The sequence below is a fragment of the Streptomyces curacoi genome (genome assembly GCF_001513975.1).
Classification (GTDB): domain Bacteria; phylum Actinomycetota; class Actinomycetes; order Streptomycetales; family Streptomycetaceae; genus Streptomyces; species Streptomyces curacoi.
The window spans coordinates 278097-332936 of the sequence record NZ_KQ947990.1; the positions used below are offsets into that span (position 1 = coordinate 278097).

The 54840-nt window shown below is 71.4% G+C and carries 56 protein-coding genes and 1 pseudogene (2 of these 57 running past the window's edge); 32 read left to right on the forward strand and 25 right to left on the reverse strand.

Annotated elements, in window-relative coordinates:
* The 3 genes from AQI70_RS24405 to AQI70_RS24415 all read right to left on the reverse strand — a co-directional run.
* Nucleotides 1-826: the 5' portion of a flavin-containing monooxygenase gene (locus AQI70_RS24405; protein ID WP_062153590.1), read on the reverse strand. 386 nt of this gene lie to the left of the window's left edge; only the first 826 of its 1212 coding nucleotides appear in the window; it begins with the start codon at nt 824-826; its stop codon lies off the left edge, out of view.
* 192 nt (nt 827-1018) lie between these two features.
* Nucleotides 1019-1477 (reverse strand): nuclear transport factor 2 family protein, encoded by a 459-nt coding sequence (locus AQI70_RS24410; RefSeq protein WP_062153592.1) that lies wholly within the window; start codon nt 1475-1477, stop codon nt 1019-1021.
* A 188-nt stretch (nt 1478-1665) separates the two neighbouring features.
* Nucleotides 1666-2214, reverse strand: coding sequence for a hypothetical protein (locus tag AQI70_RS24415; RefSeq protein WP_425264634.1), 549 nt, complete (start codon nt 2212-2214; stop codon nt 1666-1668).
* A gap of 137 nt (nt 2215-2351) precedes the next feature.
* Between AQI70_RS24415 and AQI70_RS24420 the strand changes: the two genes are divergently transcribed.
* From AQI70_RS24420 to AQI70_RS24450, 7 genes are all read left to right on the forward strand, one after another.
* Nucleotides 2352-2798: a hypothetical protein gene (locus AQI70_RS24420; protein WP_062153597.1), complete on the forward strand. Its 447-nt coding sequence runs from the start codon at nt 2352-2354 to the stop codon at nt 2796-2798.
* Nucleotides 2799-3232: 434 nt separating this feature from the next.
* Entirely contained in the window at nt 3233-3643 is a 411-nt protein-coding gene (locus tag AQI70_RS24425) for a Zn-ribbon domain-containing OB-fold protein (RefSeq protein WP_062154123.1), read from the forward strand.
* 126 nt (nt 3644-3769) lie between these two features.
* A complete protein-coding gene (locus AQI70_RS24430) occupies nt 3770-4390 on the forward strand; it encodes a GNAT family N-acetyltransferase (RefSeq protein WP_062153598.1) in 621 nt (206 codons plus the stop codon).
* A 121-nt stretch (nt 4391-4511) separates the two neighbouring features.
* Complete coding sequence (locus tag AQI70_RS24435) at nt 4512-5384, forward strand: GNAT family N-acetyltransferase (protein ID WP_062153600.1); 873 nt, start codon at nt 4512-4514, stop codon at nt 5382-5384.
* Between the two features lie 207 nt (nt 5385-5591).
* Nucleotides 5592-7172, forward strand: a complete 1581-nt coding sequence (locus tag AQI70_RS24440) for an alpha/beta hydrolase (protein WP_062153602.1) — start codon at nt 5592-5594, stop codon at nt 7170-7172.
* Between the two features lie 94 nt (nt 7173-7266).
* Complete coding sequence (locus AQI70_RS24445; protein ID WP_062153604.1) at nt 7267-7473, forward strand: hypothetical protein; 207 nt, start codon at nt 7267-7269, stop codon at nt 7471-7473.
* Nucleotides 7474-7637: 164 nt separating this feature from the next.
* Nucleotides 7638-8027, forward strand: a complete 390-nt coding sequence (locus AQI70_RS24450; protein ID WP_062153606.1) for a VOC family protein — start codon at nt 7638-7640, stop codon at nt 8025-8027.
* A gap of 188 nt (nt 8028-8215) precedes the next feature.
* Here AQI70_RS24450 and AQI70_RS24455 read toward each other — a convergent pair whose 3' ends face one another.
* The 3 genes from AQI70_RS24455 to AQI70_RS24465 are packed head-to-tail and all read right to left on the reverse strand — an operon-like array spanning nt 8216 to nt 10525.
* A complete protein-coding gene (locus tag AQI70_RS24455; RefSeq protein ID WP_062153608.1) occupies nt 8216-8878 on the reverse strand; it encodes a pyridoxine/pyridoxamine 5'-phosphate oxidase in 663 nt (220 codons plus the stop codon).
* Complete coding sequence (locus AQI70_RS24460; RefSeq protein ID WP_062153609.1) at nt 8862-9320, reverse strand: pyridoxamine 5'-phosphate oxidase family protein; 459 nt, start codon at nt 9318-9320, stop codon at nt 8862-8864. The genes AQI70_RS24455 and AQI70_RS24460 overlap by 17 nt, the downstream gene beginning before the upstream one ends.
* A 32-nt stretch (nt 9321-9352) precedes the next feature.
* The gene (locus tag AQI70_RS24465; protein WP_062153611.1) at nt 9353-10525 is read right to left on the reverse strand and encodes a thiolase C-terminal domain-containing protein; all 1173 of its coding nucleotides are present in this window, start codon (nt 10523-10525) and stop codon (nt 9353-9355) included.
* Between the two features lie 76 nt (nt 10526-10601).
* On the opposite strand from AQI70_RS24465, the gene AQI70_RS24470 reads away from it, so the two are divergent.
* Together AQI70_RS24470 and AQI70_RS24475 are read left to right on the forward strand one after the other, a co-directional pair.
* Nucleotides 10602-11795: an acyl-CoA dehydrogenase family protein gene (locus AQI70_RS24470; protein WP_062153613.1), complete on the forward strand. Its 1194-nt coding sequence runs from the start codon at nt 10602-10604 to the stop codon at nt 11793-11795.
* Nucleotides 11792-12265, forward strand: a complete 474-nt coding sequence (locus AQI70_RS24475) for a nitroreductase family deazaflavin-dependent oxidoreductase (RefSeq protein ID WP_062153615.1) — start codon at nt 11792-11794, stop codon at nt 12263-12265. Before AQI70_RS24470 ends, AQI70_RS24475 begins: the two co-directional genes overlap by 4 nt.
* Here the strand turns inward: AQI70_RS24475 and AQI70_RS24480 are convergent.
* Nucleotides 12260-12883 (reverse strand): LysE family translocator, encoded by a 624-nt coding sequence (locus AQI70_RS24480; RefSeq protein ID WP_062153617.1) that lies wholly within the window; start codon nt 12881-12883, stop codon nt 12260-12262. The genes AQI70_RS24475 and AQI70_RS24480 overlap by 6 nt on opposite strands.
* An 82-nt stretch (nt 12884-12965) precedes the next feature.
* Between AQI70_RS24480 and AQI70_RS24485 the strand changes: the two genes are divergently transcribed.
* Entirely contained in the window at nt 12966-13418 is a 453-nt protein-coding gene (locus tag AQI70_RS24485) for an Lrp/AsnC family transcriptional regulator (protein ID WP_004000396.1), read from the forward strand.
* A 102-nt stretch (nt 13419-13520) separates the two neighbouring features.
* On the opposite strand, the gene AQI70_RS24490 is transcribed toward AQI70_RS24485, so the two are convergent.
* Entirely contained in the window at nt 13521-14156 is a 636-nt protein-coding gene (locus tag AQI70_RS24490; RefSeq protein ID WP_004000397.1) for a TetR family transcriptional regulator, read from the reverse strand.
* Between the two features lie 134 nt (nt 14157-14290).
* On the opposite strand from AQI70_RS24490, the gene kbpA reads away from it, so the two are divergent.
* From kbpA to AQI70_RS24505, 3 genes are all read left to right on the forward strand, one after another.
* The gene (gene kbpA / locus AQI70_RS24495) at nt 14291-15028 is read left to right on the forward strand and encodes an AfsK-binding protein KbpA (RefSeq protein WP_079051456.1); all 738 of its coding nucleotides are present in this window, start codon (nt 14291-14293) and stop codon (nt 15026-15028) included.
* Nucleotides 15029-15273: 245 nt separating this feature from the next.
* Entirely contained in the window at nt 15274-17634 is a 2361-nt protein-coding gene (gene afsK, locus AQI70_RS24500; protein WP_062153621.1) for a protein serine/threonine kinase AfsK, read from the forward strand.
* A gap of 281 nt (nt 17635-17915) precedes the next feature.
* Entirely contained in the window at nt 17916-18446 is a 531-nt protein-coding gene (locus AQI70_RS24505) for a hypothetical protein (RefSeq protein ID WP_244181826.1), read from the forward strand.
* A gap of 7 nt (nt 18447-18453) precedes the next feature.
* Here the strand turns inward: AQI70_RS24505 and AQI70_RS24510 are convergent, their stop codons facing one another.
* From AQI70_RS24510 to AQI70_RS24520, 3 genes are read right to left on the reverse strand one after another with little or no spacing between them, the layout of a single operon-like run.
* Nucleotides 18454-19227: an enoyl-CoA hydratase/isomerase family protein gene (locus AQI70_RS24510; protein ID WP_062153625.1), complete on the reverse strand. Its 774-nt coding sequence runs from the start codon at nt 19225-19227 to the stop codon at nt 18454-18456.
* Nucleotides 19224-19640, reverse strand: coding sequence for a Zn-ribbon domain-containing OB-fold protein (locus AQI70_RS24515; RefSeq protein WP_062153627.1), 417 nt, complete (start codon nt 19638-19640; stop codon nt 19224-19226). Before AQI70_RS24515 ends, AQI70_RS24510 begins: the two co-directional genes overlap by 4 nt.
* Nucleotides 19641-19646: 6 nt before the next feature.
* A complete protein-coding gene (locus AQI70_RS24520) occupies nt 19647-20795 on the reverse strand; it encodes a lipid-transfer protein (protein WP_062153629.1) in 1149 nt (382 codons plus the stop codon).
* Nucleotides 20796-20890: 95 nt separating this feature from the next.
* On the opposite strand from AQI70_RS24520, the gene AQI70_RS24525 reads away from it, so the two are divergent.
* On the forward strand, nt 20891-22456 hold the full coding sequence (locus tag AQI70_RS24525; protein WP_062153631.1) for a FadD3 family acyl-CoA ligase: 1566 nt from the start codon (nt 20891-20893) through the stop codon (nt 22454-22456).
* Nucleotides 22457-22519: 63 nt separating this feature from the next.
* On the opposite strand, the gene AQI70_RS24530 is transcribed toward AQI70_RS24525, so the two are convergent.
* Both AQI70_RS24530 and afsR read right to left on the reverse strand, forming a co-directional pair.
* The gene (locus tag AQI70_RS24530; protein ID WP_062153633.1) at nt 22520-22699 is read right to left on the reverse strand and encodes a hypothetical protein; all 180 of its coding nucleotides are present in this window, start codon (nt 22697-22699) and stop codon (nt 22520-22522) included.
* A 213-nt stretch (nt 22700-22912) separates the two neighbouring features.
* Nucleotides 22913-25876 (reverse strand): SARP-family global regulator AfsR, encoded by a 2964-nt coding sequence (gene afsR / locus AQI70_RS24535; RefSeq protein ID WP_062153635.1) that lies wholly within the window; start codon nt 25874-25876, stop codon nt 22913-22915.
* Nucleotides 25877-26063: 187 nt separating this feature from the next.
* Between afsR and AQI70_RS24540 the strand changes: the two genes are divergently transcribed.
* The 3 genes from AQI70_RS24540 (at nt 26064) to AQI70_RS24550 (ending at nt 28959) form a co-directional block, all read left to right on the forward strand.
* Nucleotides 26064-27296, forward strand: a complete 1233-nt coding sequence (locus AQI70_RS24540) for an amidohydrolase family protein (protein ID WP_208607431.1) — start codon at nt 26064-26066, stop codon at nt 27294-27296.
* A complete protein-coding gene (locus AQI70_RS24545; RefSeq protein WP_062153639.1) occupies nt 27293-28228 on the forward strand; it encodes a TIGR03619 family F420-dependent LLM class oxidoreductase in 936 nt (311 codons plus the stop codon). Before AQI70_RS24540 ends, AQI70_RS24545 begins: the two co-directional genes overlap by 4 nt.
* Nucleotides 28229-28326: 98 nt before the next feature.
* Nucleotides 28327-28959, forward strand: coding sequence for a LuxR C-terminal-related transcriptional regulator (locus AQI70_RS24550; RefSeq protein WP_062153641.1), 633 nt, complete (start codon nt 28327-28329; stop codon nt 28957-28959).
* A 17-nt stretch (nt 28960-28976) separates the two neighbouring features.
* Here AQI70_RS24550 and AQI70_RS24555 read toward each other — a convergent pair whose 3' ends face one another.
* Nucleotides 28977-29768: a hypothetical protein gene (locus AQI70_RS24555; protein WP_062153644.1), complete on the reverse strand. Its 792-nt coding sequence runs from the start codon at nt 29766-29768 to the stop codon at nt 28977-28979.
* 43 nt (nt 29769-29811) lie between these two features.
* A complete protein-coding gene (locus AQI70_RS24560; protein WP_208607435.1) occupies nt 29812-30555 on the reverse strand; it encodes a hypothetical protein in 744 nt (247 codons plus the stop codon).
* 167 nt (nt 30556-30722) lie between these two features.
* Here AQI70_RS24560 and AQI70_RS24565 point away from each other — a divergent pair, with 167 nt between their 5' ends.
* The 5 genes from AQI70_RS24565 (at nt 30723) to AQI70_RS24585 (ending at nt 36835) form a co-directional block, all read left to right on the forward strand.
* Complete coding sequence (locus AQI70_RS24565; RefSeq protein WP_062153646.1) at nt 30723-31493, forward strand: SDR family NAD(P)-dependent oxidoreductase; 771 nt, start codon at nt 30723-30725, stop codon at nt 31491-31493.
* A gap of 100 nt (nt 31494-31593) precedes the next feature.
* Nucleotides 31594-32712, forward strand: coding sequence for an LLM class flavin-dependent oxidoreductase (locus AQI70_RS24570; RefSeq protein ID WP_079051457.1), 1119 nt, complete (start codon nt 31594-31596; stop codon nt 32710-32712).
* Between the two features lie 102 nt (nt 32713-32814).
* A complete protein-coding gene (locus AQI70_RS24575; RefSeq protein WP_062153650.1) occupies nt 32815-34545 on the forward strand; it encodes an N-acyl-D-amino-acid deacylase family protein in 1731 nt (576 codons plus the stop codon).
* Nucleotides 34542-36005 (forward strand): aldehyde dehydrogenase family protein, encoded by a 1464-nt coding sequence (locus tag AQI70_RS24580; RefSeq protein ID WP_062153652.1) that lies wholly within the window; start codon nt 34542-34544, stop codon nt 36003-36005. Before AQI70_RS24575 ends, AQI70_RS24580 begins: the two co-directional genes overlap by 4 nt.
* Before the next feature lie 47 nt (nt 36006-36052).
* Nucleotides 36053-36835: an alpha/beta fold hydrolase gene (locus tag AQI70_RS24585; RefSeq protein ID WP_062153654.1), complete on the forward strand. Its 783-nt coding sequence runs from the start codon at nt 36053-36055 to the stop codon at nt 36833-36835.
* A 6-nt stretch (nt 36836-36841) separates the two neighbouring features.
* On the opposite strand, the gene AQI70_RS24590 is transcribed toward AQI70_RS24585, so the two are convergent.
* Nucleotides 36842-37237 carry a nitroreductase/quinone reductase family protein gene (locus AQI70_RS24590; RefSeq protein ID WP_062153656.1) on the reverse strand — a complete coding sequence of 132 codons (396 nt, stop codon included), beginning with the start codon at nt 37235-37237 and terminating at the stop codon, nt 36842-36844.
* A 101-nt stretch (nt 37238-37338) separates the two neighbouring features.
* Between AQI70_RS24590 and AQI70_RS24595 the strand changes: the two genes are divergently transcribed.
* Nucleotides 37339-38166, forward strand: a complete 828-nt coding sequence (locus AQI70_RS24595) for an endonuclease/exonuclease/phosphatase family protein (protein WP_062153658.1) — start codon at nt 37339-37341, stop codon at nt 38164-38166.
* A gap of 16 nt (nt 38167-38182) precedes the next feature.
* Here AQI70_RS24595 and AQI70_RS24600 read toward each other — a convergent pair whose 3' ends face one another.
* Genes AQI70_RS24600 through AQI70_RS24610 form a run of 3 tightly spaced genes read right to left on the reverse strand, consistent with a single transcriptional unit; the run spans nt 38183 to nt 40117 of the window.
* Nucleotides 38183-39073, reverse strand: coding sequence for a hypothetical protein (locus AQI70_RS24600; protein ID WP_062153660.1), 891 nt, complete (start codon nt 39071-39073; stop codon nt 38183-38185).
* Nucleotides 39070-39252, reverse strand: a complete 183-nt coding sequence (locus AQI70_RS24605; protein WP_062153662.1) for a DUF397 domain-containing protein — start codon at nt 39250-39252, stop codon at nt 39070-39072. The genes AQI70_RS24600 and AQI70_RS24605 overlap by 4 nt, the downstream gene beginning before the upstream one ends.
* A gap of 10 nt (nt 39253-39262) precedes the next feature.
* A complete protein-coding gene (locus AQI70_RS24610; protein ID WP_062153664.1) occupies nt 39263-40117 on the reverse strand; it encodes a helix-turn-helix domain-containing protein in 855 nt (284 codons plus the stop codon).
* A gap of 200 nt (nt 40118-40317) precedes the next feature.
* Between AQI70_RS24610 and AQI70_RS24615 the strand changes: the two genes are divergently transcribed.
* Nucleotides 40318-40752 (forward strand): ATP-binding protein, encoded by a 435-nt coding sequence (locus tag AQI70_RS24615; protein WP_079051458.1) that lies wholly within the window; start codon nt 40318-40320, stop codon nt 40750-40752.
* 57 nt (nt 40753-40809) lie between these two features.
* On the opposite strand, the gene AQI70_RS24620 is transcribed toward AQI70_RS24615, so the two are convergent.
* Complete coding sequence (locus AQI70_RS24620) at nt 40810-42324, reverse strand: CehA/McbA family metallohydrolase (protein ID WP_062153666.1); 1515 nt, start codon at nt 42322-42324, stop codon at nt 40810-40812.
* A gap of 213 nt (nt 42325-42537) precedes the next feature.
* On the opposite strand from AQI70_RS24620, the gene AQI70_RS24625 reads away from it, so the two are divergent.
* The 4 genes from AQI70_RS24625 to AQI70_RS24640 all read left to right on the forward strand — a co-directional run bounded on the left by AQI70_RS24625 (nt 42538) and on the right by AQI70_RS24640 (nt 48031).
* Nucleotides 42538-43419 carry an LLM class F420-dependent oxidoreductase gene (locus tag AQI70_RS24625; protein ID WP_062153668.1) on the forward strand — a complete coding sequence of 294 codons (882 nt, stop codon included), beginning with the start codon at nt 42538-42540 and terminating at the stop codon, nt 43417-43419.
* Between the two features lie 69 nt (nt 43420-43488).
* Entirely contained in the window at nt 43489-46101 is a 2613-nt protein-coding gene (locus AQI70_RS24630; RefSeq protein WP_062153670.1) for a bifunctional FO biosynthesis protein CofGH, read from the forward strand.
* A 76-nt stretch (nt 46102-46177) separates the two neighbouring features.
* A complete protein-coding gene (locus AQI70_RS24635; RefSeq protein WP_062153672.1) occupies nt 46178-46738 on the forward strand; it encodes a L,D-transpeptidase in 561 nt (186 codons plus the stop codon).
* A gap of 105 nt (nt 46739-46843) precedes the next feature.
* The gene (locus AQI70_RS24640) at nt 46844-48031 is read left to right on the forward strand and encodes a DUF418 domain-containing protein (RefSeq protein WP_062153674.1); all 1188 of its coding nucleotides are present in this window, start codon (nt 46844-46846) and stop codon (nt 48029-48031) included.
* Between the two features lie 6 nt (nt 48032-48037).
* On the opposite strand, the gene AQI70_RS24645 is transcribed toward AQI70_RS24640, so the two are convergent.
* From AQI70_RS24645 to AQI70_RS24660, 4 genes are all read right to left on the reverse strand, one after another.
* Nucleotides 48038-48550 carry a DUF2165 domain-containing protein gene (locus tag AQI70_RS24645; RefSeq protein WP_062154129.1) on the reverse strand — a complete coding sequence of 171 codons (513 nt, stop codon included), beginning with the start codon at nt 48548-48550 and terminating at the stop codon, nt 48038-48040.
* A 94-nt stretch (nt 48551-48644) separates the two neighbouring features.
* Nucleotides 48645-49280 carry a class I SAM-dependent methyltransferase gene (locus AQI70_RS24650; RefSeq protein WP_062153676.1) on the reverse strand — a complete coding sequence of 212 codons (636 nt, stop codon included), beginning with the start codon at nt 49278-49280 and terminating at the stop codon, nt 48645-48647.
* Nucleotides 49277-49468 carry a DUF397 domain-containing protein gene (locus AQI70_RS24655; RefSeq protein WP_062153678.1) on the reverse strand — a complete coding sequence of 64 codons (192 nt, stop codon included), beginning with the start codon at nt 49466-49468 and terminating at the stop codon, nt 49277-49279. The genes AQI70_RS24650 and AQI70_RS24655 overlap by 4 nt, the downstream gene beginning before the upstream one ends.
* Nucleotides 49465-50277, reverse strand: a complete 813-nt coding sequence (locus AQI70_RS24660; protein ID WP_062153680.1) for a helix-turn-helix domain-containing protein — start codon at nt 50275-50277, stop codon at nt 49465-49467. The genes AQI70_RS24655 and AQI70_RS24660 overlap by 4 nt, the downstream gene beginning before the upstream one ends.
* 113 nt (nt 50278-50390) lie before the next feature.
* Here AQI70_RS24660 and AQI70_RS24665 point away from each other — a divergent pair, with 113 nt between their 5' ends.
* From AQI70_RS24665 to AQI70_RS24680, 4 genes and pseudogenes are all read left to right on the forward strand, one after another.
* Nucleotides 50391-50825: an ATP-binding protein gene (locus tag AQI70_RS24665; protein ID WP_062153682.1), complete on the forward strand. Its 435-nt coding sequence runs from the start codon at nt 50391-50393 to the stop codon at nt 50823-50825.
* Nucleotides 50826-51051: 226 nt separating this feature from the next.
* Nucleotides 51052-51843, forward strand: a complete 792-nt coding sequence (locus AQI70_RS24670; RefSeq protein WP_062153684.1) for a hypothetical protein — start codon at nt 51052-51054, stop codon at nt 51841-51843.
* A 141-nt stretch (nt 51844-51984) separates the two neighbouring features.
* A pseudogene (locus AQI70_RS24675) lies at nt 51985-52281 on the forward strand (hypothetical protein); the annotation flags it as partial.
* A 204-nt stretch (nt 52282-52485) separates the two neighbouring features.
* Nucleotides 52486-53604, forward strand: coding sequence for an ADP-ribosylglycohydrolase family protein (locus AQI70_RS24680; RefSeq protein WP_062153692.1), 1119 nt, complete (start codon nt 52486-52488; stop codon nt 53602-53604).
* A 9-nt stretch (nt 53605-53613) separates the two neighbouring features.
* Here AQI70_RS24680 and AQI70_RS24685 read toward each other — a convergent pair whose 3' ends face one another.
* A protein-coding gene (locus AQI70_RS24685) for a sodium:solute symporter family protein (protein WP_062153694.1) crosses the window boundary here: on the reverse strand, nt 53614-54840 show its 3' portion. 348 nt of this gene lie beyond the right edge of the window; 1227 of the gene's 1575 nt are visible here — the last part of the coding sequence; the start codon falls outside the window, past its right edge — the gene reads right to left on this strand; its stop codon occupies nt 53614-53616.

Consider the following 54840-nt stretch of genomic DNA (forward strand, 5'->3'; position numbering starts at 1 on the left):
CCTTGACGCGGCTGTAGAGGCCGGTGCCGGGACGGGGCAGCCCATGGGCCGACAGGTCCGGCACGCTGAGCTTCGCCACCGGCTTGGCGAGCCGGTCGACGAGCCCGACCGGCAGCCGGCGTACCAGGATGCTCGTGAACTGGGCGGGCCACCCGGCGGTGGAGCGGCGCACGATGTGCGGGGCGGTGCGGACGGCCAGCCGCACCCGCGAGGCCCCGCCCTCCACGAGGTCCACGGCGATCTCGGCACCGGTGTTGCCGACCCCGACGACGAGGACCTCGCGCCCGGCGTAGGGCGCCGGGTTGCGGTACTCGCCGGCATGCAGGAACTCGCCGCTGTAGCTGCCGCGGCCCGGCCAGTCCGGGATGCGCGGGGTGTGGTTGTGGCCGGTGGCCACGACGACCGCGGCGCCGGTCAGTTCCCGGCCGCCGGTGGCACGCAGCAGCCAGCCCGAGCCGTCGGGCGAGGGCTCGACGCGGGAGACCTCGACGCCGGTGACGATCTCCAGGTCGTGGTGCTCGGCGTACTTCTCCAGGTAGCGCACCACGTCGTCCCGGGACACCCAGCGCCCGAAGCGGCGGGGCATCGGCAGCCCGGGCAGGCCCGACAGCCGCCGGGTGGTGTGCAGATGGAGCCGGTCGTAGTGGCGCCGCCAGGAGGCGCCGACCCGGTCCGACTTCTCCAGCACGACGGCCCGCAGTCCCCGGGCGCGCAGCGCGTACGCGACGGAGAGTCCGCCGGGGCCGCCGCCGATGACGTAGACGGGGCGGTCGGTGAGGGGGTGGTCAGGGGCGGGGCGGTCCGGGTGCTGGGGGGTGTCGGCCATGGTCGGGAGCGTAATCACGCAGCCGGTTGATGGGTCTCGGTCAAGACCGGAATTGGTTGCGGATCGATCACGACTGTAGGAGGGGCGGGTGGGGCCTGTGGCGTAGGTCTCCTGGTTGTGGCGGCGGGGTGGAGGGCCGTGGCCGGGAACGACCCCCTCGGCCTTCGCTCACCAGCCCGGCCGCCCGCGTCCTCACGGGGCGCAGGCCTCGGCGATCGACAGGCTGTTCTCGTACAGGTGGTGCCGGGTGATCCGGCCGTCCTCGACGGTGAGACGCAGCGCGAACGGGCCCGCGAAGGATTTCCCGGTCGCGCGCACGGTCCCCGACACATGCCCCGCCAGGACGGCGTCCGTGCCGTCGACGAGGAAGGCGTCGAGGGAGGCCCGCGCGTCCTCGGGCACGGTGTGCTCCATCAGTTCCGCGGCCTGGGCGGCGCACTCGGCGCCGGTGGACCGCGGGCGGATCCACGGGACGGTGGGGTTCTCGGCGAGCAGCCAGTCGACCTCGTCGGCGAAGAGCGCCACCAGTCGCCCGGTGTCCCCGGCCAGCCGCGCGGCCAGGAACTCCTGTACGACGGCTCGGGTTTCCTCGGCGACGGTGCTCGCGGTGGTGGCCGAACCTGCCGTGGTGCCGGTGGACTTGACGGACATGACGCTCTCCTCGCGGCTGCGGACGGGCTCCGGCGGGGATTCCCGCCGATGTGCTCGATCCTGCCGGGGGAGCGGAGCGCGGTCGATTACGCCCGGGGTAATGACGCGACAGGTGCGGAGGGAGCACGGCACGACGCCGGGCCCCCGAGGCATTCCGGGGACTCGGCGTCGCGTGGCGGTGGCCGGAGTCATGACGGGAAACCGGCCACCGTGGTTGTCGGCACCGTGGTTGTCGGCACCGCGGTCGTCGGCACCGCGGCCGTCGGTACTGCGATCGTCGGCACCGCGTTCGTCGGCACCGCGTTCATCGGGCCCGCGCGGGCCGGGGGCGGGCTACTTCTTCCTGCTCCGGTAGCCGCTGATCCTGGCGATCCACTTGATGAAGTCGCCCGGGTCGGAGTTGGCGCCGTGGCCCTCGTCCCAGTAGTAAGGAGGTCGCTGTCGAGGCGGGCGCTGCCGCCGCTGTAGTGGCGCAGGCTGTAGAGGGTGAAGTGGCGGGCCTGCGTGGTGCCCTTGCCGAAGAGGTTGTTCTCGCCCGTCGACAGGTCGAAGGCGTCGAAGGCCGGGGTGGACTTCTGGCGGGCCCCGACGTGGGTGAGGAAGTCGGCCCAGGAGAAGGCCGCCCTGCCGCCGGACCAGGTGATGAAGGTGTTGGCGGCCAGGTACGACTCGCGGTCCGCGTCCGGCAGGGCCGCGACCATGACGACGCTCCTGCGCTTGACTGAGCTGTGCTTCACGTCCGGCTCCCTCGGTTTTCTCGGCTTGCGTTCCGAAGCTAGCCGGACTGCGGACAAGATTGCCAACAATTCTGTGGACTCATCGGGGATGCACAGGCGATTGTCAGGCCCCGCCAATCTGACGTACCGTCAGATCCATGGACGCGATCTGGCTCACAGGTGCGGAATGGCTGGCCGTGCTCCGCATAGGCCTCGGGCTGTGGTGGCTGGAGAGCTGGCGGCACAAGGACAAGAAGAGCTGGTTCGAGGGGGCCGGGATCGCCTGGGCGGCGGACGTGGCGGCCAAACACCGCTGGAATGCCGTACGGTCCGGCTTCGAGGTCGTCGTCGCGCCGCGGACCCGGACCATGGCGTACGTCGTCCTGTACGCGGAGCTGGCCCTCGGACTCGGGCTCGTCCTCGGGTTCCTGACCCCGATCGCCCTCCTCGGCGGCCTGCTGCTCAACGCCCTCTACTTCGCCCTGATGATCCACGACTGGGCCGAGCAGGGGCAGAACTCGATGATGGCCCTGATCTCGCTGGTCGCGCTGTTCGGGATGTCGTGGCAGTCGTGGTCGGTGGACAGCGCGCTGGGGCTGTTCTGATGAGCGGCGCACGTTCCGGGGGTGCCCGTTTCGATGGGCCGGGCTTCGATGGGCCGCGTTCCGGTGGTGCGCGTGTTGATGGCCCGCGCTCCGATGGCGCGCCTGTCGGCGGCCCGCCCATTGCCGGTTCACGCGTCGATGGCCCGCGCTCCTCTGGCCCGCGCTCTGGTGGCGCGCGTGTCGACGGCCCGCGCGTCGATGGCCCGCCCGTCGCCGCTTCACGCTTCGACGGCTCTCGCTCCTCTGGCCGGCGTTCCGATGGCCCGCGCTCCTCTGGGCCGCGCGTCGACGGCCCGATCGTCGATGGCCCACGTGTCGCCAGTTCACGCTCCGATGGCCTGCGTATCGATGGCCCACACGTCGACGGCCCACCCGCCGCCGGTTCACGTTCCGACGGCCCACCCGCCGCCGCTCCATCCTCCGACGGCCCGCGCATCGAAGCCGCCCGCTCGGCCGGCCCCCGCTTCGACACCCCCGAGGTCGACCCCTTCACACGCACATACTGGGACGCGGCGGCCCAGGGACGGCTGCTGGTCCGCCGCTGCCGGGACTGCGGGCGTGCCCACCACTACCCCCGTGAGTTCTGTCCGCACTGCTGGAGCGAGGACGTGGCCTGGGAGCCCGCGAGCGGGCGGGCCACCCTCTACACCTGGTCCGTCGTCCACCGCAACGACCTGCCGCCGTTCGGGGAGCGGGTGCCGTACGTCGCCGCCGTGGTCGACCTCGCCGAGGGGCCGCGCATGATGACGGAGCTCGTGGAGTGCGCGGACGCCTCGCGGCTGCGGGCCGGCATGGAGCTGGAGGCCGTCTTCCGGGACGGGGTACCGGTGTTCCGGCCCAGGTAGCTCACCGACTGACCGTCAGGCGCTCCGCCGCTCCGCCGCTCCGCCGCTCCGCCGCTCGCCGCTCCGCCACTTCCGCCGCTTCCATTGCTCAGGCGCGTCAGGCGCCGCAGACGCTTCAATGGCCGGATGACCATCGCCCGTGAACCTCACTCCGACCACCCCTACCCCGACCACCCCTACCCCGACCTGCACGGACACGGTCTGCGTCTGCTCCCCTGGCGGGCTGAGTCCGAGGCCGACGTCGAGACCTGGTTCCGGGGGCGCACCGACCCCGAGTTCCGGCGCTGGAACACCCCGTTGAGGATCACCACGGACCTGGACAGCGCCCGGGAGTCCCTGCGCGACGCGGCGCAGAACACGGCGGAGGGCGCCTCGGCGTCGTACTGCGTCACCGACGCGGCGACCGGCGCGCCCCTCGGGCACATCGGCGTCAACCTCATCAACCGGGTCATGAACTCCGCCCGCGTCGGCTACTGGGTGCTCCCCGAGGCCCGCGGCCGTCGGGTCGCCACCCACGCGCTCGCCCTCGTCGCCCGCTGGGCTCTCAGCGAGCCCGGGCTGGGCCTGTACCGACTCGAACTCGACCACGCAGACGGCCATGACTCCTCCTGCCATATCGCCGAGCGGTGCGGTTTCCGGTACGAGGGGACGCTGCGGGGCGCGATATGGCAGGCGGAGCGGCACGACGCGTACCGGGACATGCATCTGCACGCGCGGCTGGCGACGGACCTGGACGTCAACCTGTAGGCCACCGGGCCCGTGAACCCGGAGCCTCGCAACCCCCGCCTGAGAGTGGGGTCTTGTGTCGGCTTCGTGTCCGCGGCGGAAAAGGGTGCACAACCGCCCCCCGGGCGCGGGATCATGAGGTATGCGCCCGGACGACTGGTACTGCACCCAGGACCTCACCGGCTTCCTCTCCCATGCCGGAAGCTTCCTGCGGTCCCGCCCCGATCTGCACACCGTCGCCCTGACGGTGACGGAGACGCTGCGCACGAGCGGGCTGCGTGCGTACGGCGACGAGGCGCCCGTGTTCGGTGTGCTGGAGCTGGACGGGCAGGTACGGGCCGCCTACTTCCGCACCCCGCCCTTCCGGCTGAACGTCACCCCTCTCACCCCCGCCGAGGCCGAATCCCTCGCCGCCCACCTGGTCGCCCTCGGCCACTCGGTCCCCGGCGTCATCGCGGCCCGCGACACCGCGGAGGCCTTCGTCGCCGCCTGGCGCCGCCACACGGGCGCCCGGGCCGCCGTCAGCCAGCGCCAACGCCTCTACCGGCTCGGCAACCTGACCGTTCCGCACCCCCTGCCGCCGGGCCGGGCGCGAGCCGCGGGCAAGGAGGACCGGGACCGACTGATCCGCTGGTACGGCGAGTTCGTCGAGTCGGTCGGCGACCACGCCGCCCGCGACGCCGCCGGCTGGGCCGACTCACGGATCTCCTACGGTGGCGTCACCTTCTGGGAGGGCGAGGACAGCACCCCCCTGTCCATGGCCGGCGTGACCCCGCTGGTCGCCGGCCAGGTCCGGATCGCCCCCGTCTACACCCCGGCCGGACTGCGCGGACGCGGCTACGCGGGCGCGGTCACCGCACAGGTCAGCCGGGCCGTGCTCGCCTCCGGGGTGCGCGAGGTACTGCTCTTCACGGACCTGGCCAACCAGACCAGCAACAGCCTCTACCAGCGCATCGGTTACCGGGCGGTGGCCGACTTCGCAGCGTACGACTTCCGGGGCGCCCGGGACTTCTAGAGCCGCTCATGGCCGGTCCTAGATGAAGGCCACTTGAGCAAGACGGCGCGGAGCCGTTCGCCGTTGTCCGACTTCTGGACCATCTGCCGCGCCGGTCTGTCCATCCGCGGTCGGAGTAAATCCTGTCTCCGTGATGGATTCGCCCAACTCCAGTACACGAAAGGGTGGGTGCGTCCCATTCGCCACGACCCCAAGGACCTCCCCCACGTGCGAAGCAGTCGAATAGCTTCTGTCCTGGCGGCCAGTGCCGTCGCCACCCTGGTTCCCGCGCTCGCACCGGCCCCGGCGTCCGCCGCGCAGAATCCCCTGAGCCAGTACCTTCAGCAGAAGCCGGCCTGGCACCGCTGTGACAGCTCGACGCCGGCGTCCTTCCAGTGCGCCACGATCAAGGTGCCGCTCGACTACCGGCGCCCCGGCGGCAAGAAGCTCGACCTCGCGATATCGAGGCTGAAGGCGGGCAGCCAGAGTGAGCGTCGCGGCGCGCTCCTGATCAACCCGGGAGGTCCGGGCGGCTCGGGCCTCGACATGCCGCAGCTGCTGGCGAGCGAGCTGCCGAAGTCCGTGAAGAACAAGTACGACCTCGTGGGCTTCGACCCGCGGGGCGTCGGCCAGAGCTCTCCCGTCGGCTGCGGCCTGACGCCCGGCGAGGAGAACTGGGAACGGCCGTACAAGGCCGAGACGTTCGCCAAGGACGTCAAGTGGGCGCGGACCGTCGCCGAGAAGTGCTACGCCAAGCAGGGCGACAAGCTGCGCCACATCACCACCCGCAACACCGCCCGGGACATGGACGTGATCCGTGCCGTGCTCGGCGAGAAGAAGATCTCCTACCTGGGGTACTCGTACGGCACCTACCTCGGCGCGGTCTACACGCAGATGTTCCCCAAGCGCTCCGACCGCTTCGTGCTGGACAGCGCGGTCGACCCGGCGCGGATCTGGCGCGGCATGATCCAGGTCTGGGCGGAGGGCGCCGAGCCCGCCTTCACCAGGTGGACGGAGTGGACCGCCGAGCGGAACTCCACGTACAAGCTGGGGGAGACCCCCGAGGCGGTCCGCAAGGCCTTCTACGACCTGGTCGCCCGGGCCGACCGCGAGCCGCTCGACCTCGACGGGACCAAGCTGACCGGTGATGACATCCGCGTCGGCAGCCGGGCCATGTTCTTCAGCGTGCGGGACGCCGCCGAGGCGGTCGTCGAGCTGAAGAAGGCCGCCGAAGGCCGTTCCCCGTCCGCTGACCGGGAGACCAGGACCCACACGCCGGCTCCGCCGTCGTTCGGCCGCGCCGCGCCGGAGGACAACGGCACCGCCGCCTTCTGGACCGTCCTGTGCGCCGACACGCGCGAGTGGCCGCGCGATCCCGAGCAGTACCGCGCCGACGCGATCCGGGACAAGGCCAAGTACCCGCTGTACGGCGACTTCGCGTCCGGCATCAAGCCGTGCGCGTTCTGGAAGACGAACGGCAGCGAGCCCGCCACCAGGATCGACAACAAGGTCGGCGCGCTGATCCTGCAGAACGAGTGGGATTCCCAGACGCCCCTGGCCAGCGGTCAGGGCCTGCGCCGGGTCATGAAGGGCGCGAAGATGGTCACGGTCCTCGGCGGTGTCGGACACGGCATCTACGGCACCAAGTCGTGCGCCGACAAGACGGCCACGGCCTATCTGACCACGGGCAAGCTGCCGGTGAAGGACGCCACCTGCCAGGCCGCTCCGGAAGCACGCGAGCGTGGCGGCGCCAACCCGCTGCCGCTGCCGACGCCTCCGGGTCTGCCGGGCCTGGGCGGCCGTTCCTGAACCCGGGGCAAGGTGAGTTTCGTGTGGGGCCCTCCTCCTGCGGTGGGCCCCACACGGCTGGTTCGGTCGAAGACCGCAAGGAAGGGAGTACGGGGTGCGCCGGTTGGCCGGCCTGGTGATCTTGATCGCGGCGGCGGCACTCGCGTTCTGGCTGGCCCTCGGGCCGTCAGCCGACTGGGAGGGTCCTGTGCGGTTTGCACGCTTCGCCCTCGTGCTGGGCTGCATGGCGACGATCGCCGGAAGCGTACGGCTGATCCACCCCGACCGGCCCGAGGAGGAGCCGGCCCAGACCGACGGATGACCCGTGGGGTTCGACGCGGCGGCAGCCCCTGGATGAATGAGTCCGATGTTCTACCGCCGACGCACTTCGTAGACGACTGCGACTAGGATCGACCGGGACATCGCGTGCCGATCACCGGCTGGGTGAGGCATGGAGGTGTCAGAAGGTGCCTTCGGAGGCATTCCTTGTCAGTTGAGTTGAACCACACGATCGTCCACGCCCGGGACAACCGGGAGTCCGCCCAGTTCTTCGCGGACCTGCTGGGCCTTGAGATCACCGCGGAGTGGGGCCCGTTCATCGCGGTCGGCCTGAGCAACGGCGTCACGCTGGACTTCGCCACGATCCCCGCGGACGACATCGCCATGCAGCACTACGCCTTCCTGGTGTCCGAGGAGGAGTTCGACGCCGCGTACGCGCGGATCAGCGAGCGCGGCATCGAGCACTACGCCGACCCGCACCGGCAACAGCCCGGCGCGATCAACCACCACGACGGTGGCCGCGGGGTGTACTTCATGGATCCGGCGGGCCATGCCATGGAGCTGATCACCGTGCCGTACGGCGGCTGGACCTCGTAAGCACATGCCCCGAGGGCCGCACCCCAGCCCAGGGTGCGGCCCTCCATCGCTGCTTGTGCCCGATGTGCTCGCGGTCGGTGCTGCGCTTACCTGAGCCGCCGCCAGGCGGGGATCCCGCCCTCCGTGGTTGACGCCGCACGCCGGCAGAGGACCCGTAAGCCATCACCGGCACCAAAGGAAACGGTGTCTCAGGGCCAGAGCAGTTCCTTGGCCCACCCCTCCTCCGTGCGGCGGTAGCGCAACCGCACATGCCGTCGCGCGGCGTCGCCCTGGAAGAACTCCACCTCGTCGGGGCGCAGGCGGTACAGGGTCCAGGACGGGACCGGGGCGTCCGGCTCACGCTGGGTCCGGTCCCAGGCCGCCTGCGACTGCTGCCGCAACTCCTCCAAGGAGGAGAGGACTTCGCTCTGACGGCCGGTCAGCGCCGCGGCCAGCGCGCCGGTGGAGCGGGCGTGCAGGTCGGCCTGGGACTCGGCGGACGGGGCGCCCGTGACCGGGCCGCGGACTCGCACCTGGCGGCCCTGCGCCGGCCAGTAGAAGCCGAGGGCCGCGTAGGGGCGGGCGGTGAGCTGGCGGCCCTTGCGGCTGCCGGCATGGGTCGCGAAGGACCAGCCGGACGCGTCGGCGCCGTGCAGCATCACGGTCCGTACGTCCGGCAGGCCCCCCTCGTCGGCCGTGGCGAGGGACATGGTGTGCGGTTCCACCTGCCCTGCCGCGACCGCCTCCGCGAACCAGGCCGTGTAGAGAGCGAGGGGGTCGGCGGGTGCGGTGGCCGGGTCGAAGTCCGGCAACTCGGTGACCGCCGGGTCCCACACCCGCAGCGGCCTCAACAACTCATGAAGATCCGGCATGCTCCGGAGCGTAGTCGGCCACGGAACCCAGGTCGGACGACACCCAGCGCTCGGGCCTCATCCGGATGACCACACTCTCGCCGTGGTTCTTCAGAGAGAACTCCACATAGGAGTCGACCGTCTCGGCCGGCAGATAGCGGGCCGACATTTCCCGGAGTTGCTCGACGGTGCCGGGGGCCGTCTCGACGACCGGTCCCTCCACCGACACGTACCGGACGGTGGGTTCGAGCCGGTCGACCATCAGGGAGAACCGGCCTGCCGCCTGGATCAGCTGGTTCTTCCGGGAGTCCGGCCCGGTCAGGATCCACACATCGCCGCCGGGCTCGTACTGGTACCAGATCGGCACGGTCAGCGGCGCGCGCCCCGTGCCGGCGTCGACCGCCAGCGCGGCGATGTGCGGCTCGGCCAGGAACTCTTCACGCTCTTCGCGGGTCAGGGCCATGCCTGTTTCCTCCAGATGTGCTCTCGACGGTCTCAATCCCTGCCCAGTACCAACGTCCCCGACGAGCAGAACCATCCCCCGGTCGCCGATGCCACCCCCAATCGCGGCAACTCCCCGTCTTGCCCGCGCACTTGGCGCTCACCGCACTCGCCCCGCAGTTGCCGTACCGCCTCCACGAGCAGGAACAGCCCCCGCATCCCGGGGTGTTGGGCGGACAGCCCGCCCCCGTCCGTGTTGACCGGCAGCTCCCCGCCCCGCACCAGCAGCCGCCCCTTCTCCACGAACGCCCCGCCCTCGCCCTTCCCGCAGAAGCCGAGGTCCTCCAGGGTCACCAGGGTCATGTAGGTGAAGGCGTCGTAGAGCTCGGCGAAGTCGATCTCCTCCGGCCGCACCCCGGCCCGTTCGAAGGCGAGCCGCCCGCTCACCGCCGCCGGGCCCGTAGTGAAGTCGGGCCACTCGGACATGGCGGCGTGCGAGACGTGCTCGCCCGTGCCGAGCACCCACACGGGTGCCGTACGGCAGTCCCGTACGAACTCCTCGGCGGCCAGCAGCACCGCCGCGCCGCCGTCGGAACGGAGGCAGCAGTGCAGTCTGGTGAAGGGGTCCGCGATCATCGGCCCGCTCAGCACGTCGTCGACCGTGATCGGGTCGCGGAACATCGCCTCGGGGTTCAGGGCCGCGTTCGCTCTCGCCTGGACGGCCACCTGCGCCAACTGCTCGACGGTCGTGCCGTGTTCGATCATGTGGCGGCGGGCGGCCATGGCGTACTTGGCGATCAGGGTGTGGCCGTAGGGGACCTCGAACTGCAGGGGGCCGCGCGAGCCGAAGGAGAGGTCGCCGGTGCGCCGTCCCGCCCTGATGTCCGCGCGGGCCGTCGAGCCGTAGACCAGCAGTACGGCGTTGGCGTGCCCCTGGGCGATGGCGTCCGCCGCGTGGGCCGCCATGACCTCCCAGGTGGAGCCGCCGACGGAGGTGGAGTCGACCCAGGTGGGGCGCAGGCCCAGGTACTCGGCCACCTCGACGGGGGCGAGGGTGCCGAGCCCGGCGGAGGCGAAGCCGTCCACCACCTCCCGGCCCAGCCCCGCGTCGGCCAGCGCGCGACGGGCCGCCTGTGCGTGCAGGGCGTACGGGGTCGCGTTCTCCACCCGCCCGCAGTCGGAGAGGGACACGCCGACGACGGCGACTTTCCGGCTCCCGGGAGTCATGCGAGGCCTCCAACCCCTGTGCATCTCGCTCGGACCCTCCTAATATGACGGGCCGTCAGATGCGGAGGGAAGAGCCATGGACGCCAGCTTCACCCCCGAACAGGACGAGATCCGCCGCACCCTCCGCGAGCTGCTCCGCCAACGCCGCGGCCGGGAACCGCGCACCGCCGTGGACACCCCCGCCGGGTACGACCCCGCCTTGTGGACCGCCCTCGCCGAACAGCTCGGCCTGCCCGGACTCGCCCTTTCGGAGGCGTACGGCGGTGTCGGCTGCTCGGTGACCGAGCTCGCCCTGGCCTGCGAGGAGGTGGGGCGGGCGCTCTGCCCCTCCCCGCTGCTCGGCACCGCCGTCCTCGCCGCTCCGCTGATCGCGGCCCTCGGCACGGAGGCCCAGCGCGCCGGACTGCTGCCCCGCCTCGCCTCCGGCGCGCTCACCGCCACCCTCGCCGTCCCCGGCACCGCACTCGCCACCGCCCTGGCCCTCACCGGCGCGAACGGCGGCGACTGGGCCGGTGGCGGGCGCGCCGGGGGCGTGCAGGCGCGGCGGGTGCAGGGCGGCTGGCGGCTGTACGGGCAGGCCGACCAGGTGCTGGACGGGCACAGCGCGGGGCTCTTGGTGGTCGCCGCGCACACCGGGGGGTTCGCGCGGTCACGGACGCTGCTCTTCCTGGTGCCGGGGGACGCGGCAGGGGTGGTACGGGTGCGGCAGACCGCGCTGGACGCCACCCGGTCGCAGGCCCGCCTCCAACTCCGCGAGGCCGAGGCGGAGTTGCTGGGTGAGGAGAACGGTCGGGACGTCCTTGCCGCCCTCGCCGCCGTCGGCGCCGGCGCCGCTGCCGTCCTCGCCTGCGAGGCCGTGGGAGCGGCCGACCGGGCGCTGGAGCAGACCGTGGAGTACGTCAGGCAGCGGGAGCAGTTCGGGCGGGCGATCGGGTCCTTCCAGGCGGTGAAGCACCGGCTGGCGGATGTGTACGTGGGTGTGCAGGCGGCCCGCTCGGCGGCGTACTACGCGGCGTGGGCCGTACCGCATGGGGAGCGCGTGGGCGGGCTGGCGCTCGCGCAGGCCCTGGAGGCACTGCGGACCGCGTCCGCCGAGGGCATCCAGCTCCACGGCGGCATCGGTTTCACCTGGGAGCACCAGGCCCACCTGTACTTCAAGCGGGCCGCCGGCGACGAGCTGCTCTTCGGGCCGGTCCACCGGCTGCGGGCCCACGCCGCCGACACGGCCCGCCTCTTCGAGACGTCCGAGCGGCGGGAGGTGGCGGTGTGATCGGCGTCCGCGTGGTGCAGAAGGTGTCCTCGACGCGGGGCTTCGCCAAGGTCGCCCCCCATGTCATCCCCGCGCTCGACCGTGCCGTGCACCGGCTCACGCGCGGGAAGGTGCTGCTCAGCGCGCAGCTGCTGCCCGGCGTGATCCTGACCTCCACCGGTGCCCGCAGCGGCCTGCCCCGCCGTACGCCGCTGGCCTGCATGCCCGAGGAGGGCGGCCGCAGCTGGATCCTCGTCGGCTCCAACTTCGGGCGCGCCGGACACCCCGCCTGGACCGCGAACCTGCTGGCCCATCCGGACGCCGAGATCAGCTGGCAGGGCCGGGACATCCCCGTCACGGCCCGGCTGCTGGAGGGCGAGGAGCGGGCGGCCGTCTGGCGGGCGGTGCTCGCCTTCTGGCCGCCGTACGCCACGTACCAGGCCCGGGTGGCGCGACAGATCCGGCTCTTCAGGATCGTCCGCAGGTCATAGCGTGGCCAGGCGCTGGACGAGGAGGAACGCGCCGATCCCCAGCATCGCCGCGCCCGACGTACGGGTGACCGCCCGCGCCGCCGCGGGACGGGCGCCGAGGACCGCGCGGGCGGCCAGGCCCACCGTCAGATAGACGGCGGCGCAGCACGCCATGTGGAGCAGGCCGAGGACGGCGGTCTGGGCGGGGACCGGCAGGTGCTCGCCCTTCGTCACCAGGAACTGGGGTAGCACGGAGAGGTAGAGCAGCAGGCCCTTGGGGTTCAGGCCGCTGATCGTGGCACCGCGCAGGAAGACCCGGGCCGGGCTCGCCGCCACGTTCTCCTCGGCCGCTCCCGGCGTACCCGGCCGGCGCAGCACCCCCCACCCCAGCCACACCAGATACGCGGCACCGGCCGCCGTCAGGGCGGTCAGCAGCCCCGGCTCGCTCGCCACCAGCACCGCCAGACCGGCCACCGCCAGGACCGTGTGCAGCGCGTATCCGGTGACCAGGCCCGCCACCGCCGGCACCGGCGAGCGGTCGCGCAGCCCGGCCGAGATCGCGTAGGCCCAGTCGGCGCCCGGCACGCAGACGAGCAGCAGGTCGATGGCGAGGAAGGAAATGAGCAGTCCGGAGTCCATGGTGGCGACATTAGGCGGGAATGGCCCGAAAGTGTTGTCGAACTTTTCCCGCCAGCCATCGAAATGAGGGAAGATCTGTCTCATGGACGACGTGGACAGAAAGATTCTTGCCGAGCTCCAGCAGGACGGCCGGCTGACCGTGACCGAGCTGGCCGCTCGCGTGCGGCTCAGCGTCTCCCCCTGCCATCGGCGGCTGCGGGAGCTGGAGCGGGCCGGTGCCATCAGCGGCTACCGGGCCGTCGTGGACCCGGCTGCCGTCGGGCTGAACTTCGAGGCGCTGGTCTTCGTCTCCATGCGGCAGGAGGACCGGGACACCGTCGTCGAGTTCGAGCGGGCGCTCGGCGAGGTGGAGGAGGTGCTGGAGGCCCAGCGGCTGTTCGGCGAGCCGGACTATCTGCTGCGGATCGTCGCCGCCGACCTCGCCGCCTACCAGCGGCTGTACGACGAGCGGCTGGCCACCCTGCCGGGGGTGCAGCGGCTGACGTCGACGCTGGTGATGAAGCATGTGGTGAAGGACCGGCCGCTGCCGGCCTGACACGGGACACCGTGATACGCAAACGGCGGTGATCCACCCGTGTGAACCACCGCCTGCGAGACAGGACTTCGGTTATTCGAGGCGCCGGACGGCGGCCGGGAGCTACTTGGTCGGCTTCTTGCCGGTCACGCCGAGATGCACCAACAGGGCGAGGTTCGGCTTCAGTTCAGCCTGCTTGACGCCCCACGTCTGAAAACCCTTCTGGTGCGAGGCCACCGCCGCGAGCATCGCGACGAGGGAGCCCGCGACCGCCGCCGGGTTGACGTCCTTGTCGACCTTGCCCTTGGACTGCAACTGCGCGACCGCGTCCGCCAGGGAGTTGTTGACCGAGTTCAGGATCTTCATGCGGATCTTGTAAAAGCGTTTGTCCCCCTCGGACGCGCCGAGATCGACCACCCTGAGGATCGCGTCGTTCTTGCGCCAGAACTCCAAAAACCCGTCCACGAGTTCCTGCGCGGTCTGCCAGCCGGCCTTGCCGACCCAGCTGCGGCCCTCCACGAGCTCGGTCAACCCCGCGCCCTCGGCGGCCATTTGCTCGGCGATCTCCAGGACGGCGCCCTCGACGTCCGGGAAGTACTGGTAGAAGGTCGCGGGCGAAGTGCCCGCCTTCCGGGCCACATCGATGACTTTGACGTCCCGGTAGGGGGAGGAGCTGAGCATCTCGCTGAGGCAGTCGAGCAGCTTCTGCCGGGTCGCCTGCCCACGCCGGCCGGCCACGCGGCCGTCGACGGTACGCACTTGTCCTGTCATGCCGTCAGCTTACCGAGGCGTGATCGGGGCGCGATTCGGCCGACTGCAAATGGGGTGCCCGAGGATGCGGAGGCGGGTGTGCCTGGTCTGCGGGTTGCACAGGACACCGTTACTTTTGCCGCATGGCCGAAAACAGGGCATCCGCGAACGGAACGGGATACGGAGAGGGCGTCCCGTGCTGGGTGGACGCGCAGCTTGCCGACGTGGAGGCGGGCAAGCGCTTCTACGGTGAGCTCTTCGGGTGGGATTTCGAGGAGGCGTTCGACTCCACCGTGCTCGCCCGGCTGGACGGCGAGCCCGTCGCCTCCCTCTCGCGCAAGACGGACGGGCGGATGCCCACCGTGTGGACGGTGTACTTCGCGACCCCGGACGCGGCGGCGCTGGCCGGGCGGATCCGCGCGGCCGGGGGACAGGTGGTCACGGCGCCCGTGCAGGTCGGGGCCGGTCTCGGGACGGTCGCGCTGGTCACCGACCCCGAGGGCGCCGTCTTCGGGCTGTGGCAGGCGGGCGAGCACCCGGGCTTCGGCCGCCGGCACGAGGTCGGCACCTTCGTCTGGGCCGAGCTGTACGCCCGGGACACCGAGGTCGCCAACACCTTCTACGGCGGACTCTTCCACGACGCCCTGTTCGGGCCGGACGCCGAGCCGGACTTCGGACGCGCGGCCGTCTCGGAGGTCTTCCCGGCGATGATGCCGCCCCACTTCGTCGTCCACTTCCGGGTGGCGGACTGCGAGGGAATTCTCGGCACGGTGAACCGGCTCGGCGGGCGGGTGCAGGTGCCGCCCTTCGAAACCTCGTACGGGAGGGTCGCCGTCGTCACCGACGATCAGGGGGCGTCCTTCGCGGTCCTGGAACGCTGACCGCACCGGCTGGAACGCTGACCACACTCTTACCTCCGGCGTCCCACTATGCGAACCGGCGCTTTCCGTCGGGCCCGGGGTGTGGTTTTGTCCCAAGACACCCCGTTCCGCCCTCGGGTTCGCAACCACGCCCCAGGACAGGAAGAATCGGGGTGCGTGCCGCCAAGGCGGTGCGGTGGTGAGACGCTGCACGGGGTCGCGTAAACATGTCGGTGGCGCGGCTCGTACGGGGAGGTGGCAGGCAAGTGGTGGATCAGCTGACTCAGCACGATCCGCGCAGGATCGGGCCGTTCGAGGTGCTCGGACGGCTGGGTGCCGGCGGCATGGGGCTGGTCTATCTCGCGCGCTCGGCGTCCGGCCGGCGCGTGGCGATCAAGACGGTCCGTACGGAGCTCGCCGAGGACCAGCTGTTCCGTGTCCGCTTCACCCGTGAGGTGGAGGCGGCCCGCGCGGTCTCCGGCTTCTATACGGCGGCCGTGGTGGACGCCGATCCGCGCGCCGCCGTGCCCTGGCTGGCCACCGCGTACGTGCCCGCGCCCTCGCTGGAAGAGATAGTGAACGAGTGCGGGCCGCTCCCGGCCCAGGCGGTGCGCTGGCTGGCGGCGGGTGTCGCCGAGGCGCTGCAGTCGATCCACGGCGCCGGGCTGGTGCACCGGGACCTCAAGCCGTCCAACGTGCTCGTCGTCGAGGACGGGCCCCGGGTGATCGACTTCGGTATCGCGTCCGGCGTTTCGAACACCCGTTTGACGATGACGAACGTCGCGGTCGGTACCCCCGCGTACATGTCGCCGGAGCAGGCGAAGGACTCGCGCAGCGTCACCGGCGCGAGTGATGTCTTCTCGCTCGGCTCGATGCTGGTTTTCGCCGCCACCGGGCATCCGCCCTTCCACGGCGCCAACCCGGTGGAGACGGTCTTCATGCTGCTCCGGGAGGGCCCGGACCTCGAAGGCCTCCCGGACGAGCTGCGCCCGCTCATCGAGTCCTGTATGCAGATGGACCCGACCGCCCGCCCCAACCCCGCCGACCTCCAGGCCCAGCTCGCCCCGCACCTCTTCGGCTCCGGCTCCGACGACAGCGGTACGGCGTCGGCGTGGCTGCCCGAGCGGGCGGTCAGCCTGATCGAGGCGCGGCGCGGTGGCCGCCCGGCGACGAAGCCGTCGCCGGCGTCCGGCCGCAGCGGTGGCCGGATCGCCCCCGCCCCTCTCCCGCCCCCGCCCTCGCACGACCCGGTGGTCCCCGCCCCGCAGCCGGCGCCCGCCCCGGTCGGCGCCCCCGACACCGGCCCCGTACGGCTGGCCGGCGCGGCGGTGCCCATCGGGCCCGGCCCCCGCGTCGCCGCCGCCCGCGCCGCCGCCCTGCAGGCCCCCGCCCCGGAGGCCGGCCTCGTCGCCTCCTGGTCCAAGCCCCGCCCCGGCGTCAACGGCGCCGACCCCGCCGTGGGCCCTGCCGTGCCGCCCGCGCCCCCGGAGACGGCGGCCGGCTGGCGCCCCTGGCGCTTCCGCATGTCGAACGACGTCTGGGGCACCCCGGCCGTCTGCGACGACCTCGTCTACGTCACCTCCTTCGAGGTGCACGCCCTGGACGTGGCCACGGGCCGCCGCCGCTTCAAGACGCGGGACGTGGCCTGGTCGATGGCGGTCGCGGACGGCCGTATCCACGCCTCCGACGGCCCGACCCTGTTCGCCCTGGACTGCCGCGAGGGCGCCGACCTCTGGCGGCTCCAGACGGACGCCTGGGTGTACTCGCTCAAGGCCGACCGGGGCACGGTCGTCACCGGCACCCGCGGCGGCGGCGTGCAGGCCTGGGAGGCCTCGAACGGCCAGAAGCTGTGGGAGATCACCGGGGCGCAGACCGACTTCGAGGCGCCGGAGGCCGGCCCCGCGCTGCACGACGGCACGGTGTACGTCTGGCAGGACGCGCGGCTGCGCGCCCTGGACGCCCGGACCGGCGACGAGCGCTGGTCGTACCCGATCGGCGACGCCGCCTCCTGCGGCGGGGTGCCGGTGCGGGTGGCGCAGGCGCACGATGGCTATGTGTACGTGTCGGCCGGGACGCGGGTGCTGGCGCTCGATGTGAACAGCGGCCTGGTCCGCTGGCACTTCGAGGCCCCGGCGGTGTTCCTGTGCCCGCCGACCTTCGTGCCGGGCCCGGCCGTCACGGGCGGCGGTGTGTACCTGGCCGACTACCTCGGCACGGTCTACGCCCTGGACGCCACCGACGGCCGCGACCGCTGGCGCATCGCCACCGAGTCCCGTTCCTCGATCGAGCCGGTCCTGGTGGCCGCCGGCCATGTCCACGTCGGCAGTGGCAAGGGCCTGTACACGCTGGACGCGGTCACCGGCACTCCGAAGTGGCGCTTCCAGGCGGGCGGCGACATCGTGGGCGCGCCGGCCGTGGCCGAGGGCCGGATCCACTTCGGTTCGACGGACCACCTGCTGTACACGCTGAAGGCCGACGACGGGCGGCTCAGATGGAAGCTCGCCACCGGTGGCGAGATCACCGGCTCGCCCCTGGTGAGGGACGGGGTCGTGTACGCGTGCAGCAAGGACCGGTGCGTGTACGCGCTGGACGCGGAGAAGGGGACGGGGACGGCGCGGAGCACGTGAGTGCCGCGATGGGTCGTCGGCCGTCCGCGGGGCCGGTGTGGCTGGTCGCGCCCGGGGCGGCGGAGCCGCAAATCGAGCACAACCCCGTGCCGCCCCCTGGGGCGTTGCCGAACCGCCGTCCTGTGACGGCCGTCGTACCGGTGCACGGAAGGGGTCCGGACGGCGGCCGTCGGCGCGAGGGAGCAGCCCTGTTCACCGCTCTCACCGCAGACGCTACGCCCAGTACGCGGCGGTCGCCACGCGGTGACATGACCGTGACAGGCCTGCCCTAGAGTGACGGCATGCATCGACGGGGGCACATGCTCAGACTCACGGCGGTATCGGTACTCGTCGTCCTGGCGCTGACCGGATTCAAGGGACGCGGCCACGGCGGCAGCGACGGCGGTGGCAGTGGCAGTGGCGGGGGCGGCGGATGCAGCAGCTCCAGCCAGGACCACGACAGCTCGTCCACCAGCGGCGGCACCTCGGGTTCGGGTTACCACGACTACGACGATGACGACGACTACGGCGGCACGAGCGGCGGCAGCGGCTCCTCCTCGACGCTCCAGGACGCCACCGTGCAACTGGTGAGCTGCGCCTCGACGGACAGGCCCTACGCGACGGTCAAGGTCACCAACCCGAACTCCACGGGCGGCTACTTCACCGTCACGGTCGACTTCCTCGACGCCGCCTCCCACCGGGTGGAACAGCGCACCGAGGACGAGTTCGTCGCCGCGAACGAGACGGTGAGCGTCCAGGTGGACCTCTCCGGCGCGGGCGTCGCGGCGCAGGTCGACCACTGCGCGGCCGAGCCGTACGCCACGGCCGGCTGACGGGCACTCACCGCACCCGGTAGCCACCGGCCCGCCGGGCCGCGAACAGCTCCGCCTGGCGGTCGGCGGGCGAGTTCCCGAGGGTGATGAGGTGGGGCGCCTGGGCGAAGGCGTGGGCGAGGGCGGCCTCCTTGGCCGCCCACAGCGCCCGCACGGTGCCCTGCACACCCGCCGCCGGATACCCGGCTATGACGGCGGCCCGGTCGACCGCGGCGGCCAGCGCCCCACCGGGTTCGGTGACTTCCGAGACCAGCCCGATCTCATGGGCCCGCCGCGCCGACATCCGCTCCGCGCTCCCCATCAGCGCCATCCGCGCGGCCTCCCCGTACGGCATGCGCAGTGCCATGAGCATCGACTCGTAGGCGCTGACCATGCCGTAGCTGGTGTGCGGGTCGAAGAAGGTGGCGCTCGGGTCGGCGACGAGGAAGTCCGCCTCGCCGAGGAGGTAGAAGGCACCCCCGCAGGCCATGCCCTGCACGGCGGCCACGACCGGCTTCCACAGGTCGTTGGCCTTGGGCCCGGCCCGCAGCAGCGGATCGTCCATCATGTACGGCGAGCCGGGCTGCGGGACGACGGCCGCCCGGTCCAGCCCCGTGCAGAACGCCCGCTCCCCGGCACCGGTGAGCACGACGGCCCGTACGGTGTCGTCGAACCGCAACTCCCGCCACGCGCCCACGAGTTCGTCCCGCAGGGCGAGGTCGATGGCGTTGAGGCGATCGGGGCGGTCGAGGATGACGACGGCGACGCCGGTGTCCTTGTCGGTGGCGACGCGGAGGCTCATGGCCGCTCCAGGACCCACCGGGGCAGGCCGGTGGGGCCGAAGACGGCCTGGACCTTGGCGCCGATGCGGATCCGGTCGGGGGAGAGGGAGTTGAGGGGCGCGTCCGGGGCGGTGACGAGGTTGCCGACCAGGCGGATGCGGGGGGCGTCGGTGAGTTCGACGACGATGACGTTGTACGGCGCCTGCTCCGCGTAGTCGGGCAGCAGGGGCGGGTGGGGGACGACGTACGACCAGATACGGCCCTGACCGGACGTGCGGCGCCACTCGCTCGCGAAGGACTGGCAGTGCGGGCAGCACGGGCGGGGCGGGAACCGTGGCTCACCGCAGTCGGCGCAGGCCTGGACTCGGAGCTCGCCCTGGGCGGCGTACCGCCAGAAGGGGGCGCCGTCGGGGTCGGTGACGGGGGAGAGCATCCTTGGTCAACTCCTCAGGAGCAGCGCGGAGGTGGGGACGCCTTCGCCGGCGGTGACGAGGCAGGTGGCGGCGCCCGGGACTTGGGCGGTGCTGGTGCCGCGGAGCTGTTTGACGCCTTCGTTGATGAGGTTGAACCCGTGGACGTAGGCCTCGCTGAGCCCGCCGCCCCCGGTGTTGAGGGGCAGCAGCCCGCCGATCTCCAGGGCCCCGCCCTCCGTGAAGGCCCCGCCCTCTCCCCTCCCGCAGAACCCGTAACCCTCCAGCGACAGCGGTATGAGAGCCGTGAAGGCGTCGTAGATCTGGGCGACGTCCACATCCTGTGGAGTGAAGTCCGCGTGCTTCCACAGATGGCGGGCGGCCGTCCAGGCGGGCCCGGTGAGCGGGTCGTCGTTCCAGTAGTTGACCATGCCGTGGTGCTGGGCGGGCAGGCCCTGGGCGGCGGAGTGGACGTAGACGGGGGTGTGCCGGCAGTCGCGGGCGCGCTCCCGGCTGACGATCACACAGGCCAGGGCGCCGTCCGTCTCCAGGCAGTTGTCGAAGAGGCACAGGGGCTCGCTGATCCACCGGGAGGTCATGTACATCTCGCGGGTGAGGGGACGGTCGTACATGACGGCGGCCGGGTTCTGGTTGGCCCGGTTGCGGCAGGCGAGGGCGACGTTGAAGAGGTGGTCCCGGGTCGCCCCGTACTCGTGCATGTACCGGCGGGCGAGCATGGCGATCTCGTCGACCGGCCGCAGGAGGCCGTACGGCCGGGTCCACTGGGCGGGGGTGGGCAGTTGGGCGGTGGTGTTGCGCCAGGGCCTGGGCCCGCTGCCCCGCTTGCGGGACCGCCAGGCGACGCCGACCGTGGCCTGCCCGGTGGCGATGGCGGCGGCGAGATGCGCGACGGTGGCACACGAGCCGCCACCGCCGTACCCCACCTTGCTGAAGAAGGTGAGATCCCCGAACCCGACGGCCTTCGCCAGCTCGACCTCGTCCGTCTCCTCCATGGTGTAGCTGGCCAGGGCGTCGACCTCACCCGGGGCGATCCCGGCGTCGTCGAGGGCGGCGAGGACGGCGCGGCAGGCGAGGGTCTTCTCGTCCTCGGGAAGGCGTTTGGCGAACGGCGTCTCGCCTATGCCGACGATGGCGGTCGCGTCCCTGAGTCCTGCCATGTGCACACCTCCGCGCCGCGGACCGGCTGCTGACAGGTCGTCAGACTACAGCTAATCTGACGGGCAGTCAGCTAGCGTGTTCGGGGAGGCCCATCGTGGAGTGGCAGAGCATCCCGGAGCTGGTCCGCCGGGCGGCCGAGCGGTATGCGGACACCGAAGCGGTGGTGGAGGGCCGGACCCGGATCTCCTACGGCGAACTCGGCGCCCGCGTCGAGCGCTCGGCGGCGGCCTGCCTGGCGAACGGCGTCGAGCCGGGCGACCGGGTCGCCGTCTGGGCCCCGAACACACTGGACTGGATCGTGGCGGCGCTGGGCGCGGTGTCGGCGGGCGCGGTGCTGGTGCCGCTGAACACGCGCTTCAAGGGCGCGGAGGCGGCGGACGTACTGCGCCGCAGCGGCACACGGCTGCTGTTCGTGACCGGCACCTTCCTGGGCACCTCGTACGTGGCGTCCCTGCGCAGGGCGGTCGCGGAGGGACCGGGTCTGCCGGACCTGGAACAGGTGGTGGTGCTGTCGGACGACGCTCCCGCGGACTTCCGCACCTGGAAGGAGTTCCTGGCGAGCGGGGACGGGGTGGGGGAGGCGGAGGTGCGGGCGAGGTCGGGAGCCGTGTCCGGCTCCTGGCCCTCGGACATCGTCTTCACCTCCGGTACGACGGGCCGCCCGAAGGGCGCGGTGATCACCCACGCGCAGACGCTGCGTGCCTACGAGGTGTGGAGCGACCTCGCGGGCCTCCGGCAGGGCGACCGCTACCTGATCGTGAACCCCTTCTTCCACACCTTCGGCTACAAGGCCGGGGTGATCGCCTGCCTGATGCGGGGCGCGACGATGATCCCCCAGCCGGTCTTCGACGTCGGCACGGCCCTGGCGAACATCGCGGCGGAACGGGTGTCGGTGCTGCCGGGCCCGCCGACCCTCCACCAGTCCCTCCTCGACCACCCGGCGAGGGGCTCCTACGACCTCTCCGCCCTGCGGCTGGTGGTGACCGGCGCGGCGGTGGTGCCGCTGCGGCTGGTGGAACGCCTGCGCGGGGAACTGGGCGTGGAGACGGTCCTGACGGCGTACGGACTCTCGGAGGCCAGCGGCATCGTGACCATGTGCCGGCGCGGCGACGACCCGTCGGTGATCGCGTCGACGTCCGGGCGGGCGATACCGGGCACGGAGGTGCGGGTCGAGGCACCGCTCGGCGAGCCCGGCGAGGTGCTGGTCCGCGGGTTCAACGTCATGCGCGGCTACTACGCGGACGCGGCGGCCACGGCCGAGGTACTGACGGAGGACGGGTGGCTGCGGACGGGGGATGTGGGCGTCCTGGACTCCGCCGGGAACTTGCGGATCACCGACCGCCTCAAGGACATGTTCATCGTCGGCGGCTTCAACGCGTACCCCGCGGAGATAGAGCAGGTCCTCGGTCTGCATCCCGATGTCGCGGACGTCGCCGTGATCGGCGTACCGGATCCGCGGCTGGGCGAGGTCGGCAAGGCGTTCGTCGTGCGGCGGCCGGGGGCCGTGCTGACCGGGGACGACCTGATCGCCTGGGCGCGGCGGGAGATGGCGAACTACAAGGTGCCGCGGAGGGTGGAGTTCTTGGGGGAGTTGCCGCGCAATGCGAGCGGCAAGGTGGTGAAGGGGGAGCTGCGGGGACGGCGTGCCGGCCACCCATGACACACCTCGGCCGCGGCGGCTCCCCCTCCGCGCCGCCGCGGCCGATCCCCGTGGAGAGAGGCGTCAGCCGGTCGGCTCACCAGTGGCGTGCGTGTTGTCCGTGGTGGCGTCCCCGGTTCCCTCGTCGGCCTTCAGCTTGCTCGTGTCGAGCGGCTCGCTGGTGGCGTGGGTGTTGAGCGTGGTCACCTCAGTGGCGTCCGTCTCCGGCGCCACTGCCTCGGTGGTCTTCTTGTTGTCGCTCATGGCTCGCTCTGCTCCCCTGACAGTCTTCGATGCGGTGGGTCGGAGAGACCCGCCCGGCAGCTCCCCCGCGGGCTGCCGGGCGGATACTCCCTGGGCCGGTACACCTTAGAGGTGAGGCCACTGGCCGTCCCGCCTGCCCCCCGACGCGACGGAACGACACGACGAGAGTGCCGTGGGGCGATAAACGAACGATGAACGTGCAGGCGCGGCGCCTCAGGCGAGGGCGAGCGGGTGGAGGAGAGCCCGGACCTGTTCGGCTTCCGGGACTCCGAGTGCGTCGAAGATATCGAGGGCTTCCCGCCAGCAGACCTGAGCGCGACCGGTCTGCCCTATGTCGCTCAAGGCCCGCCCGAGCACAGTAAGCACGTTTCCGCGCCGCCACTCGCCGCCGATTCCCCGGAGAACGGTCAGCGCCAGTTCCGCGTTGGCGGCGGCCTGTGCCGGACGCCGGGCGGCGAGGTCCACTTCGGCGAGACGGAAGAGCGTCATACCCTCCCACAGCCGCTGCCGGCTGTCCCGGAAGACCTCCAGGGCCTCTTCAAGGCGATCGGCCGCCTGTGACAGCTGACCGCTCTGGGTGAGTGCGAGGCCCAGCGCGTAGCGGCCGTTGGCCCCCTTGAGCGTGATTCCCATGTCGTCGTACATGCCGGTGCCCTGCTCGGCCAGGGTCACGGCGCTCGCGGTCTGGCCCATCGCCAGGTGTATCCGTGACAGGTTGCACAACGCGCTGGCCTCGCCGGGGCGGTCCCCACAGGACCGGAAACTCTCGATCGCGCGGCTCAGGTGCGTCTCCCCGTCCTCGTGCCGGCTCTGGTAGAGCGCGATGACGCCGAGCATGTTGGACGCCCAGCAGGTGGGAAGCGGGTCGTCGGCCATCTCCGCCAGCCGGAGGGCGTCGGCGGCCTCCTGGTCCGCAAGCTCGAAGCGGCCGGAAATGTGATGGCCGTTGGCCAGCGTCACCAGCGCCCGGGCTTCCGCCTGTTGGTCTCCGGCGGCCGAGGCCGCGGCACGCATGGCCGTCCCTGTCGCCTCGTACTCCTTTGAGTTGGCGCCCGATTCCGTCAGATCGATCGCAGTCCACAACAGGTCCACGGCACGCCTCAGATGGTGCGGCGCAGCGCATTGCCGCACACACGCGAGCAGGCAGATCGCCTCCGCGTACAACCAGTCGCGAGCCTGGTGCCGGTCCTCGAACGTCAATCCCGGATACTCGGTCGCCTCGCGGTGATCCACCAGCCGATCCCCCGGCCGCTCGATCGCGTAAACCCCCGCCGCGGTCGCCAGATAGAAGTCCAGCAGCCGCGACATCGCCGCGTCCCGCTCGCTCGGCGGCCACTCGTCCCGCTCCGCGCAGGCACGCGCGTAGAGCCGCACCAGGTCGTGGTACCGGTACCGCCCGGGCGCCGCCGACTCCAGCAGCGACGTGTCGACGAGGGACTCCAGCAGGTCCTCGGTCTCGTCCACCGGCAGATCCAGCACCGCCGCGGCCGCCGCCAGCGAGATGTCCGGGCCGTCCGCCAGCCCCAGCAGCCGGAACGCGCGGGCCTGGGCGGGCTCCAGGGCGCCGTAGCCCAGCTCGAAGGTGGCCTTCACGGCGAGGTCGCCGGCCTGGAGCTCGTCCAGGCGGCGCCGCTCGTCCGCGAGCTTGGCGGCGAGGACGGACACCGTCCAGGTGCGGCGGGCCGCCAGCCGGGACGCCGCGATGCGGATGGCCAGCGGCAGGAAGCCGCACGCCGCGACCACGTCCAGCGCGGCCTCCCGCTCGGACCCCACCCGCTCCTCGCCCACGATCTTCGTGAACAGGGAGAGGGCCTCCTCCGGGGACATCACGTCCAGGTCGACCAGATGCGCGCCGGCGAGGTCCACCATCCGCACCCGGGAGGTCACCAGCGCCGCGCAGCCCTCCGTGCCGGGCAGCAGCGGACGTACCTGGGCGGCGTCCTTGGCGTTGTCCAGCAGCACCAGCACCCGGCGGCCGTCCAGGATCGAGCGGTACAGCGCCGAGCGCTCCTCCAGGGAGTCGGGGATGGCCGAGTCCGCCGTGCCCAGGGCGCGCAGGAAGGAGCCCAGGACTGTCTCCGGTTCCGCCGCCCGGGGGCCCGCGCCCTGCAGGTCGACGTACAGCTGGCCGTCGGGGAACGCCGCGCGCGCCTGGTGCGCCACGTGCACCGCGAGCGTCGTCTTGCCGACCCCGCCGATGCCCGCCAGCGCGGACACGGCCATCACCCGGCCCTCCGCCGAGGCCAGGACCTCGCTCAGCTCCGAGACGAAGGCGGAACGGCCCGTGAAGTCGGGGACGGTCGCCGGGAGTTGTGCCGGTCGGACCGGGGCGGCCGTGGGCTCCGGCGCCGGCGCCGACGGTTCCGCCAGCGCCGGGTCCGCCTGCAGGATCCGCTGCTGGAGCTCGCTCAGCCCCGGACGCGGGTCCACGCCCAGCTCGTCCGCCAGCAGCCGCCGGGTGTCCGCGTACACCGCCAGCGCCTCCGCCTGGCGGCCACTGCGGTACAGCGCCAGCATCAGCAGCTCACGCAGCCGCTCCCGCAGCGGGTGCGCCGCCGTCAGCGCCGTCAGCTCCGACACCGCCTCCGCGTGGCAGCCCTGCTCCAGGTCCATGTCCAGGCGGGACTCCAGCAGTTGCAGCCGCCACTCCTCCAGGCGGACCCGCTGCGCCTCCGCGTACGAACCGGGAACCCCTGCCAGCGCCTCCCCGTCCCACAGCGCCAGCGCCCGCCCCAGCACCTTGCGCGCATGGCACAGATCCCCGGCGTTGCGCGCCTTCTCCGCCTCCGCGGCCAGCTCCTGCGCCACCGCCAGGTCCAGCGCGCCCTCGGCCAGCCCCCGCACGGCGTAACCGCCCGACTCGCTCACCAGGACGCCGGGATCGAGCACCTTCCGCAGCCGGGAGGCGTACGTCCGTACCGCCGCCAGCGCCTGCGAGGGCGGCTCCTCGCCCCACAGGGCGTCGATCAGCTCTCCCGCGGTCGCCGTACGGCCCTCGCGCAGCAGCAGGGCCGCGAGCAGGGCGCGTTGCTGGGGGGAGCCGGTGGGGAGCTGCTCCTCGCCGCGCCAGGCGCGTACCGGGCCGAGCACGCTGAAGCGCAGCGCCGCCGGCGGCTCCGCCGCATTTGTCGAGGAGCCGGGACGCCTCTGCTCCGGCACTCGCGGTACCCCGTCCATCGCAGTCCCCCTAGGACCCGTTTACATCTCCGCCAGTTTGCCTTGTTCCGGCAGATGCGTCAGCTGTGGAGAGGCTGATCACAGACAGGCGCGCGGGATATCACAAGGCCCTCACGTGCCCTTCGCACAACGGCGGCCCGTTCCCGCTTGGCTGACGGACCGTCAGATCGGCGCTACCGTGACGGACATGGACACCGAGACCGCGTTTCCGCTGATCATCTCCGTCGACGACCACACCGTGGAGCCGCCCACCGTGTGGCAGGACCGGCTGCCGAAGAAGTACCTCGACACCGGGCCGCGCACAGTCCGCGCCCCCCTGAAGGAAATGACCTTCCTGGGCGGACGGTTCAAGCCCGTCATGGGCCGGCCGGGCGACGACGGCCCGCTCGGCGACTGGTGGGTGTACGAGGACCTGCACCGGCCCCTCACCCGCCTCGACACCGCCGTGGGGTACAGCAGGGACGAGATCAAGCTGGAGGTCATCACCTACGAGCAGATGCGCCCGGGCTCCTACGACGTCCCCGCCCGCCTCGCCGACATGGACGTCAACCACGTCCAGTCCGCCCTCTGCTTCCCGACCTTCCCCCGCTTCTGCGGCCAGACCTTCACCGAGGCCAAGGACCGTGAGCTGGGCCTGCTGTGCGTCCAGGCCTACAACGACTGGATGGTGGAGGAGTGGTGCGGGCCCGCGGCCCAGGGGCGGCTCATCCCGCTCACCCTCATCCCGCTCTGGGACGCCGAACTCGCAGCCGCCGAGGTCCGCCGCAACGCCGCCCGAGGCGTCCGCGCCGTCGCCTTCTCCGAGATACCCCCGCACCTCGGGCTCCCCTCCGTCCACACCGACGACTGGGACCCCTTCCTCGCCGCCTGCGACGAGACCGGCACGGTCGTCGCCATGCACATCGGCTCCAGCAGCCGTATGCCCTCCACCTCCGCCGACGCCCCGCCCGCCGTCGGCTCCACCATCACCTTCGCCAACTGCTGCTTCTCGATGGTCGACTGGCTGATGAGCGGCAAGTTCGAGCGGTTCCCGAATCTGAAGATCATGTACGCGGAGGGCCAGATCGGCTGGATCCCGTACATCCTGGAGCGCGCCGACGTGGTGTGGGAGGAGAACCGCGGGTGGGGCGGCGTCGCCGACAAGGTGCGCCGGCCGCCGTCCGAGCTGTTCGCCGGGCACGTCTACGGCTGCTTCTTCGACGACGCCTTCGGGCTGAGGAACCTGGACGCGATCGGTGTCGGGAACGTCCTGTACGAGACCGACTACCCCCACTCCGACTCCACCTGGCCGAAGTCCCGCGAGGTCGGCGAGGCGCAGATGGGGCACCTGGACGCGGACGTCGTCGAGCGGATCGTGCGGGGCAACGCCATCGAGCTTCTGGGGCTCACCCCGGACGGGCGCTGGGGCGGGACGCGGTGAGCCCGTCGCACGGGCTCCAGTGCGGGATCCAGCTCCCCGTCCAGTCCCAGAGCACCCTGTACGCCGAGCCCTGGGAGGCCGCCGCCGGCCCCGACGACCTGCTCGCCGTCGCCCGCGCCGCCGACCGCGCCGGCTTCGCCTACCTGGCGAGCTGCGACCACGTCGCCATCCCGCGCCGCCTCGCGCCCGCGATGAGCACGGTCTGGTACGACCCCGTCGCCACCCTCGCCTTCCTCGCGGCGGCCACCGAGCGCATCCGGCTGCTCAGTCATGTCGCCGTCGTGGGACTGCGGCATCCGCTCCTGACGGCCAAGCAGTACGCCACCCTCGACCATCTGTCGGGCGGCCGGCTGATCCTCGGGGTCGGGGCCGGGCATGTGCGCGAGGAGTTCGAGGCGCTGGGGGCCGACTTCGAGCGGCGCGGGTCCGTGCTGGACGAGACGGTCGACGCCCTGCGAGCCGCCCTCGGCCCCGAGGAGTTCCCCGAACACCACGGCAAGCTCTACGCCTTCGAGGGGCTCGGACAGCGGCCGCGGCCCGCCCAGGAGCGCGTCCCCGTCTGGGTCGGCGGGTCGTCCCCGGCCGCCGTGCGCAGGGCCGCGCTCAAGGGGGACGGGTGGCTGCCGCAGGGGGATCCGCGCGACCGGCTGCCCGCGCAGATCGCGCGGATACGGCGGCTCAGGGAGGAGGAAGGCATCGCGGGGCCGTTCACCGTCGGTGCCATCGCCGAGCCCCTGTACGTCGGGACGCCCGCGTGGGACGTCGGGCGCCGGACGGTCAGCGGGACGCCGGAGGCGGTCGCCGAGTCGCTGCGCGCCTACCGGGCGATGGGCGTGGACCAGCTCCAGGTGCGCTTCCGCAGCCGCAGCCGGGCCGAACTCGTCGCGCAGATCGAGGAGTTCGGGGAAGAGGTCGGTCCGCTGCTGCGGTGACCACGTTCGTTGAAAGCTTGAACATGTGCGCGCCGAGCTCCGTATGTACGAACGTACGGACGTACCGACGTACGGCTTCGGCGGAAGGACGCAACGACGTGCACACTTCCCGGAAACTCTCCGTCGCCCTCGCCTGCCCCGAGGGCACCTGGCCGCACCCCGGGTGGCCGGCCCCGGACGATCCCCACGTCGGGCGGGCGGTGACCCTGCGCCCGCCGTACGCCGTGCCCGACGGCGTGGACGTCGTGGTCCTGCGCTGCGACGAGCCGTCCAGGGCGCTGAGGGAACTGGGGCCGGTCGGGGTCCCGCTGATCGTCATCAGCCCCCGCCGGGACACCGCCACGGTGCTGGAGGTGTTCCGCCGCGGAGCGGGCTGTCTGATCGAGGGCGACTACTGCACCTGCATGCTGTCCTCGGCCGTCGTCGGGGCCACCGTCGGCCACACCTCCCTCTCCCCGGCGGCCTGCGCGGCCCTGCGCGAGGCTGTCCGGGGTGCGTCCGCGGAGGGCTCGGCGGCGGAGCGACTGCGCGGTCTGCTCTCGCCGCGGGAGCGGCAGATCATGGAGCTGCTGTCGACCGGGCTCGGCGCGCAGGAGATCGGGCTGCGCTTACGGCTGAGCGAGAAGACGGTCCGCAACAACCTCAGCAACATCTACGCCAAGCTGGACGCACGCGGCAGCACGGACGCGGTCCTGAGGTGGCTGGGAGCCGCGCCCGTGCTTCGCAGCTGAGAACCGGCAACCGTTTATTACGGCGCCGGCACGTCCGACAGCGGTATTTCGACGTCGGTGACGTTCGCGCCGCCCTCACCGAATCCGGGTTCCGACCGCAGGGCGCGCGTGGAATTGCGCAGTCCCGCCGCCTCCGGCGTTCCGCACTTCACGTTGCGCAGCCACAGACGCCCGTCGGGGGTGCCGTTCTTCAGGATCTGCGGATAGAAGACGTGCACGCTCGTGGCGCCCTCGGCCGGCGCGAAGAACACCTTCCGGCCGTCCTGTGCCTCCTTGTACGTGGCCCGCAGGAAGCCGCTCACGTCCGTGCGTTTCGCGGACCACATGAAGAAGGCGAGGCTGTCCGCCTGCACGGTGTCGGTCCTGCTGAACGCCAGGGTGGTCGTCTTGTCGTCGCGCGTGATGTTGATTTCCGACGTGTTGAACTTGACGCCGATCTCGAAGAAGGAATTGCCGAGCTTCGTACCGGCGTCCGCGGTGAAGCCGTCCTCCAGCTGGATGGTCCTGGTGACGGCCGCGCTCACACTGAAGGTCTTCGAGGCGGTGGCCGTCGATCCGCAGTTGTCGCTCACCGCGGAGACCCGTTGATTGGGCCCGAGGTTGTCCCGCTTGAACTGGACGTCGACGAACTCGCAGTTCTCCAACTTGTCGGAGTCCGCCGAACAGTCGGCGGTCACTTCGGAGGGGGTGGCGGCACCCGCGGAGCTCATCAGCGGTACGGCCACCGCGACGGCCGCCACCGGGGCCAGGGCCAGGGTGATGCGCTTCTTCTTGCTCCGGTGGCTTCTCGTGCGGCCGGGGCGTGTCATGGGTTCTCCTGTGACGTCTGGGGGCGGGGGAGGTCAGGGGGAGTCAGCAGTCCGTCAGCACGGCCTTGGAGGTGCCGTCCACGACACCGGGAGCACCCGCCGCGCCCGGCAGGATGACGGGGCCCTCGACGACGTCCGGGGCCACGAAGTTCTGCTCCGGGGTGGCGTTGGTGACGGTCGTCGCCTCGCGGGCGTCGATCCGGACCCGCCATTCGCCGGTCATGCGCTGCATCTTCGGCGTGAACTCCATGTGCAGCACCTTGCCGACCGGCACGTCCCGCTGTTCCGTGTCGCCGGCGGTGGCCGACCTGACGGTCATGTCGAGGGTGCCCTTGTGCTTGAGCCAGGATCCGGTCAGCGCTCCGAAGAGCCCTCCGCCGCCGCCCTGCTGGGTGACGGTGTACTTGCCCTGTCCCTGGGCCGCCGTCGCCGACCAGGTGACCGACACCTTCGCCGGTTCGGTGGCGTTCGGTTCGCAGTTCGGGAAGTCGATGGAGGCCTTTTCGGTCGGCCCGTCGAAGGTCTCGAACTTCGTCTCGACGAAATCGCAGTTGTCGGACGCGAAACTCGGCCCGGCGATCGGGTGGCCGCCGAAGTCGGAGATGGACTGCGCTTTTCCGTTGAGCACCCGGGCCCGCTGGCACATCGTCATGATCTGCTCGGGCGCCTTCTCCTCGCCGGCGGCGTTCGCCGTCGGAAGCAGGGCCACGATCACCCCGCCGGTCGCAAGCGCCGAGCCGACCGCCACGATCCTGATCTTCTTGTTCTTGAGTCTCCGCTTGGACATGGCGAGGATTCTGGATTCCCGCGCCGGACGCCGACAGGGTCAAACATCCCTACTTGCGGGTCACGTGACATTCGCCTCAGCAACGCCGGTGACTTGCATCTGACGCATCGTCAGGTATGCCGCTACGATGCCAAGTCCACCGTGTCCACCATCTGCAGGGGGCCGCAATGGGCAAGCTCGACGGACGGGTCGTCATCGTCACCGGGGCGGCGCGCGGACAGGGGGAGCAGGAGGCGCGCCTCTTCGTCGCGGAGGGCGCGAGCGTCGTGGTCGCGGACGTCCTCGACGACCAGGGGAAGAAGCTCGCCGAGGAACTGGGCTCGCTGTACGTCCACCTCGACGTCGGCGAGGAGGCCGACTGGCATGCGGCGGTCGCCGCGGCCAAGGAGGCGTACGGCCATGTCGACGGCCTCGTCAACAACGCCGGCATCCTGCGCTTCAACGCCCTCCTCGACACGCCCCTCGACGAGTTCATGCAGGTCGTCAGGGTGAACCAGGTCGGCTGCTTCCTCGGCGTCAAGGCGGTGGCGCCCGAGATGGCCGACGGCGGCACGATCGTCAACACCGCCTCCTACACCGGAGTGACCGGCATGGCGGCCGTCGGGGCCTACGCCGCCACCAAGCACGCCATAGTCGGCCTCACCCGCGTCGCCGCCCTCGAACTGGCCCCGCGGCACATCCGCGTCAACGCCATGTGTCCCGGCGCCATCGACACCGCGATGGCCAACCCGGCCCGGCTCGACCCGGCGGCGGACCCCGAGGAGGCGTCGCGGGCGCTGGATGGCCTGTACCGCAAGCTGGTGCCGCTCGGCCGCATCGGCCGCCCGGAGGAGGTGGCGCGGCTCGCGCTGTTCCTGTCGTGCGACGACTCGTCCTACATCACCGGGCAGCCGTTCGTGATCGACGGCGGATGGCTCGCGGGAGTGTCCATCGTCTGACGCGGCGTCAGCTATTGACGCTCCACGGGGCCGGTGGAACAGTCGGCCCATAGATCTGACGAACCGTCAGATACGGCCGACCGTGGGACGGTGAACCTCCTTGGAATTCGGGCTCTTTGTACAGGGATACGTGGGCAAGCGCGCCGAGACCGACCCGCTCGCCGAGCACAAGGCGCTGATGGAGGAGACCGAGTACGTCATCCAGGCGGACAAGTCCGGCTTCAAGTACGCCTGGGCGTCGGAGCACCACTTCCTGGAGGAGTACTCGCACCTCTCCGCCAACGACGTCTTCCTGGGGTACCTGGCGCACGCGACGGAGCGGATCCATCTCGGCTCGGGCATCTTCAACCCGCTCGCCCAGGTCAACCACCCGGTGAAGGTCGCCGAGAAGGTGGCCATGCTCGACCATCTCACCGGCAACCGCTTCGAGTTCGGCAGCGGGCGGGGTGCCGGCTCGCACGAGATCCTCGGCTTCCTGCCCGGGATCACCGACATGAACCACACCAAGGAGATCTGGGAAGAGACCATCGCCGAGTTCCCGAAGATGTGGCTCCAGGACGAGTACGTCGGCTTCCAGGGCAAGCACTGGTCGCTGCCGCCGAGGAAGGTGCTGCCGAAGCCGTACGGGAAGTCGCATCCGGCGATGTGGTACGCGGCCGGGTCGCCGTCGTCGTACGCCATGGCGGCGAAGAAGGGGCTCGGGGTGCTGGGCTTCAGTGTGCAGAAGGTCGCCGACATGGAGTGGGTGCTGGAGCAGTACAAGACGGCGATCGTGGACGCGGAGCCGGTCGGTGACTTCGTCAACGACAACGTCATGGTGACGACGACGGCGATCTGCGCGCCCACGCATGACGAGGCCGTGCGGATCGCGGTGAGCGGGGGACTGCACTACCTGCCGTCGCTCGTGTTCCGGTACCACGACACCTTCCCGCGGCCCGAGGGCTTCCCCGAGTGGCCGGAGACGCTTCCCGAGTACACCGCCGAGTTCGTCGAGGTCCTCATCGAGGAGGAGCTGGTGATCTGCGGGGACCCGGACGAGGTGCTGCGGCAGTGCAAGCGGTGGGAGCAGGCGGGGGCGGATCAGCTGAGTTTCGGGCTGCCGGTCGGGATTCCGAAGGAGGAGACGCTGCAGACGATCCGGCTGATCGGGGAGCACGTGATTCCGAAGATCGATACGGATCCGGTGCATCGGACTTCGCGGTTCCGGAGGGGTGCCTGATCTTTGTCGGCGGCTGCGGCTGCGGGTGCGTGGGGGCTGGTCGCGCAGTTCCCCGCGCCCCTGAGTATCTCCACTCGCCCGGAGTTCAAGGAGGCAAGGCTCATGCTCGATCACCTCATCAAGGGCGCGACCGTCGTCGATGGGACGGGTGCGCCCGGCTACACCGCCGACGTGGGGATACGCGACGGTCGTATCGCCGTCATCGGCATCGTCACCGAAGAGGCCCGGACCAGCGAGGACGCCACCGGCCTGATCCTCGCCCCCGGCTTCGTCGACCCCCACACCCACTACGACGCCCAGCTGTTCTGGGATCCTTATGCCACTCCCTCCCTCAACCACGGCGTCACCACCGTCGCGGCCGGCAACTGTGGTTTCACCCTTGCCCCGCTCAACCCCGACCGCCCCGCCGACGCCGACTACACCCGCCGCATGATGTCCAAGGTCGAGGGCATGTCTCTGGTCTCGCTCGAAGAAGGGGCGCCCTGGACCTGGAACTCCTTCGGGGAGTATCTGGACGCCCTCGAAGGGCGGATCGCGGTCAACGCCGGGTTCATGGTGGGGCACTGTGCGCTGCGGCGCCATGTGATGGGGCCGGAGGCCGTCGGTGGGCAGCCCGACAAGGAGCAGCTCGACGCCATGCTGCGGCTGTTGCACGACGCCATGGACGCCGGTGCCTGGGGGTTCTCCACGACCCAGTCGAGCACGCACTCCGACGGGGACGGGCAGCCGGTCGCCTCCCGGCACGCGCTCCCGGCCGAGCTGCTCGCGCTGTCGAAGGCTGTCGGGGAGCACGAGGGGACGCAGATCGAGGGCATCGTCGCCGGGTGTCTCGATCAGTTCACTGACGCGGAGATCGATCTGCTGGTGGAGATGAGCGCGGCGGCGGGGCGCCCCCTGAACTGGAACGTCCTGACCATCGACTCGGCCGCGCCCGCCCGCGTGCCCCGGCAACTGCTGGCCGGCGAACGGGCCCGTAAGGCGGGCGGCCGGGTCGTGGCGCTGACCATGCCGATTCTCACGCCGATGAACATGTCCCTGGGGACCTTCTGCGCGCTGAACCTGATCCCGGGGTGGGGCCCGGTGCTCGGGCTGCCCGTGCCGGAGCGGATCGAGAAGCTGGGCGACCCCGCCGTACGGGCGGAGATGGTCCGGCGCGGTCAGTCCGAGGAGGCGGGTGTCTTCCGGCGGCTGACGAACTTCGGCCGCTACGTCATCGGCGACACCTACAGCGAGGCCAACCGCGGGCTGACCGGGCGGGTCGTGGCGGACATCGCGGCCGAGCGGGGGCTGGACCCCTTCTCCTGCCTGGTCGAGATCTGCGCGGCCGACGAGCTGCGTACGGTCCTGTGGCCCATGCCCACCGACAACGACCCGGAGTCCTGGGCGATGCGCGCCGAGGCCTGGCAGCACGAGGACGTGCTCCTCGGCGGCTCGGACGCCGGGGCGCATCTGGACCGGATGTGCGGGGCGCCGTACACGACCCGGTTCATCGGGGACTGTCTGCGCGGGCGGAAGCTGGCGAGCCTGGAGCAGGCGGTGAGGATGCTGACGGACGATCCCGCGCAGCTGTTCGGGCTCAGGGACCGGGGCCGGATCCAGGAGGGCTTCCACGCGGATCTGGTGCTCTTCGACCCGGAGCGGATCGACGCCGGTACGGCCACGCTGGTGCACGACCTGCCGGGTGACAGTCCCCGGCTGGACTCCAAGGCGATCGGTGTACGGGCCGTCTGGGTCAACGGCGTCGAGGCGATCCGGGACGACGTGGTGACCGGGGCCGTGCCGGGACGGGTGCTGCGGTCGGGGCGGGACACCAGGACGGTGGCCACGAGGTGAGCGCCCAGGAGGTCGAGCGGCAGCGGCTCTTCGTCGGGGGCGCGTGGGTGGAGCCGGACGGCGGCTATTACGCCGTTATCGATCCGGCGACCGAGGAGACCGTCGGGTGGGCGCCGGAGGCCTCGCGGGATCAGGTGCACGCGGCCTGCGCCGCGGCCCGCGAGGCCTTCGGGCCGTGGTCGCGTACGGCGCCGGAGGAGCGGGCGGCGGTGCTCGCGCGTACGGCGCAGATCATCGGCGAGCGTTTCGCGCCGTACGCCGAACTCGCCCAGGCCGAGACCGGCGCGACCACGGCGACGGCCCGGGGCATGCAGGTGGGCGTCGGGGCGGCCCGGTTCCGGCGCTACGCGCGCGTGGAGCCCGCCGAGTGGGCGATCCCGCCGCAGATCAACGAGGCCGGGCCGATGGGGAAGGCGGGCGTGATGGGCGCGCTGGCCGTCCGCCAGCCCGTCGGGGTGGTCACCTGCATCACCTCGTACAACAACCCCTGGGCCAACCCGGCGGGCAAGATCGCCCCCGCGCTGGCCATGGGCAACACCGTCGTCGTCAAGCCCGCCCCGCAGGACCCGCTGTCCGTCTACCGGATGGCTCAGGCGCTGGAGGCGGCGGGGGCGCCGGCGGGTGTGGTGAACGTGGTCTCCGGCCGGGCGGTGGAGGTCGGTGAGGCGGCCGTCGCGTCCCCGGACGTCGACATGGTCAGCTTCACCGGCTCCACGGCGGTCGGGCAGCGCATCGCCGAGGTGTGCGGACGGGACATGAAGCGCCAGCTGATGGAGCTCGGGGGGAAGGGCGCGGCGGTCGTCTTCGACGACGCGGACCTCGGGTCGGCGGTGGCCGGGATCGGCACGACGTTCTCCTTCTACAGCGGGCAGATCTGTACGGCGCCGACCCGGGTGCTGGCCCAGCGGGGCGTGTACGACCGGCTGGTCGAGCAACTGGCCGCGTACGCGAGCCGGTTGCCGGTCGGGGACCCGCGCGACCCGGCCACGGTCGTCGGGCCGCTGATCTCGGCGGAGCACCGGGACCGCGTGGAGTCCTATGTGGAGGCGGGCCGGAAGGAGGGCGCGGTGGTGGTGGCGGGCGGTGAACGGCCGCCGCTCGACCGGGGTTTCCATGTCGCGCCGACCCTCCTCGCGGACTGCGCGAACGACATGCGGGTCGCCCGGGAGGAGATCTTCGGGCCGGTCGTCTGCGTGATCCCCTTCGAGGAGGAGGAAGAGGGCATCGCCCTCGCCAACGACACGGACTACGGCCTGATCGACTACGTCTGGTCCGGCGACGTGGCCCGCGCCTTCCGGGTCGCGCGGCGGCTACGGGCGGGCGGAGTCGGCGTCAACACGGTCGGCCGCAACATGGAGGCGCCCTTCGGCGGCTTCAAGAAGAGCGGGGTGGGCCGGGATGTCGGCTCGTACGCGCTGCACGCGTACAGCGAGGTGCAGGCCATCGTGTGGCCCGGTTGACCGGCCGATGACTGGTGCCCGGAGGGCGAGTTGGGCACAGTCGCCCCATGGAGCAGATGGTGCGGGTCAGGGACGGCGAGGTCTGGGCGGACGACTCGGGCGGGGCGGGGGACGGCCCGCCGCTGGTGCTGCTGCACCCCGGTGTCGGGGACTCCCGCATCTGGGACCCGGTGCTGCCCGCCCTGGCGGAGCGGCACCGCGTCATCCGCTACGACGTCCGCGGCTACGGCCGGTCCCCGGCGCCGACGACGTCGTATACGCACAGCGGGGACCTGCGAAGCGTCCTGGACCACTTCGGTCTGGCCCGGGCGGTGCTGGTCGGCACCAGCATGGGCGGCAAGACCGCGATCACCTACGCCCTGGGTGACCCCGGCCGGGTGGCCGCCCTCGGCCTGCTGGTCCCGGGCGTCACCGGGCACCCGGACCTCAAGTTGCCGGAGCTGACCGAGCAGATCGGGAAGCTCGCCCAGGCCGGCGACATGGACGGCCTGGTCGCCCTCGGCCTGCGCGTGTGGGGCGCGGCGGGCACCGCCCCCGACGCAGCCGCCGCCGAACAGCTGCGGGCGGCGATCCCGGGCTGGTTCAGCAACTACGGCCACGAGACCGAGGACGCCCCGGCCTTCGACCGGCTCGGTGAGCTCAAGCTGCCGTGCGCACTGCTGCTCGGCGAGCAGGACATTCCCGAGGTGGTCCGCTGCAACGAGGAGATGGCCGCCCGCATCCCCGGGTGCCGTCTCGTACGGCATCCGGACTGCGACCACTTCCCGACCCTGCGGGTACCGGACGAGGTCGTGCGGTTGGTGGCCGAGCTGTACGCGCGGGTGGCCTGAGCGGCGTCAGCCGTCCAGGTCCACCCGCACCGTCAGGAGACCGGTCCCGAACGCCCTGACCCCGATGCTGTTGAGCCGGGGCAGGGAGCGCAGCCGCGCCACCGGGTCGTCGTCGGGCAGCAGATGGGCGGTGCCGGTGTGCCACCGCCCCCGGATCCGCACCCGCACCCGCGGATTGGCCTTGATGTTGCGCACGTACTGGGACCTGTCGCCGAACTCCGAGACCAGCCAGAAGGAGTCCCCGACCCGGCGACCGCCCACCGGCGTCCGGCGGGGCAGCCCGGAGACGCGGCCGGTGGTCTCCAGGACCGTCTGGAAGGGGAGGCAGCGCAGCACGGGATTGCCGACGCGGCGCTGGAAGGTGGTGGCGGCGTGGAACCTCAGGTCGGCGATGCGGGACATTGCGTGAGGGTCTCCTGTCTCCTGCCGGCTGTCACGGCGCGACCGTCGAACTGTTGCTTCAATGGTCCCCGACGCGGCGTGACGAGAGCGGGTGGCTGCGGATGCGGGTCGTGACCTGGAACCTGTGGTGGCGCTTCGGGCCCTGGGAGGCCCGGCAGAAGGCGATCCTCGCCGGGCTGCGCGAACTGCGCCCCGATGTCGTCGGCCTGCAGGAGGTGTGGGCCGCCGACGGCGAGAACCAGGCCGAGTGGCTGGCCGGCGAACTCGGCATGCACTGGGCCTGGGCCCCCTCGCCCGCCCCCGAGCGCTGGCGCCGGCGCATCGGGGACCCCACGGTCGACATCGGGAACGCCGTACTGAGCCGCTGGCCGGTCGTAGCCCAGCACAGCCTGCGGCTGCCGGCCCCCTCCGAGGTCGACGACGGCCGCCTGGCCCTCTTCACCCGCCTGGCCACCCCCTCCTACGACATCCCCTTCTTCACCACCCACCTCACCTCGGCCCTGCACGGCTCGGCCGTGCGCTGCCGCCAGGTCACCGCGCTCGCCGAGTTCATCGCCGAGAACCGGGTCGACTCGCCCTTCCCCGCGATCGTCACCGGCGACTTCAACGCCTGGCCGGACTCCGACGAGATACGCCTCTTCGGCGGCTACCGGACCGCGCCGGTCGTGCCCGGCCAGGTCTTCTTCGACGCCTGGCAGTACGCCGACCCGTCCGCCCCCGCCGCCACCTGGGACCGCGAAAACCCGTACGTCGCGTCCGGCCTGGAGCCGAGCGTGCGCATCGACTACATCCACGTGGGGCCGCCCGGGGCGGGCGGGCTGGGCCATGTACGTTCCGTACGGCGGGCGGGTGACGGCCCGGTCGACGGCGTCTGGCCCTCGGACCACGCGGCCGTGCTCGCCGACCTCGCGGACGAGCCGATGCCCTGACCGGCGCCGGACACGGTCACTGCGTGAAGAACGACGCCGGATGCCGAGGATCCGCCGAGCAGACGAACAGCCCGGCGTGCCCGCCCCGCCCGACCGTCATGCCCACCGGCTCCCGCGCCGCCCGCCCCTCCTCGCTCCTCGGCTCCAGCCCGCGCTCCTCCAGGGGCCGGAAGCGGTCCGGCGGCCGGCCGTCGCAGCCGTCCAGTTCGTACTCGTACGTGTCGAACTGCAGGAACAGCTCCAGCGAGGCCCGGCACTCCCCGCACTCCATCGTCTCCGGCATGTCGGTCACGCCCCAGCTCATGCTGCCGCCCAGCTTGCAGCCGGGGACGGTCGAGACGTCGTCGACCAGGCCGCGCTCTTCGAGCCAGGCCGTGTGGCGGTCGGCGAGACCGGCCGGGAGCTCCTCCCGCCAGGGGTACTCCGTGAGCCGTTCCGGATGCAGCACACACGCGGCCGGGATCATGTCCAGGTCCCGGTCCCAGTGCGCGTCGGGATCCGGCTGCGCGACGAGCGCCTCGATGACGTCACCGGCCCGCCGCCACACGAGCCGGCACGCCTGCCCCCACCCCTCCGGGTGCGGCTGCTCGTGCCACTCCGGGCACCACAGCAACTGCACCAGGTCGGTGCCCTCCGGGAACCGGATCTCCGGGAAGTCCACGGCCGTCAACTGCGCCACGGCGACCAGGGGGTAGGGGCCCTGCTGCCGCCCGTTCACATCCCGGTGCTCGGCGCACAAGGACCACGGCTCGCCTGCCGGCCACCACAGCGGCCCACCGATGTGACTGTCCCGCGGGCCGGGCGTGCCCCGGCGGGGGTGCAGCCGGACGGTGGTCCGGGCGTGGGGCGCCAGTTCCGGGAAGTCGACGGCGGGGTCGTGGGACGCGGGGCCGGTGGTGAGGGTCATGTGCGGGGGGATTTCAGGGTGTTCAGGAGGGCTTCGAAGGTGGCGGGGGTGATGGTGAGGACGGTCTGGGTGGGGTCGGCGCTCTCGATGAGGTGGATGGTCCTGGGGTCGGCGGATATGTGGACGCAGGCCTCTCCCTCTTGGCAGTAGGACGACTTCTGCCAGGCGTGAGTGGGCATTTCGGCTCCTTTACAGGCTCTGGGCGATGGAACGGATCAGGTCCCGGGACTTCTCGGGTCCGAGAGCGAGGGCTTCGACGATGTCCAGGAGGTGCCGATACTTCTCCAGATGGGCTTCGGCATCGAGGAGTACGGGACCGTGGAACTGGTCCAGCTGCACGGTGTCCAGTTGCGGAACGGGGCCGCACAGGTAGTTGATGGACTGGCCCGAACCCGGGAACGCCCCGACGTCGAAGGGGAGCACGCGAAGCGTGACGTGCTCGCGTTCGCTCATGTCGATCAGGTGCTGGAGCTGCTCGCGGGCCACCCGAGGGCCGCCGACCCGCATGTGCAGGGCGGCCTCATGGATGACGGTGCTGTAGGGGTTCGGATTCTCGCGGAAGACGACGTCCTGGCGCTTGATGCGGTGGGAGACGCGGTGCTCGACTTCGGGCGGGGTAGGGGCCGGAATAGCGTGGCTGAAGATCTCCCGCGCGTGCTCGGCGGTCTGGAGCATGCCGGGGATGTGGGCGGTGAAGGCGGTGCGGATGGCCGTCGCGTGGTGCTCCAGCTCGGCGAGAGTGAGCAGTCCTGACGGAAGCACTTCGCGGTACGAGTCCCACCACCAGCCACGGGCCTTCTCGGCGGCCATGTCGGCCAAGGCGTCGATGTAGGGCTGGTTCGTGCAGGAGTAGATGTTGGCCATCGCCCGGACGCGATCCGGACTCACTCCGAACCTGGCCGACTCCACATTGCTGAGTTGACCGGAGCTGGTACCCAGCAACTGTGCGGCCTCCGTCGCGGTCAGGCCGGCTCGTTCGCGGAGTTTGCGCAGTTCAATGGCGAGCCGTAGGCGTCGGGCCGTTGGTGCGGGCCTTGGCGTCATGACAGTCCTCCTATCAGGCGCCCGGGCGGCTCGTCACCCACACGAGGGAGAAATCGCTGAGATCCTTCGGAATCACGCAAAGCATCTTTGTGTCCGCTCTATCTTCGTTCTCAGGCGCCTCGCCTGGAAGCGCACCGTGGGACGCCGCGGCGGAGACACCAGGCATCCGTCCAACTCCCCTCAGTGACCGGAGAATTCCGATGGCCACCGTATCCCCGTCCTGGAACTACACCCTGCACCTCCCGCACGATCCACGCGCACCGGGTATCGCGAGGGGCGCCCTCAGACTGATTCTGGCCGCGCACGAGATGCAGGATCTCGCCCCCACCGCCGAACTGTTGGCGGCGGAACTGCTGACCAACTCGCACCGCCACACCGAGGGCCCGTACGCCCTCCGCGTCCGCTCGGCAGAGCCCGGCCGCCTTCGAGTCGCCGTATGGGACACGGACCCACGCGTCCCACCCGGCTTCTCCCATCCGGCCGCGCCGCCCCCACCGGACTCCGAGGGCGGTCGTGGACTGCACCTCGTGCAGGCGTGCGCCGACACATGGGGCGCCTCGGCGCTCAGCGAGCCGGTCGCGTCGAAGGGCGGCAAGCTGTTGTGGGCCGAGTGCGGGGGAGGGGGGACGCGGTGAGCGCGCGATGCCAGAGCGGGGGCGGTCCGGATGTGGCGGTCACGCCCGGTGCTGCCCCTACGGACGTCCGAGGAAGATGGGGTTCGTGAACGCCGCCAACGCCCCCGGCAGCGGTCCCACCACCGTCTCGTGTCGCAACTCCGCTCGCACATAGGCGGCGTAGGACGGCGTCGTACGCCATTCCACGACCCCCGTCCCCGACACCGGCAACGGCGCGCTCGTGAACAGCACGCCCTGGTCGGTCACGAAGCGGGCCGTGCAGCGGGGGGCGCCCGAGATCTCCAGTCGTACCGTCACCGGCGTGTCCCGGTCCGCCTCCAGCCGTTCGCCGATGCCCGCGTGTTCACCCCGGCCGCCTGACGCCGTGAACGTCAGGGACACGTTCTTGGACTCGGCCACATACGACCGCCCCGCCCTGATCCCCTCCTGGACCGCCTCCCGCGTCAGGTCGTCGGCCAGGACCACCGTCTGCGGTGAGCCGACCGGGTCGGGGTCGCGGTGGGCGTCGCTGTTGCCCATCGCCGGGATCCAGGAGCGGGAGTTCGAGCGGACGGAGGCGACCAGCATGCTGTCCCAGTCGGCCAGCGCCACCTCGTCGTCGGGGGTGTAGGGGCCGTTCCAGACCTCGATCGCGTCCGCCTCGCCGAAGCCGAACTTCCAGTTGCAGCCGACGCAGGTGGCGTGCGGGTGGGCGGGGACGACGAGGCCGCCGGCCTTGCGGATCTGGCGGGCGAACCGGCCGAAGCGGTTGTCGCGGGCCCGGTAGCGCCAGTCGATGAAGGTCCCGGGGTCGGTGCCGAGGGCCACCACGTGTCCGTTGCGCGTCGTGACCTCCTCGCCCAGCATCACCAGCAGGTCGTCGCCCGCCACGTCCGCCCAGTGGGCGTGCGAGGAGTGGGTGTTGTGCTCCGAGGTGTTGATGAAGTCCAGGCCGGCCGCCCGCGCCAGCGCCGCGATCTCCGCCGGGGTGCGGCGGCCGTCGGAGTACCAGGAGTGCAGGTGACAGTCGCCCCGGTACCAGGCGCGGCCCCGGCCCTTCGCCCGCTCCGGCGGGTACGCCGGCTCGACGGCCGTGCCGGGCTCGCCGTACGTCAGCGTGATGGTGATCTCGTACGGCAGGCCCTGCGGCGCCACCGTGTAGGGGCCCAGCGCGATGTACCAGGTGCCCTGGCGGACCGGGCCCGGGAGGTACCCCGGCGTCGCGTCGTCCGCCCGGATGAAGAACTCGGTCCTGGCGCCCCCCGACCAGCCCCGGAAGCCCGTCCCGCCCAGCTCCGTGCCGCGCCAGTCGAAGATGCCGATGTCGAGGGCGTTGCCCGGGGTGCCGGCCGGGACGGACGGCTTGTCGTAGGTGTAGGAGACCTTGATCTCCCTTACCCCGGACGGGATTTCGAGCGGTACGTACACGAAGTCGGGGGACCCGGGCGGCAGGGTGCCCCGTACCGTGCGGGTCTCCGCGTCCTGGCTGCCGTCGGCGGCGCTCGTGAAGGTCACGCTTCCCAACGTAAGCGCGGCGGCGGCGCCCGTCACGAACAGGGCGCGTCTTCCGAGACCGTGGTCGTCCTCGCACATGCTGCTGCTCCCCAGGTCGTCGTGAGTGACAGGGCGTGGGTGGTGCAGTGGTGGTGCGTGCAACTCTCGTATTCAGCCGTGAACTTCCGTGCAAGGGAAGGGAATCGACAGACAATCGGCAGCTGTCGAAGCTCTGGGGGCCCAGGGCCGCCGCGAACCTGTGCCGACCGGTCGGTATGGACATCGCGGGGTCCGCGCGGTACAGATGCAGTCATGCGCATCTCCGTGACGATCTTCCTCACCGACGAGACCATCACCCCGACCCGGCTCGCCCGTGAGCTGGAGCAGCGCGGGTTCGCCGGGCTCTATCTGCCCGAGCACACCCACATCCCGGTCGAGCGGACCACCCCGTACCCGGCCGGCGGTGACCTGCCCCCCGAGTACGGCCGTACCCTCGACCCCTTCGTCGCCCTGGGCCAGGCCGCCGCCGTCACCGAGCGGCTCGGGCTCGGCACCGGTATCACGCTGGTCGCCCAGCACGATCCGATCGACCTGGCCAAGCAGATCGCGACCGTCGACCATCTGTCCGGCGGGCGGTTCACGCTCGGGCTCGGATTCGGCTGGAATGTGGAGGAGGCCGCCGATCACGGCGTCGACTGGGGCACGCGCCGCGCGCTCGTCCGGGACCGCATGGCCCTGATGCGGGCCCTGTGGGCGGACGAACCGACCGCGTACGAGGGTGAGTTCGGGGCAGTGCGGGCCAGCTTCGCCCACCCCAAACCCGTACAGAAGCCGCGCGCACCGAAAGTCGCCGGCCCTCGCACGCTCATCGGTGGAGCCGCCGGTCCCCAGCTGTTCGCGCACATCTGCGAGTACGCCGACGGGTGGCTGCCCATCGGTGGCCGCGGACTGCCCGAAAGTCTTCCCCGGCTGCGGGCGGCCTGGGCGGACGCCGGGCGCGATCCGAGCGCGCTTCAGGTCGTGCCGTACGCCGTGTATCCCAACCCCGGCAAGCTCGCGCACTACGCGGACCTCGGCATCGAGGAGGTCGTGGTGCAGTTGCCTCCGGCGGGGGAGACGGAGGTTCTGAAGGTCCTTGATGACTATGCCCGTTATGTCACGGATGGTGGTAGTGGTGATCACGACACCGTGTAACGAGCGGGCCCTCCGGGCGAATCGGGCGGCGCCTGCCTGTCCTGATCACCTCGCTCTTATGCTCGAAGGATGACGACTTCCGCGACCTCCGGAACCGGCTCCACCGACCGCCCGAGCGGCACCGGCCCGACCGAGAACTCCATGCGTCGCGCCCTCAAACGCGCCCGGGACGGCGTCGCCCTCGACGTCTCCGAGGCGGCCGTACTGCTCCAGGCCCGCGGCGAGGCCCTCGACGACCTCGTCGCGTCCGCCGCCCGGGTGCGGGACGCCGGCCTTGAGGCGGCGGGCCGGCCCGGCGTCATCACCTACTCGAAGAGCGTCTTCATCCCCCTCACCCGGCTGTGCCGGGACAAGTGCCACTACTGCACCTTCGTCACCGTCCCGGGCAAGCTGCGCCGCGCCGGGCACGGGATGTTCATGTCGCCGGACGAGGTCCTCGACATCGCCCGCAAGGGCGCGGCCCTCGGCTGCAAGGAAGCCCTCATCACCCTCGGCGACAAGCCGGAGGAGCGCTGGCCGGAGGCCAGGGAGTGGCTCGACGCGCACGGGTACGACGACACCATCGCCTACGTCCGCGCCATCTCCGTCCGGATCCTGGAGGAGACCGGGCTCCTCCCTCACCTCAACCCGGGGGTGATGACCTGGACCGACTTCCAGCGCCTCAAGCCCGTCGCCCCGTCCATGGGCATGATGCTGGAGACGACGGCCACCCGCCTGTGGTCCGAGCCCGGCGGCCCGCACCACGGCTCCCCCGACAAGGAACCCGCCGTACGGCTGCGCGTCCTGGAGGACGCCGGCCGCTCCTCCGTCCCCTTCACCTCCGGCATCCTCATCGGGATCGGCGAGACGTACGAGGAGCGGGCCGAGTCCCTCTTCGCGCTCCGCAAGATCTCCCGGGCCTACCACGGCATCCAGGAACTGATCATCCAGAACTTCCGCGCCAAGCCGGACACCGCGATGCGCGGCATGCCGGACGCGGAACTGGACGAACTGGTCGCCACGGTGGCCGTCGCCCGGCACCTCATGGGCCCGAGCGCCTGCCTCCAGGCCCCGCCGAACCTGGTCGACTCCGAGTACGAGCGCCTCATCCGCGCCGGCATCGACGACTGGGGCGGGGTCTCCCCGCTGACCATCGACCACGTCAACCCCGAGCGCCCCTGGCCGCAGATCGAGGAACTCGCCGAGCGCTCGGCGGCCGCCGGCTTCGAACTGCGCGAACGCCTCTGTGTCTACCCGGAGTTCGTCCGGCGCGGCGAGCCCTGGCTGGACCCACGGCTGCGCCCGCACGTGCGTGCACTCGCCGATCCGGAGACGGGCCTGGCCCGGCCGGACGCGGTGGTCGAGGGGCACCCGTGGCAGGAGCCCGAGGAGGCCTTCGTCGCCTCCGGCCGTACGGACCTGCACACCACCATCGACACCGAGGGCCGTACGTCCGACCGCCGCGACGACTTCGACGAGGTGTACGGCGACTGGGGCGCCCTGCGCGAGGCCGCCGCGCCCGGCATGGCCCCCGAGCGCATCGACACCGACGTGCGCCAGGCGCTGCGGGTGGCGGCCGACGACCCGACCCGGCTCACCGACGAGGAGGCGCTGGCGCTGCTGCACGCGGACGGCCCGGCACTGGACGCGCTGACCCGCGTCGCCGACGACGTCCGCAAATCGGCGGTCGGCGACGACGTCACCTACATCGTCACCCGGAACATCAACTTCACCAACGTCTGCTACACCGGCTGCCGCTTCTGCGCCTTCGCCCAGCGCCGCACGGACGCCGACGCCTACACCCTGTCCCTGGACCAGGTGGCCGACCGCGCCCAGCAGGCCTGGGACGTGGGCGCGGTGGAGGTCTGCATGCAGGGCGGCATCCACCCGGACCTGCCGGGAACGGCGTACTTCGACATCGCCCGGGCGGTGAAGTCCCGCGTCCCCGGCATGCACGTCCACGCCTTCTCGCCGATGGAGGTCGTCAACGGCGCCACCCGCACCGGCATGTCGATCAGGGAATGGCTCACGGCGGCGAAGGAGGCGGGCCTGGACTCCATCCCCGGCACCGCCGCCGAGATCCTCGACGACGAGGTCCGCTGGGTCCTGACCAAGGGCAAGCTGCCGACGGCGACCTGGATCGAGGTGATCACGACCGCGCACGAGCTGGGCATCCGGTCCAGCTCGACGATGATGTACGGCCATGTCGACCAGCCCCGCCACTGGCTGGGCCACCTGCGCACCCTGGCCGGCATCCAGCAACGGACCGGCGGCTTCACCGAGTTCGTGACCCTGCCGTTCATCCACACCAACGCCCCGGTGTACCTGGCGGGCATCGCCCGCCCCGGCCCGACCATCCGGGACAACCGGGCGGTCACGGCCATGGCCCGGCTCCTGCTGCACCCCTGGATCCCGAACATCCAGACCAGCTGGGTGAAGCTCGGCACCGAGGGCGCCGCGGAGATGCTCCGCTCCGGCGCCAACGACCTGGGCGGCACGCTGATGGAGGAGACGATCTCGCGGATGGCGGGTTCGTCGTACGGCTCCTACAAGTCGGTGCGCGACCTGGTGGCCGTCGCCGAGGCGGCGGGGCGCCCCGCGAAACCGCGGACGACGCTGTACGGCGAGGTGCCGCAGGAACGGCAGCGGGCGGCGGCGGCCTCGGACGGGCATCTGCCGGAGCTGTTGCCGGTGCTGGACTGAGGAGGACCGGGTCACGGGGGTCGGTACGATGATCCGACCCCCGGTGGAGGGGTTCCGTGGCTTCGTAGCTGAGGAGATGCGTGCCGTGCCTGCTCCCAAGGTCTGGGTGACCGGTCTGACGGTGGCAGCGATAGCCGCCGTCGCCGTCCTCGCCGTGCAGGCCGACAAGGGGCCGCACCCGACGGCCACGGCCGCCCGCCCGAGCGCGTCGGCGTCGGCGGGCGCGAGCCCCGCCCCGTCGAAGTCCGCCGGGCCCGCCGCCGTGCCGGACGGCTCGGGCACGGGACGCCGGATCGTGTACTCCCTCGGCCAGAAGCGTCTCTGGCTGGTCGACGCCAGCGACGCGACCCGCCGTACCTTCACCGTCTGGCCCGGCACGGTGAGCCCGGACCCCGGCACCTACGCCGTGTCCTCGCGCAACGAGGCCACCACCGGCTCGGACGGTGTGCAGATCGAGAACATCATCTACTTCACCGCGAAGTCCGGGGTCTCCATCGCCTTCTCCAACGCCGTGGACGGCTCGTCCCCGCCGCCCGCCTCGGGCAGGCAGACGGGCGGTATCCGGATGCCCAAGGCGGACGGTTCCGCGCTGTGGGACTTCGGGACGGCGGGCACCACGGTGGCGGTCGTCAAGTAGGTCTAAGGGCGGACCGGGTGGTGCCGCCCTCTGCATCCTTCGGTGTAGGGCGGGTTCGGCTTCGCTCACGACGACTCCGGCCGGTGCCGCCATGACGATGAATGCATGACGCACTCGGACACGACGGTCCCGCGGGCACCGGAGACGCAGTCAGCGCCCACCGGACGACTCCCCCTCCTCGACGTACTGCGCGGGGTGGCCATCCTGGGCACCCTCATGACGAACGTATGGATCTTCACCGGTCCGGGCGCCGAGTGGGGAGCCCTCCAGTCCGGCTACGGCGAGCTGTCGTTCGGGTCGTTCGCGGGCGCCGTCGAAGGCACCTTCAGCGTGCTCGGGAACGGCAAGTTCCTGTCGCTGCTGACGATCCTGTTCGGCGTCGGGCTGGCCATCCAGTACGGCTCGGCGGCGCGGCGCGGGCAGCCGTGGCCGGGGCGCTACCGGTGGCGGGCGCTGTTTCTGTTCGGCGAGGGCACGGTGCATTTCGTCCTGGTCTTCGCCTGGGACGTACTCATGGGGTACGCGGTCACCGCCCTGTTCGTCGCCTGGCTGCTGACCCGCTCTGCGCGGGCCCAGCGCCGGGTGATGTGGTGGGCGGCGGGGCTGCATCTGGCCGTGCTGGGCCTGCTGACGGCGGCCACCCTGGCCGCGTCCGACAGCGAGGACGGCGGCACCGTCTCCCGCGAGGTCGTCGACCTGTACGCGCACGGCGACTACCTGGACCAGGTCGCCTTCCGCCTGGAGAACGCGATCGCGCTGCGCATGGAGCCGGTGCTGACCTTCTTCCTGCTGGTCTTCCTCTTCCTGCTGGGCGTACGGCTGTACCGGGCCGGGGCGTTCGGCGTGGACGAGACCGGGCGCCGGCTGCGCTCCCGCCTGATGCTGTGGGGGCTGGGCCTCGGGCTGCCGCTCAACGTGGCGGCGGCACTGGGCGGCACCGAACTGTTCCTGCCGGCCCGCTACGGCGCCGCCCCGCTGCTGGCCCTCGGCTACATCGGCCTGACCGGCGCCCTGGTGGACCGCGTACGGCGGCCGGGCCCGCTGATGACCGGGCTCACCTCCGTCGGCCGCACCGCCCTGTCCGGCTACGTCCTGCAGAACGTGCTGTGTGTGCTCGTCTCCTACGGCATCGGGCTGGGCCTGGCGGAACGGCTCGACGACACGGGCCCATGGTGGGTGGTGGGACTGTGGGCCGTGGTCTGCGCGACGCTGATGGTGGGCTCGACGCTGTGGCTGCGGCGCTTTACGGCAGGGCCCCTGGAGACGGTCCAGAAGTGGGCCCTGCGCCACTGATACGCGTCAGCCGGCGTCCGTCTGCCGTGCCTGCCCGAACGGCAGATGGTTCACGATCAGCACGATCCCGCTGAACATGAACACCCGGGTCGCGGCGTCGAGTCCGTTCCAGTCCCCGGACTGCCACATGGCGAACCACTCACCGCCGATCGCGATGAACCCGGCGCCGAAGAGCAGCATCAGCATCAGCAGGCCGTAGGTGGAGAAGCGGCGGGCGCGGCCTTCGTCGCGGCGGAACCAGAGCCATGTGCCGTATATCAGCACCAGCGCGGCGACGGTCTCCCAGACGATGATCGCGACGTACGCCGCGTCCTGAAGCCCTTCGCTGGTGATGGCTCTCCACATCAGGTCCTCGTCCTTGAACGTCGTATCCATCGCCAGGACGTGCCGCACGAACTGCTGGTTCGTGCCGAAGTCGGTGATGTTCCCGAAGGCGACGAGGGTGATGTAGAGGGCGGCGGTGGCGGTGAGGAGGGTGGCTGCGAGGTGGAGTGCGCCGCGTGGGGGTGTTGTCGACATGGTGGTCATCTTCCCCGGAGGGCGGGGCCGCCCCATAGGCATTGAGCCAGAATCAGGGCGGCAGTTGATCGTCCGGCGCCGTCGCGCTGGCCGCCTAGTCCCGCACGCAGCGCAGGAACAGGTGGGACTCGGGATCGGCACCGGGGTGGTCGGGCGTGAACAGCACGTGCTCCGCGGACAGCACGGTCAGTCCTGCCGCGCCGACCATGCCGGTGAAGTCCTCGGCCGAGAAGCTGGTCGCCCGCACGTGCTGCCCCATGAAGACGACGTCGAGGTCCTCCACGTCCGCCGGCACGGTCGCCAGCGCCATGCTGCCACCCGGCCTGAGCGCCCGTGCCAGTCGTCGCACCAGGTCCTCCTGCCTGGCGCGGGACATCTGGAGCAGGGAGAAGTACACGCACACCGCGTCGAACTCACCCTCCTCCAGCGGGACCTCGCGGATATCGGCGTGCCTGAAGGTGGCCTCGGGCACCTGCCGGGTGGCGAGGTCCACCATGACGGGGGACGCGTCGATGCCCAGCACGTCGTGGCCCGCCGCGGCGAGCGTCTCGGCCGTGGGCCGCCCCGTACCGCTGCCGACGTCCAGCACCCGGCTGCCCGGTCCGAGCCGCCCGACCAGCCACGCCAACGACGCCAGGTGTGTCTCGGAGTGAGCGAACGCCTTCTCGTACGCGAGGCCCAGGGCGTCGAAGACGGCGGCGGCCTGCTGTGCCTGATCTGCGCCGGTCACGGCATCGGGGTCATGTTGTTGATGAACTCCGCCCAGGAGCTGCTTTCGAAGGCGAGTTGTGCGCCGTCCCTGTTCTTGGAGTCGCGGACGTGGACGGTGGTGTCGGTGGGGGATATGGCGACCTCGACGCAATCAGGGCCGTCGTTGCCGCTGTAGCTGCTCTTGAACCACACCAGCGTGGGGGTCATGTTTCCTCTCCCAGGACTCTCTCGATAAAGGCCACAGATTCCCGTGGCGGGAGTGCCTGCGCCCGGATCATTCCATAGCGCATCTCAAGGACTTGGACTTCCCGGGGGTCGCTGATCACTCGGTCGTACAGCTGGCCCTCCGAATGCCCCAGTGTCTTTCCGTCCCGGAGCTTCAGCAGCCGAATCGAGCCCATCATGCCCGCGTGATCTTCGCGATCCAGAGGCATCACCTGGATCGAGACGTGCCGCAACTTGTTCATCTCAAGCAAGTGTTCGAGCTGTCGTCGCAACACCATTCTGCCCCCGATGGGCCGCCGCAGTGTCGCCTCTTCCTGGACAAACGTGATCTCCGGCCGGGGGGTCCGCTCGAAGACGCCCTTCCTCGCCATACGTGCGGCGACGAGGCGCTCGACCTCCTCCTCTGCGTACGCGGGCCGTCGCATCTCGTACAACGCCTGCGCGTACTCCGGGATCTGGAGCAGACCGTGGATGTGGAGGGCGGCGTAGGCGCCCAGCTCGACCGCCTCGTCCTCCAACTTCGCCAGATCCCGCACCTTCTTCGGATAGCGAGCCCTCTCCACGTCCTCCTTCATCGCGGAGAGCTTCCCGCCCGCCCCCAGCGCCTCATCGGCCTTGTCCAGGAAGTCAGGCTTCGGAATGCGCCGCCCACGCTCCACCGACGAGACCATCTCCTCGCCGTACCCGATGGCGGCGCCCAGTTCCCCCTGCTTCTTCCCGGCGGCCTCGCGCCACATCTTGATCTGCCGCCCGACCGTCCTGAGCACGGCCGCGGCCTCCTCGTCCTCCACCCTCGTCCCTCCCGACGTACGAGCAGTACGACCCGGACCCGTACCCGGACAGTCACGTTCCGTACCCGGGTCATTGCTGTTCAGCGTAGGGAGAGCTCGCCACGCTAAGTGACATGAGTCCGAAATCCCTCCCCCAAGTCACCTCTCTCACGCACCACTTCACGGTTCAGCTGTCCGCCACTCGAAGAGGTGCTCGACTCGCCCGCCTGCTCGCCGAGCGCCAACTCGACGACTGGGGGCGGCCTTTCGAGGGCGCTACGGGCATCGTGGCCGAGCTGGCGTCGAACGCCGTACTCCACGGGCGGGTCCCCGGCCGGGACTTCCGGCTGAGGCTGAAGCTCCACTCCGACGGCACCCTCCGCATCGAGGTCACCGACGCCCGCGGAGACCGGATCCCGCAGGTCCGCGACACGGTGGGCGGTGACGCGGAGTCGGGACGGGGTCTGCTGATCGTGGCGGCGTACGCGGACCGTTGGGGCGTCGACGAGGCTCCGGCCAACTGCAAGACGGTGTGGGCCGAACTGGCGCCGGATCGCGGGGAGTCGTGACCCGGCGCTTCCCGACGCCAAGAACCAAAGAACCGGGAAAAGAACCCACCCATCCCTACCGCCCCCCGTCGATCACCCGCAGGGGTGAACATCGCCAACTCGGCTGGCGTGGAGGGGATTCGATGGTGCAGCGTCAGCCGCAACAACCCCACACATGCATCGGCCCTCGCCGGGACTGGCATCCCAGTGCGAGGGCCTGATCACCGAGGAAGTTAGGGCCTTCCCGATGACTGAGCAGCACCCTAGCGCGCCCGCGCGCGCCAAGTCCGGCCATTCCGCCGGAGGCGTCGAGCACGTCACCGAACCCCACCACGACCAGTTCGTCGTGGTCGGAAACCACCTGGCCCAGCACCCGGAGCTGTCCCTCACCGCGATCGGTCTGGCGGTGCACATCCAGTCGCTGCCCGCCAGGACCCCGATCGGGATCAAGACGCTTGCCGCGAAGTTCCCCGAGGGGGAGATGCGGATCGCCGCCGCCCTGCGGGAGCTGGAGGCGCACGGGTACCTGGCTCGCACCAAGGAGCGTCTTCAATCGGGCCGAGTCGTGACCCGGACGATCTCGTACAACAAGCCGGGGCTCACGGTGGTCCGGGCGGCGGCGGTGCCCGCACCCCGCCCGGCCTCGCCGCCGTCCCGCCCGGTGGCGCCGGCCGCGCCCCGCGCCGCCGTCGACCTTCTCGCCGGTCTGCGTGAGTACGACTCCCGCCTGCTCCTGGCCGAACGTGACGTACACCGCCTCGCCCCGGCCGTCTCCGCCTGGCTGGAGAGGGGCGTTCCGCCCACCGCCGTACAGCGAACCCTGTCGAACGGCCTGCCCAAGGACCCCATCAAGAACCCGGCGGCATTCCTCGCCCACCGCCTCGCAGCGCTCCTCCCGCCACCTCTCCCGGCCCTCGAACGCCATCCGACGCCCGTCCGCCCGGACCCCCTCCAGACCTGCGAAGGCTGCGACCGGGCGTTCCGGTCCCCGCGGCCGGGCCGATGCCGGGACTGCCGTCCGGTCGGTGTGGCGGCGTAGGGACTCGGAGCGAGCCCGTGACAAGCGCCGCGCACGCACCGCGCCACCGACTCCGCCGGTACCGTACGAAGACCGAGCCACCCCGCGCCGGAGGTCACCGTGAGCGCCCAGACCGACGGCCCGTAAGGACCGCTGATCCCCATGCCCGAGCTGACCCCGGACGCGCTGCGGGCTGCGGTCGCGCGCATCGCGCCGAGCCGGATCCCGGCCCTCACGCAACACCTCTTCGAGGCCACGACGAACGCCCAGCAGGCACAGAGCGTCGCCCCGCTGCGAGCCTTCGTGCACTCCTGGGCCGTGTTCGTCGCGATCGAACGGCATCCGGAACGCGCCGCCCGGCTGCGTGAGCTGGAGCGCATCGTGGACGCGGGGGAGCAGGACCCGGCGCAGGCCATCGCCGAGATCCGCGCGATGCGAGAGGCCGCTGAGACAGAGGCAGCGGACGGGGTTTCATCAGCTTTCTGGCCGTACCGCGCCATGAGTGCGTCTGCGTCTGCAATGTCACCTGCTACGGCTGATAACTGACCACTCGGGTCCACTTCGGGCACACCGCGCATACCGTTCCGCCCCCTGAACCGGCCGTCCCCGGTCGATTACAGTGGCGAACTGTCGTACGACGGACGCTGTCACGGGGAGGTCTTGGTGGGTGCGACAGCCGGCGCCGTCTGGGGCCGTACCGAACAGCAGGACTTCCGCAGCCGGGTGCGCGGCACGCTGCTCGGCGCGGCCGTCGGGGACGCCCTCGGCGCGCCGGTCGACGGGCTCGGGCTGGACGAGATCAAGGAGCAGTACGGCCCCGAGGGGCTCGTCGATCTCGGGTTCGGGCACGGGCGGCGCGGTGCCATCAGCCATCTCACGCAGCTGACCCTCTTCTCCGTCGACGGGCTGATACGGGCCCAGGTACGCCGGGACACCGGCGCCTGGCATCCGCCGACCGATCTGCACCGGGCGTATCTGCGCTGGGCCGCCACCCAGCGGGACTGGGGGCCCGACGAGCGCCGCAAGGACGACGGGTGGCTGGCGCGCGAGGAGTGGCTGTACGCCCGCCGGGACCCCACGCGCGCCCTGCTGCTCGGCCTCGGTGACGACACCATGGGCACGCTGGAGTCGCCCAAGAACGCCGCCGAGCTCGGTCCCGAGGCGGCGGCCCGTTCGGCGCCCTTCGGGCTGCTCGTCGGCTGGGAGCCGCAGCTCGTCGTCCAGCTCGCCGTGGAGTGCGCCACACAGACCCACGGCCACCCCGTCGCCTATCTGTCGGCGGGCGCGTACGCCGTGATCGTGCATGGGCTGGCCTGCGGGGAGAGCCTCGACGGGGCCGTGCAGCGGGCGCTCGCCCTGCTCGCCCTGCGGCCGGGGCACGAGCCCGTGTCGGACGCGCTGCAGCACGCGCTGGGCGCCGTACGGCAGGGCATGCCGACGCCCGCGCGGGTGGAGGAGCTCGCGGCCGACGGCTCGGCGGACGGGATGCTCTCCGCGGCCGTGTACTGCGCCCTGGTGGGCGAGGACGTGCGCCACGGACTGCGCCTCGCCGTGAACCACGACGGTCCCTCCGCCGCCGCGGGCGCTCTCACCGGCGGCCTGCTGGGCGCCCTGCACGGCGAGACGGCCCTGCCCCCGGCCTGGCTGGCCGAGCTGGAGGGCCGTCCCACGATCCTGGAACTCGCCGACGACTTCGCCATGGAGATGACCCAGGGCCCGGCACTGCACGGGCCCGCCGGGTCCTCGCCGGGCTGGCTGGCCCGGTATCCACGCGGCGGCTGAGCCCAGGGCTCAGTCCTTGGCCGCCGTGCGCACCACGGCGTCGGAGGGCCCGGCCGGCTCCGGTACCGCAGCTGCCGCCGCCCCGTCGCCGTCCGTGTTGATCTTCTCGATGATCGCGAGCCGCTCAGGGGTGTCCTCCGGCTTGATGTAGCCGACGAGGATGTAGAGGACCAGCGACACCGCGAGCGGGATCGAGACCTGGTACTGGAGCGGGACGCCGCCTTCGATGTTCCAGCTGATCGGGTAGTTGACCAGCCAGAAGGCCAGCAGACCCATCGACCAGCTGGTGAGGGCGGCCGTCGGGCCGGAGCGGCGGAACGGGCGCAGCAGGCCCAGCATCATCGGGATGGCCATCGGGCCCATCAGACCGGCGACCCACTTGATCACGACCGTGATGATGTCCTTGAAGGTCGGGGAGTTGACCTGGGTGGCCGCCGCCATGGACAGACCGAGGAAGACGACGGTGGCGATCCGGGCGACGCGCAGCCCCTGCCCCTGGCTCCACGACCGCGCCCGGCGCCAGATCACCGGCGCGCAGTCGCGGGTGAAGACGGCCGCGATGGCGTTGGCGTCGGAGGAGCACATGGCCATGGTGTGCGAGAAGAAGCCGACGATGACGAGGCCCAGCAGGCCGTGCGGCAGCAGCTGCTCGGTCATCAGGCCGTAGGAGTCGGAGCCGTCCGGCTTCTGCGACTCCACCAGCAGCGGGGACATCCACATGGGGAAGAACAGGACCACCGGCCAGACCAGCCAGAGGATCGCCGACAGCCGTGCCGAGCGCTCGGCCTCGTGGGCGCTGGGCGTGGCCATGTAGCGCTGGGCCTGGTTGAGCATGCCGCCGTTGTACTCGAAGAGCTTGATGAAGAGGAAGGCGAGCAGGAAGACGGTGCCGTACGGTCCGACCAGCGGCTCGGCGTGGCCCTGCAGCTCCGGCTCGTCCCAGGCGCCGAAGAACCCGATGCCCTTGTCGTCCAGTTCCACGATCACCGCGACGAACATCGCGATGCCGGCGAGGAGCTGGATGACGAACTGGCCCAGCTCGGTCAGCGCGTCCGCCCACAGGCCGCCGATCGTGCAGTAGATCGCCGTGATGGTGCCGGTGATGAGGATGCCCTGGTTCAGGCTGACGCCCGTGAAGACCGACAGCAGCGTCGCGATCGCGGCCCACTTCGCGCCCACGTCCACGATCTTCAGCAGCATGCCGGACCAGGCCAGCGCCTGCTGGGTCTTGAGGTC

Excerpts from the sequence above, each read along its gene's own strand:
- AQI70_RS24410 (WP_062153592.1), bottom strand. The coding sequence starts at position 1,477 with ATGTCCGTCAAGTCCACCGGCACCACGGCAGGTTCGGCCACCACCGCG.
- AQI70_RS24420 (WP_062153597.1), top strand. The coding sequence starts at position 2,352 with ATGGACGCGATCTGGCTCACAGGTGCGGAATGGCTGGCCGTGCTCCGC.
- AQI70_RS24430 (WP_062153598.1), top strand. The coding sequence starts at position 3,770 with ATGACCATCGCCCGTGAACCTCACTCCGACCACCCCTACCCCGACCAC.
- AQI70_RS24435 (WP_062153600.1), top strand. The coding sequence starts at position 4,512 with ATGCGCCCGGACGACTGGTACTGCACCCAGGACCTCACCGGCTTCCTC.
- AQI70_RS24455 (WP_062153608.1), bottom strand. The coding sequence starts at position 8,878 with ATGCCGGATCTTCATGAGTTGTTGAGGCCGCTGCGGGTGTGGGACCCG.
- AQI70_RS24460 (WP_062153609.1), bottom strand. The coding sequence starts at position 9,320 with ATGGCCCTGACCCGCGAAGAGCGTGAAGAGTTCCTGGCCGAGCCGCAC.
- AQI70_RS24465 (WP_062153611.1), bottom strand. The coding sequence starts at position 10,525 with ATGACTCCCGGGAGCCGGAAAGTCGCCGTCGTCGGCGTGTCCCTCTCC.
- AQI70_RS24470 (WP_062153613.1), top strand. The coding sequence starts at position 10,602 with ATGGACGCCAGCTTCACCCCCGAACAGGACGAGATCCGCCGCACCCTC.
- AQI70_RS24480 (WP_062153617.1), bottom strand. The coding sequence starts at position 12,883 with ATGGACTCCGGACTGCTCATTTCCTTCCTCGCCATCGACCTGCTGCTC.
- AQI70_RS24485 (WP_004000396.1), top strand. The coding sequence starts at position 12,966 with ATGGACGACGTGGACAGAAAGATTCTTGCCGAGCTCCAGCAGGACGGC.
- kbpA (WP_079051456.1), top strand. The coding sequence starts at position 14,291 with ATGGCCGAAAACAGGGCATCCGCGAACGGAACGGGATACGGAGAGGGC.
- AQI70_RS24505 (WP_244181826.1), top strand. The coding sequence starts at position 17,916 with ATGCATCGACGGGGGCACATGCTCAGACTCACGGCGGTATCGGTACTC.
- AQI70_RS24510 (WP_062153625.1), bottom strand. The coding sequence starts at position 19,227 with ATGAGCCTCCGCGTCGCCACCGACAAGGACACCGGCGTCGCCGTCGTC.
- AQI70_RS24515 (WP_062153627.1), bottom strand. The coding sequence starts at position 19,640 with ATGCTCTCCCCCGTCACCGACCCCGACGGCGCCCCCTTCTGGCGGTAC.
- AQI70_RS24520 (WP_062153629.1), bottom strand. The coding sequence starts at position 20,795 with ATGGCAGGACTCAGGGACGCGACCGCCATCGTCGGCATAGGCGAGACG.
- AQI70_RS24530 (WP_062153633.1), bottom strand. The coding sequence starts at position 22,699 with ATGAGCGACAACAAGAAGACCACCGAGGCAGTGGCGCCGGAGACGGAC.
- afsR (WP_062153635.1), bottom strand. The coding sequence starts at position 25,876 with ATGGACGGGGTACCGCGAGTGCCGGAGCAGAGGCGTCCCGGCTCCTCG.
- AQI70_RS24540 (WP_208607431.1), top strand. The coding sequence starts at position 26,064 with ATGGACACCGAGACCGCGTTTCCGCTGATCATCTCCGTCGACGACCAC.
- AQI70_RS24555 (WP_062153644.1), bottom strand. The coding sequence starts at position 29,768 with ATGACACGCCCCGGCCGCACGAGAAGCCACCGGAGCAAGAAGAAGCGC.
- AQI70_RS24560 (WP_208607435.1), bottom strand. The coding sequence starts at position 30,555 with ATGTCCAAGCGGAGACTCAAGAACAAGAAGATCAGGATCGTGGCGGTC.
- AQI70_RS24565 (WP_062153646.1), top strand. The coding sequence starts at position 30,723 with ATGGGCAAGCTCGACGGACGGGTCGTCATCGTCACCGGGGCGGCGCGC.
- AQI70_RS24575 (WP_062153650.1), top strand. The coding sequence starts at position 32,815 with ATGCTCGATCACCTCATCAAGGGCGCGACCGTCGTCGATGGGACGGGT.
- AQI70_RS24585 (WP_062153654.1), top strand. The coding sequence starts at position 36,053 with ATGGAGCAGATGGTGCGGGTCAGGGACGGCGAGGTCTGGGCGGACGAC.
- AQI70_RS24590 (WP_062153656.1), bottom strand. The coding sequence starts at position 37,237 with ATGTCCCGCATCGCCGACCTGAGGTTCCACGCCGCCACCACCTTCCAG.
- AQI70_RS24595 (WP_062153658.1), top strand. The coding sequence starts at position 37,339 with ATGCGGGTCGTGACCTGGAACCTGTGGTGGCGCTTCGGGCCCTGGGAG.
- AQI70_RS24600 (WP_062153660.1), bottom strand. The coding sequence starts at position 39,073 with ATGACCCTCACCACCGGCCCCGCGTCCCACGACCCCGCCGTCGACTTC.
- AQI70_RS24605 (WP_062153662.1), bottom strand. The coding sequence starts at position 39,252 with ATGCCCACTCACGCCTGGCAGAAGTCGTCCTACTGCCAAGAGGGAGAG.
- AQI70_RS24610 (WP_062153664.1), bottom strand. The coding sequence starts at position 40,117 with ATGACGCCAAGGCCCGCACCAACGGCCCGACGCCTACGGCTCGCCATT.
- AQI70_RS24615 (WP_079051458.1), top strand. The coding sequence starts at position 40,318 with ATGGCCACCGTATCCCCGTCCTGGAACTACACCCTGCACCTCCCGCAC.
- AQI70_RS24620 (WP_062153666.1), bottom strand. The coding sequence starts at position 42,324 with ATGTGCGAGGACGACCACGGTCTCGGAAGACGCGCCCTGTTCGTGACG.
- AQI70_RS24625 (WP_062153668.1), top strand. The coding sequence starts at position 42,538 with ATGCGCATCTCCGTGACGATCTTCCTCACCGACGAGACCATCACCCCG.
- AQI70_RS24630 (WP_062153670.1), top strand. The coding sequence starts at position 43,489 with ATGACGACTTCCGCGACCTCCGGAACCGGCTCCACCGACCGCCCGAGC.
- AQI70_RS24635 (WP_062153672.1), top strand. The coding sequence starts at position 46,178 with ATGCGTGCCGTGCCTGCTCCCAAGGTCTGGGTGACCGGTCTGACGGTG.
- AQI70_RS24640 (WP_062153674.1), top strand. The coding sequence starts at position 46,844 with ATGACGCACTCGGACACGACGGTCCCGCGGGCACCGGAGACGCAGTCA.
- AQI70_RS24645 (WP_062154129.1), bottom strand. The coding sequence starts at position 48,550 with ATGTCGACAACACCCCCACGCGGCGCACTCCACCTCGCAGCCACCCTC.
- AQI70_RS24655 (WP_062153678.1), bottom strand. The coding sequence starts at position 49,468 with ATGACCCCCACGCTGGTGTGGTTCAAGAGCAGCTACAGCGGCAACGAC.
- AQI70_RS24665 (WP_062153682.1), top strand. The coding sequence starts at position 50,391 with ATGAGTCCGAAATCCCTCCCCCAAGTCACCTCTCTCACGCACCACTTC.
- AQI70_RS24670 (WP_062153684.1), top strand. The coding sequence starts at position 51,052 with ATGACTGAGCAGCACCCTAGCGCGCCCGCGCGCGCCAAGTCCGGCCAT.